General features: G+C 58.6%; 49 protein-coding genes, 1 pseudogene and 1 riboswitch (2 of these 51 only partly in view). Of the genes and pseudogenes, 26 read left to right on the top strand and 24 right to left on the bottom strand.

All coding sequences use genetic code 11. The features are described 5' to 3' along the window. A protein-coding gene (locus RT21_RS00990) for a DUF1289 domain-containing protein (protein WP_046161224.1) crosses the window boundary here: on the bottom strand, positions 1 to 424 show its 5' portion. The gene continues 44 nt to the left of window position 1, outside the view; the window shows 424 of its 468 coding nt (coding positions 1-424); its start codon is at positions 422 to 424; the stop codon falls past the left edge of the window. Between the two features lie 403 nt (positions 425 to 827). Here RT21_RS00990 and acnB point away from each other — a divergent pair, with 403 nt between their 5' ends. Beyond that, on the top strand, positions 828 to 3437 hold the full coding sequence (acnB, locus tag RT21_RS00985) for a bifunctional aconitate hydratase 2/2-methylisocitrate dehydratase (protein WP_046161223.1): 2610 nt from the start codon (positions 828 to 830) through the stop codon (positions 3435 to 3437). A gap of 272 nt (positions 3438 to 3709) precedes the next feature. Then, positions 3710 to 5296, top strand: coding sequence for an ABC-F family ATPase (locus RT21_RS00980; RefSeq protein ID WP_045427527.1), 1587 nt, complete (start codon positions 3710 to 3712; stop codon positions 5294 to 5296). Between the two features lie 84 nt (positions 5297 to 5380). Here RT21_RS00980 and RT21_RS00975 read toward each other — a convergent pair whose 3' ends face one another. The 3 genes from RT21_RS00975 to RT21_RS00965 all read right to left on the bottom strand — a co-directional run bounded on the left by RT21_RS00975 (position 5381) and on the right by RT21_RS00965 (position 7992). Continuing rightward, positions 5381 to 6088: a DUF1294 domain-containing protein gene (locus RT21_RS00975; RefSeq protein ID WP_046161222.1), complete on the bottom strand. Its 708-nt coding sequence runs from the start codon at positions 6086 to 6088 to the stop codon at positions 5381 to 5383. A gap of 68 nt (positions 6089 to 6156) precedes the next feature. Then, positions 6157 to 7131: an alpha/beta fold hydrolase gene (locus tag RT21_RS00970; protein WP_046161221.1), complete on the bottom strand. Its 975-nt coding sequence runs from the start codon at positions 7129 to 7131 to the stop codon at positions 6157 to 6159. Between the two features lie 30 nt (positions 7132 to 7161). After that, the gene (locus RT21_RS00965; protein ID WP_046161220.1) at positions 7162 to 7992 is read right to left on the bottom strand and encodes an undecaprenyl-diphosphate phosphatase; all 831 of its coding nucleotides are present in this window, start codon (positions 7990 to 7992) and stop codon (positions 7162 to 7164) included. Between the two features lie 277 nt (positions 7993 to 8269). Here RT21_RS00965 and RT21_RS24315 point away from each other — a divergent pair. The 6 genes and pseudogenes from RT21_RS24315 to RT21_RS00945 all read left to right on the top strand — a co-directional run. Beyond that, positions 8270 to 9046, top strand: a pseudogene (locus tag RT21_RS24315) (cache domain-containing protein); the annotation flags it as partial. Between the two features lie 123 nt (positions 9047 to 9169). After that, entirely contained in the window at positions 9170 to 9904 is a 735-nt protein-coding gene (locus RT21_RS24310) for a methyl-accepting chemotaxis protein (protein WP_371263594.1), read from the top strand. Between the two features lie 373 nt (positions 9905 to 10277). After that, positions 10278 to 10547, top strand: coding sequence for a hypothetical protein (locus RT21_RS00955; protein WP_045427540.1), 270 nt, complete (start codon positions 10278 to 10280; stop codon positions 10545 to 10547). Positions 10548 to 10700: 153 nt separating this feature from the next. Further along, positions 10701 to 10982 carry a hypothetical protein gene (locus RT21_RS00950; protein ID WP_045427543.1) on the top strand — a complete coding sequence of 94 codons (282 nt, stop codon included), beginning with the start codon at positions 10701 to 10703 and terminating at the stop codon, positions 10980 to 10982. 563 nt (positions 10983 to 11545) lie between these two features. Next, entirely contained in the window at positions 11546 to 11710 is a 165-nt protein-coding gene (locus tag RT21_RS23735; protein ID WP_164863208.1) for a hypothetical protein, read from the top strand. Positions 11711 to 11831: 121 nt separating this feature from the next. Then, positions 11832 to 12947 carry a DNA topoisomerase IB gene (locus RT21_RS00945; RefSeq protein ID WP_046161218.1) on the top strand — a complete coding sequence of 372 codons (1116 nt, stop codon included), beginning with the start codon at positions 11832 to 11834 and terminating at the stop codon, positions 12945 to 12947. Here the strand turns inward: RT21_RS00945 and RT21_RS00940 are convergent. The 3 genes from RT21_RS00940 to nfuA form a co-directional block, all read right to left on the bottom strand. After that, on the bottom strand, positions 12944 to 13897 hold the full coding sequence (locus tag RT21_RS00940) for a sensor domain-containing diguanylate cyclase (RefSeq protein ID WP_046161217.1): 954 nt from the start codon (positions 13895 to 13897) through the stop codon (positions 12944 to 12946). The genes RT21_RS00945 and RT21_RS00940 overlap by 4 nt on opposite strands. Positions 13898 to 13899: 2 nt before the next feature. After that, positions 13900 to 14883, bottom strand: a complete 984-nt coding sequence (locus tag RT21_RS00935; RefSeq protein WP_046161216.1) for a response regulator — start codon at positions 14881 to 14883, stop codon at positions 13900 to 13902. A gap of 140 nt (positions 14884 to 15023) precedes the next feature. Beyond that, positions 15024 to 15608, bottom strand: coding sequence for a Fe-S biogenesis protein NfuA (nfuA, locus tag RT21_RS00930; protein WP_045427552.1), 585 nt, complete (start codon positions 15606 to 15608; stop codon positions 15024 to 15026). Between the two features lie 338 nt (positions 15609 to 15946). Here nfuA and metH point away from each other — a divergent pair, with 338 nt between their 5' ends. Beyond that, positions 15947 to 19639 (top strand): methionine synthase, encoded by a 3693-nt coding sequence (gene metH, locus RT21_RS00925; RefSeq protein WP_046161215.1) that lies wholly within the window; start codon positions 15947 to 15949, stop codon positions 19637 to 19639. A gap of 72 nt (positions 19640 to 19711) precedes the next feature. Then, the gene (locus RT21_RS00920) at positions 19712 to 20044 is read left to right on the top strand and encodes a DUF5629 family protein (RefSeq protein WP_046161214.1); all 333 of its coding nucleotides are present in this window, start codon (positions 19712 to 19714) and stop codon (positions 20042 to 20044) included. Between the two features lie 58 nt (positions 20045 to 20102). Here the strand turns inward: RT21_RS00920 and RT21_RS00915 are convergent, their stop codons facing one another. The 3 genes from RT21_RS00915 to RT21_RS00905 all read right to left on the bottom strand — a co-directional run bounded on the left by RT21_RS00915 (position 20103) and on the right by RT21_RS00905 (position 21979). After that, positions 20103 to 21014: a DMT family transporter gene (locus RT21_RS00915; protein ID WP_046161213.1), complete on the bottom strand. Its 912-nt coding sequence runs from the start codon at positions 21012 to 21014 to the stop codon at positions 20103 to 20105. Beyond that, complete coding sequence (locus tag RT21_RS00910) at positions 21007 to 21522, bottom strand: MarR family winged helix-turn-helix transcriptional regulator (RefSeq protein ID WP_046161212.1); 516 nt, start codon at positions 21520 to 21522, stop codon at positions 21007 to 21009. Before RT21_RS00910 ends, RT21_RS00915 begins: the two co-directional genes overlap by 8 nt. A gap of 154 nt (positions 21523 to 21676) precedes the next feature. After that, positions 21677 to 21979 carry a DUF1883 domain-containing protein gene (locus RT21_RS00905; protein ID WP_045427559.1) on the bottom strand — a complete coding sequence of 101 codons (303 nt, stop codon included), beginning with the start codon at positions 21977 to 21979 and terminating at the stop codon, positions 21677 to 21679. A 204-nt stretch (positions 21980 to 22183) separates the two neighbouring features. Between RT21_RS00905 and RT21_RS00900 the strand changes: the two genes are divergently transcribed. The 4 genes from RT21_RS00900 to RT21_RS00885 all read left to right on the top strand — a co-directional run bounded on the left by RT21_RS00900 (position 22184) and on the right by RT21_RS00885 (position 26385). Next, positions 22184 to 23332: an MFS transporter gene (locus tag RT21_RS00900; RefSeq protein WP_046161211.1), complete on the top strand. Its 1149-nt coding sequence runs from the start codon at positions 22184 to 22186 to the stop codon at positions 23330 to 23332. A gap of 86 nt (positions 23333 to 23418) precedes the next feature. After that, positions 23419 to 24474 (top strand): RNA methyltransferase, encoded by a 1056-nt coding sequence (locus RT21_RS00895; protein ID WP_046161210.1) that lies wholly within the window; start codon positions 23419 to 23421, stop codon positions 24472 to 24474. 70 nt (positions 24475 to 24544) lie between these two features. Beyond that, entirely contained in the window at positions 24545 to 25888 is a 1344-nt protein-coding gene (locus tag RT21_RS00890) for a leucine-rich repeat-containing protein kinase family protein (RefSeq protein WP_046161209.1), read from the top strand. A gap of 47 nt (positions 25889 to 25935) precedes the next feature. Beyond that, entirely contained in the window at positions 25936 to 26385 is a 450-nt protein-coding gene (locus RT21_RS00885) for a hypothetical protein (RefSeq protein ID WP_046161208.1), read from the top strand. Positions 26386 to 26424: 39 nt separating this feature from the next. Here RT21_RS00885 and RT21_RS00880 read toward each other — a convergent pair whose 3' ends face one another. The 3 genes from RT21_RS00880 to RT21_RS00870 are packed head-to-tail and all read right to left on the bottom strand — an operon-like array spanning position 26425 to position 31460. Further along, positions 26425 to 26724 (bottom strand): DUF2149 domain-containing protein, encoded by a 300-nt coding sequence (locus RT21_RS00880; protein WP_046161207.1) that lies wholly within the window; start codon positions 26722 to 26724, stop codon positions 26425 to 26427. Next, the gene (locus RT21_RS00875) at positions 26702 to 27178 is read right to left on the bottom strand and encodes a MotA/TolQ/ExbB proton channel family protein (RefSeq protein ID WP_046161206.1); all 477 of its coding nucleotides are present in this window, start codon (positions 27176 to 27178) and stop codon (positions 26702 to 26704) included. The genes RT21_RS00880 and RT21_RS00875 overlap by 23 nt, the downstream gene beginning before the upstream one ends. Position 27179: 1 nt before the next feature. Then, positions 27180 to 31460 (bottom strand): cobaltochelatase subunit CobN, encoded by a 4281-nt coding sequence (locus tag RT21_RS00870; protein WP_052724705.1) that lies wholly within the window; start codon positions 31458 to 31460, stop codon positions 27180 to 27182. An 88-nt stretch (positions 31461 to 31548) separates the two neighbouring features. Beyond that, a riboswitch (cobalamin riboswitch) is annotated at positions 31549 to 31681 on the bottom strand. Positions 31682 to 31840: 159 nt separating this feature from the next. On the opposite strand from RT21_RS00870, the gene RT21_RS00865 reads away from it, so the two are divergent. The 3 genes from RT21_RS00865 (at position 31841) to RT21_RS00855 (ending at position 34562) form a co-directional block, all read left to right on the top strand. Then, entirely contained in the window at positions 31841 to 32059 is a 219-nt protein-coding gene (locus RT21_RS00865) for a DUF2970 domain-containing protein (protein ID WP_046161204.1), read from the top strand. A 366-nt stretch (positions 32060 to 32425) separates the two neighbouring features. Next, on the top strand, positions 32426 to 34084 hold the full coding sequence (locus RT21_RS00860; RefSeq protein ID WP_046161203.1) for a nitrite/sulfite reductase: 1659 nt from the start codon (positions 32426 to 32428) through the stop codon (positions 34082 to 34084). Then, positions 34068 to 34562, top strand: coding sequence for a DUF934 domain-containing protein (locus tag RT21_RS00855; RefSeq protein ID WP_045427578.1), 495 nt, complete (start codon positions 34068 to 34070; stop codon positions 34560 to 34562). Before RT21_RS00860 ends, RT21_RS00855 begins: the two co-directional genes overlap by 17 nt. A gap of 266 nt (positions 34563 to 34828) precedes the next feature. Here the strand turns inward: RT21_RS00855 and RT21_RS00850 are convergent, their stop codons facing one another. Continuing rightward, positions 34829 to 35818, bottom strand: a complete 990-nt coding sequence (locus tag RT21_RS00850; protein ID WP_046161202.1) for a YhdH/YhfP family quinone oxidoreductase — start codon at positions 35816 to 35818, stop codon at positions 34829 to 34831. An 11-nt stretch (positions 35819 to 35829) separates the two neighbouring features. Then, the gene (gene sohB / locus RT21_RS00845; protein ID WP_046161201.1) at positions 35830 to 36855 is read right to left on the bottom strand and encodes a protease SohB; all 1026 of its coding nucleotides are present in this window, start codon (positions 36853 to 36855) and stop codon (positions 35830 to 35832) included. Positions 36856 to 37035: 180 nt separating this feature from the next. On the opposite strand from sohB, the gene RT21_RS00840 reads away from it, so the two are divergent. The 4 genes from RT21_RS00840 to RT21_RS00825 all read left to right on the top strand — a co-directional run bounded on the left by RT21_RS00840 (position 37036) and on the right by RT21_RS00825 (position 40231). Beyond that, on the top strand, positions 37036 to 37749 hold the full coding sequence (locus tag RT21_RS00840; RefSeq protein WP_046161200.1) for a histidine phosphatase family protein: 714 nt from the start codon (positions 37036 to 37038) through the stop codon (positions 37747 to 37749). Between the two features lie 64 nt (positions 37750 to 37813). Next, on the top strand, positions 37814 to 38128 hold the full coding sequence (locus RT21_RS00835; protein ID WP_045427587.1) for an SCP2 sterol-binding domain-containing protein: 315 nt from the start codon (positions 37814 to 37816) through the stop codon (positions 38126 to 38128). A gap of 240 nt (positions 38129 to 38368) precedes the next feature. Next, on the top strand, positions 38369 to 39436 hold the full coding sequence (locus RT21_RS00830; RefSeq protein ID WP_045427590.1) for a phosphotransferase family protein: 1068 nt from the start codon (positions 38369 to 38371) through the stop codon (positions 39434 to 39436). Between the two features lie 27 nt (positions 39437 to 39463). Further along, positions 39464 to 40231, top strand: coding sequence for an SDR family oxidoreductase (locus RT21_RS00825; RefSeq protein ID WP_045427593.1), 768 nt, complete (start codon positions 39464 to 39466; stop codon positions 40229 to 40231). 60 nt (positions 40232 to 40291) lie between these two features. Here RT21_RS00825 and RT21_RS00820 read toward each other — a convergent pair whose 3' ends face one another. Next, a complete protein-coding gene (locus tag RT21_RS00820; protein ID WP_045427596.1) occupies positions 40292 to 40939 on the bottom strand; it encodes a hypothetical protein in 648 nt (215 codons plus the stop codon). A 221-nt stretch (positions 40940 to 41160) separates the two neighbouring features. On the opposite strand from RT21_RS00820, the gene RT21_RS00815 reads away from it, so the two are divergent. Further along, positions 41161 to 41943: a TSUP family transporter gene (locus RT21_RS00815; RefSeq protein ID WP_046161199.1), complete on the top strand. Its 783-nt coding sequence runs from the start codon at positions 41161 to 41163 to the stop codon at positions 41941 to 41943. Here the strand turns inward: RT21_RS00815 and nudC are convergent. The 7 genes from nudC to RT21_RS00780 all read right to left on the bottom strand — a co-directional run bounded on the left by nudC (position 41911) and on the right by RT21_RS00780 (position 49833). Next, positions 41911 to 42744 carry an NAD(+) diphosphatase gene (gene nudC / locus RT21_RS00810; RefSeq protein ID WP_046161198.1) on the bottom strand — a complete coding sequence of 278 codons (834 nt, stop codon included), beginning with the start codon at positions 42742 to 42744 and terminating at the stop codon, positions 41911 to 41913. The genes RT21_RS00815 and nudC overlap by 33 nt on opposite strands. Further along, entirely contained in the window at positions 42744 to 44426 is a 1683-nt protein-coding gene (locus RT21_RS00805) for a FimL-related protein (RefSeq protein ID WP_046161197.1), read from the bottom strand. The genes nudC and RT21_RS00805 overlap by 1 nt, the downstream gene beginning before the upstream one ends. A gap of 37 nt (positions 44427 to 44463) precedes the next feature. Then, positions 44464 to 45276, bottom strand: a complete 813-nt coding sequence (locus tag RT21_RS00800; RefSeq protein WP_046161196.1) for a crotonase/enoyl-CoA hydratase family protein — start codon at positions 45274 to 45276, stop codon at positions 44464 to 44466. 197 nt (positions 45277 to 45473) lie between these two features. After that, positions 45474 to 47726, bottom strand: a complete 2253-nt coding sequence (locus RT21_RS00795; RefSeq protein WP_046161195.1) for an arginine/lysine/ornithine decarboxylase — start codon at positions 47724 to 47726, stop codon at positions 45474 to 45476. A 107-nt stretch (positions 47727 to 47833) separates the two neighbouring features. After that, positions 47834 to 48595: a DNA polymerase III subunit epsilon gene (dnaQ, locus tag RT21_RS00790; RefSeq protein ID WP_046161194.1), complete on the bottom strand. Its 762-nt coding sequence runs from the start codon at positions 48593 to 48595 to the stop codon at positions 47834 to 47836. Between the two features lie 12 nt (positions 48596 to 48607). After that, entirely contained in the window at positions 48608 to 49060 is a 453-nt protein-coding gene (gene rnhA, locus RT21_RS00785) for a ribonuclease HI (protein WP_046161193.1), read from the bottom strand. Between the two features lie 17 nt (positions 49061 to 49077). Continuing rightward, complete coding sequence (locus tag RT21_RS00780; protein ID WP_045427619.1) at positions 49078 to 49833, bottom strand: class I SAM-dependent methyltransferase; 756 nt, start codon at positions 49831 to 49833, stop codon at positions 49078 to 49080. 112 nt (positions 49834 to 49945) lie between these two features. Between RT21_RS00780 and gloB the strand changes: the two genes are divergently transcribed. Together gloB and RT21_RS00770 are read left to right on the top strand one after the other, a co-directional pair. Continuing rightward, positions 49946 to 50725, top strand: a complete 780-nt coding sequence (gene gloB, locus RT21_RS00775; RefSeq protein ID WP_046161192.1) for a hydroxyacylglutathione hydrolase — start codon at positions 49946 to 49948, stop codon at positions 50723 to 50725. Positions 50726 to 50825: 100 nt separating this feature from the next. Beyond that, positions 50826 to 52376, top strand: coding sequence for a lytic transglycosylase domain-containing protein (locus tag RT21_RS00770; protein WP_082082080.1), 1551 nt, complete (start codon positions 50826 to 50828; stop codon positions 52374 to 52376). Positions 52377 to 52408: 32 nt separating this feature from the next. Here the strand turns inward: RT21_RS00770 and RT21_RS00765 are convergent, their stop codons facing one another. Further along, a complete protein-coding gene (locus tag RT21_RS00765) occupies positions 52409 to 53851 on the bottom strand; it encodes an HDOD domain-containing protein (protein ID WP_234463633.1) in 1443 nt (480 codons plus the stop codon). 141 nt (positions 53852 to 53992) lie between these two features. Here RT21_RS00765 and RT21_RS00760 point away from each other — a divergent pair, with 141 nt between their 5' ends. Then, positions 53993 to 55825, top strand: coding sequence for an extracellular solute-binding protein (locus tag RT21_RS00760; protein WP_046161438.1), 1833 nt, complete (start codon positions 53993 to 53995; stop codon positions 55823 to 55825). Further along, positions 55822 to 57671 carry the 5' portion of an extracellular solute-binding protein gene (locus RT21_RS00755; RefSeq protein ID WP_046161191.1) on the top strand. 28 nt of this gene lie beyond the right edge of the window, so only the first 1850 of its 1878 coding nucleotides appear in the window; it begins with the start codon at positions 55822 to 55824; the stop codon falls past the right edge of the window. The genes RT21_RS00760 and RT21_RS00755 overlap by 4 nt, the downstream gene beginning before the upstream one ends.

Genomic DNA, 57671 nt, shown 5'->3' with positions numbered 1-57671 from the left:
GGTAATGCGCTTCGGAAAGGAGAAAGAACTCCCGATCGATTGCATCACGAAGCTCAGGCAAGGACCAATCACGAAACTCCGGCAGCAGCACGACGCCATAGGCTTCGAGTTGCTGAATCACGCGCGCGCCGCGTGCGATCAGTTGATAGGCCCAACAGTAGGGTGACTGGTCGGCAACGAAGCGGATCTGTCGGCTTTCCAGCTGAGAACGCAACAGCGGCGCATCGAAAACCTCCAGCTTTGCCGCCATCACTTGCGCTAGCAATACCTCCAGGCGCTGCCAGACCGAGCGCTTGACCTCTTCGCTATAGCCGTTCCAGCTCACCACTTCATGATGAAACCGTTTGCATCCGCGGCAGACGAGATCGCCGTAAACGGTGGAGCAAAGGCCTACGCAAGGGGTTTTGATTCGCTGATTGGACATGACGGACGATGAATCGAAGAACAGCGCCGCATCTTAGACTTTTGTCCAAGCCGGGTCACTGACCAATCCGGACCATGCCTCAAAAAGAGAGTCTGCAGCCCACAGATTGCGGGCCTAAGCCGAAACTGCGACATGTCCGTTGGCGGCCTCGCCATCGCTGTGCCCTGGCGTTTCACTTAACTTTGCGGGCACGTTCCAGTAGAATCGGCCCGCCGTTTTAGGCGCCATAATCCGCAAGAAGCTGTTTTCAAAGCGTCACGAGCACAGTTGACCGGCTACTTTCCGGGTGCGCAGATCCCTCTAACCTGCGTACCCGGCACCAAACCCGGCGTAAAACTTTGAAAACAGCTTCCGGATGCGCGTCCCGAGACACCCATGGGACCAATGATGAGGGTATAAAACTGTGCTTGAAGCCTATCGCAAACACGTAGAAGAGCGTGCCGCTCAGGGCGTCGTGCCCCAGCCGCTGAACGCCGAGCAGACCGCAGGCCTGGTCGAACTCCTGAAAAACCCGCCAGCTGGCGAAGAACAATTCCTCCTCGACCTGATCACCAACCGCGTTCCCGCGGGCGTGGACGAAGCCGCCTATGTCAAGGCTGGATTCCTCGCCGCTATCGCCAAGGGCGAAGCCACCTCTCCGCTGATCAGCAAGCAGCACGCTGTTGAACTGCTGGGCACCATGCAAGGTGGTTACAACATCGTCACGCTGGTCGACCTGCTTGATGACGCAGAACTCTCCGACACTACCGCAAAAGAGCTGAAGCACACCCTGCTGATGTTCGACGCGTTCCACGACGTTGCTGAGAAAGCCAAGGCTGGCAACGCGAACGCCAAAGCCGTCCTGCAGTCCTGGGCTGAAGGCGAGTGGTTCAAGAACCGCGCCCCGGTTGCCGAAAAAGTTACCTTGACCGTATTCAAGGTCACCGGCGAAACCAACACCGACGATCTGTCGCCGGCGCCTGACGCCTGGTCGCGCCCCGACATCCCGCTGCACGCACTGGCCATGCTGAAGATGGCTCGCGACGGCATCAACCCCGACGTTCCTGGCTCGGTTGGTCCGCTCAAGCAGATGGAAGAACTGGCCACCAAAGGCTTCCCGGTCGCCTATGTGGGTGACGTGGTCGGTACCGGCTCTTCGCGTAAGTCCGCTACTAACTCGGTGCTGTGGTTCTTCGGCGACGACATTTCGAACGTGCCGAACAAGCGTGCCGGCGGTTTCTGCTTCGGCACCAAGATTGCGCCAATCTTCTACAACACCATGGAAGACGCCGGCGCACTGCCGATCGAGTTCGACTGCTCCGATTTGGCAATGGGCGACATCATCGATGTCTACCCCTACAAAGGCGAAGTCCGCCGCCACGGCAGCGATGAGCTGGTCACCACCTTCCAGTTGAAGACCGATGTCCTGCTCGACGAAGTTCGCGCTGGCGGTCGTATTCCGCTGATCATTGGTCGCGGCCTGACCGAAAAGGCACGTGCCGAGCTGGACATGGGCCCGTCGGACCTGTTCAAGAAGCCAGAAGCCCCCGCCGAGAGCGACAAGGGCTTTACCCTGGCACAGAAGATGGTCGGTCGCGCCTGCGGTCTGCCGGAAGGCAAAGGCGTCCGCCCGGGCACCTACTGCGAACCAAAGATGACCACCGTTGGCTCCCAGGACACCACTGGCCCAATGACCCGCGACGAGCTGAAAGACCTGGCTTGCCTGGGCTTCTCCGCCGATCTGGTCATGCAGTCGTTCTGCCACACAGCCGCTTATCCGAAGCCGATCGACGTCACCACGCATCACACCCTGCCGGACTTCATCATGACCCGCGGCGGCGTTTCCCTGCGTCCGGGCGACGGCATCATCCACAGCTGGTTGAACCGCATGCTGCTGCCGGACACTGTCGGTACCGGCGGTGATTCGCACACTCGCTTCCCGATGGGCATCTCCTTCCCGGCCGGTTCCGGCCTGGTCGCCTTCGCCGCAGCCACTGGCGTCATGCCGCTGGACATGCCGGAGTCGGTACTGGTTCGTTTCAAGGGCAAGATGCAGCCTGGCATCACGCTGCGTGACCTGGTTCATGCGATTCCCTACTACGCAATTCAGAAAGGTCTGCTGACCGTCGAGAAGAAAGGCAAGAAGAACATCTTCTCCGGCCGTATCCTCGAAATCGAAGGCCTGAACGACCTGACCGTCGAGCAAGCGTTCGAGCTGTCTGACGCTTCTGCCGAGCGTTCCGCTGCGGGTTGCACCATCAAACTGCCGGAAGCTGCGATCGCTGAGTACCTGCAGTCGAACATTACCCTGCTGCGCTGGATGATCAGTGAAGGTTACGGTGATGCTCGTACGCTGGAGCGTCGTGCTCAGGCCATGGAAGCTTGGTTGGCCAAGCCGGAACTGCTGGCTGCCGATGCGGATGCAGAATACGCCGAGATCATCGAGATCGACCTATCCGAAGTGACCGAGCCTGTGCTCTGTGCACCCAACGACCCGGACGATGCGCGTCTGCTCTCGACCGTTCAGGGCGAGAAGATCGATGAAGTATTCATCGGCTCGTGCATGACCAACATTGGTCACTTCCGCGCCGCTGGCAAGCTGCTGGATAAAGTTGAAGGCGCTCTGCCAACTCGCCTGTGGCTGTCTCCGCCGACCAAGATGGACCAGCACCAGCTGACCGAAGAAGGCTACTACGGCATCTACGGCCGCGCTGGCGCACGCCTGGAAATGCCCGGTTGCTCGCTGTGCATGGGCAACCAGGCACGGGTTGAGACCGGCTCGACAGTGGTCTCCACGTCGACTCGTAACTTCCCTAACCGTCTGGGCGACGCGACCAACGTGTACCTGGCTTCTGCCGAACTGGCAGCAGTCGCCTCGATCCTGGGTCGCCTGCCGACCGTTGAGGAGTACATGGTCTACGCTGCTCAGATCGACACCATGGCGGCTGATGTCTACCGCTACCTGAGCTTCGATCAGATTGCCGAGTTCCGCGAGTCTGCGGCCAAAGCAAAGATCGACGTGGTCGCTGTTTGATGCTCTAACGCGTCACGCAGGCAAAACAAACGCCCCGACTGGTTCGGGGCGTTTGCATTTACGGAGTGTCATGCAACTGCCGACAGACCTATGCGACAATAGCGCCCAATGTCTGGCATCAACTCCCGCATTTTTCCTAACAGCTCGCCATAATGCGCCGCGGCTGCCGCTACTGCCTGTCCGCCGGGTCACCTTAGACTCCGCTCTAGCCGCAGTATCGCGCACCATTCAGCACCATCTGCAAGCTCCAAGTTATTGATAGGTAACCCCCTTTGATTTCCACCGCTAACATCACCATGCAGTTCGGCGCCAAGCCGCTGTTCGAAAACGTGTCAGTCAAGTTCGGCAACGGCAATCGCTACGGCCTGATCGGTGCCAACGGGTCCGGCAAGTCGACCTTCATGAAAATTCTCGGTGGCGATTTGGAGCCATCGGCCGGCCAGGTCATGCTCGAACCTAACGTGCGCCTGGGTAAGCTGCGGCAGGATCAGTTTGCCTACGAAGACTTCAATGTCATCGACACGGTGATCATGGGTCACGAGGAACTGTGGAAGGTCAAGGCCGAACGCGAACGCATCTACTCGCTGCCAGAGATGAGCGAAGACGACGGCATGGCGGTGGCAGAACTGGAAACCGAGTTCGCCGAGATGGATGGCTACACCGCCGAGTCCCGAGCTGGTGAGCTGCTGCTGGGCCTGGGTATTCCGCTGGATCAGCATTTCGGCCCGATGAGCGAGGTTGCACCCGGCTGGAAGCTGCGCGTGCTATTGGCGCAGGCGCTGTTTTCCGATCCGGAAGTGCTGCTGCTCGACGAGCCGACCAACCACCTGGACATTCACACGATCCGCTGGTTGGAAAACATACTCACGGCGCGCAACAGCACCATGATCATCATTTCCCACGACCGGCACTTCCTGAACAGTGTGTGCACGCACATGGCTGACCTGGATTACTGCGAGCTGCGCCTGTTCCCCGGTAACTACGATGAGTACATGACCGCGGCCACTCAATCTCGCGAACAGCTGCTATCGGATAACGCCAAAAAGAAGGCGCAGATTGCCGAGCTGCAGACTTTCGTCAGCCGCTTCTCGGCGAACGCTTCGAAAGCCAAGCAGGCCACCTCACGCGCCAAGCAGATCGACAAAATCCAGCTAGCTGAAGTTAAACCATCCAGCCGCGTCAGCCCCTTCATCCGCTTCGAGCAGACCAAGAAACTGCATCGCCAGGCGGTAACCGTGGAAAACGTTGCCAAAGGCTTCGACGGCAAAACATTGTTCAAGAACTTCAGTTTCACCGTCGAGGCCGGTGAGCGCGTCGCTATCATCGGCCCCAACGGCATTGGCAAGACGACCCTGTTGCGCACGTTGGTCGGCGAGCTGCAACCCGATGCCGGTGCGGTGAAGTGGACCGAGAGCGCCGAGCTTGGCTATTACGCCCAGGACCACGCAGATGATTTTGAGGACGACGTAACCCTGTTCGACTGGATGAGTCAGTGGACGCAAGGCGGCGAACAGGTCGTGCGCGGCACCCTCGGCCGCATGCTGTTCTCCAACGACGAGATCCTGAAGTCGGTTCGGGTGATTTCCGGTGGCGAACAGGGCCGCATGCTGTTCGGCAAGCTGATCCTGAAGAAGCCCAACGTGCTGCTGATGGACGAACCGACCAACCACCTGGATATGGAATCGATCGAGGCGCTGAACCTAGCATTGGAGAACTATCCGGGCACGCTGATTTTTGTCAGCCATGATCGGGAATTCGTTGGCTCTCTGGCGACCCGTATCATCGAGCTATCCGACTCGGGCGTGACCGACTTCAGCGGCACCTATGACGACTACCTGCGCAGTCTTGGCGTGTTCTAAACGTCGTTGAGGTAACGAAACGCCCCGCCAACGCGGGGCGTTTTTGCATCGACGAATCATCATCGCGTACGGCTCGGTCAGTGCTCAAATTTCTAGCAATAACCCATACAGCCGCTGGACATATAGGTAGTCGAGCCATGCGAGCTGATGCACGACGACGATCAGCCAGAACACCAGCTGGAACGACAACTTGCGGGTCTTGTGGCGAAACGCTTGCTGAGCGATCAATGCCCCCGGCCAGCCACCAAGCAACTCAACAAGATGCAGGCGAGCCTCGGGCGTACGCCAGCCGCTACGCAGTGCGCTGCGCTTGTCGTGCAGGTAGAAGCCAAAAGCCAACAGGCTACCCGAGAGATAGGCATAGAGCGGCCAGTAACTACCCTGCCCCGCCAGACGAGCAAGCCCGAGCGCCGGTAACAGACAGAGCAGGACGAGCCCTAGGAGCTTCGGTAGCAGCCACCTTATCGACCCTTTGTGCCGTGGCCGCGCTTTGGGCTTAGCGCGTGCCTTGAAGCTTCTATTTTGTGCGGACTGGATCGCTACCGCAGGTGGTTTTCGTCGAATCGCCGGCTCGTCTAGAGACAGCCCCGAATCCAGACGGATATGCGTGGCACCCAGGCGCCCATTCTCGTCCCGTTCGCTGATGTAGAGCACCCGGTCGCCCTGCGTCGGGCGGCGAGCGCCGCGCATAGCCGAAATATGGGCGAAGATTTCCTCGCTACCCTGTTCCGGCCGAATGAAACCGAACCCCTTCTGATCGTTCCAGCTTTTCAGCTGACCGCGTAATTCCATGGCAAGTGACCCGGCGGGAAAACCGGGGATTCTAGCCGCTTACCTTTGGAGCTACGAGCCGCAAGCAGTTATCGGGCAGGGGTGTAGCGGCGCTCAAGAAAACTGAGAAGCAGCCTATTGACCTGCTCGGGCTGCTCGCTCTGTATCCAATGGCCACAGTCTTCGATGAGGTGCTGCTCGAGGTCCGGTACCCAGCTGGGCATTTTCTGCAGCGTATGAGCTTCCAGAGTGCCGACCGGGTCCTTGTCACCTAGTAGGAAAAGCGCCGGCTGCTCCACCTTGCGCTCGGCTAACGGTGCAGTGCGCTCCCAGTTCCGCTCGAAATTGCGGTACCAGTTCAGTGCACCATGAAAGCCGCGTCCCTCGAACGTAGCGACGTAGACGGCGAACGCGTCCGAGCCGCACCAAACCGGCGGCGTGCCCGGGTCTCGCATGCCTTGATAAAGCGAGCTGCCGACCGGCTTGTCCTGCAGGAACAAATCCTTGGGGACCGCTGCCGAGGTGTTATGCATCATCATCCGCAAAGTACGCGGAATGTCCTGATCAAGCTCGGCCTCGGCAACGCCGGACTGCTGGAAATACAGAATATAGTTGAAGCGATCGGCGAACTGGCTGCGGATGATGTCGATCGCGGGTCTCTTCGGACGGCCGCCATAAGGCACCGCCATAGCCGCGACAACGTTGACTCGCTGCGGCTCGAGCAAGGCCAGATGCCAAGCCACCGGTGCGCCCCAATCATGGCCCACCACCGCTACCGAGCGGTGACCAAGCAGGTCCATTGCCGCCTGGATGTCCGCGCAGACGGTTATCAGGTCATAGCTGGCGATATCATCCGGCGCGCTGCTTTGGCCATATCCGCGCATCTCCGGAATCACTACACGATAGCCTGCATCCGCCAACGCCTGGATCTGATGACGCCACGAGTACCAGCTTTCGGGAAACCCGTGGAGCAACCAGATCACCGGACCTTGCTCAGGCCCGGCGCAGTAAAGGCTGAGGGTGATGCCATTGATGGGCAACAGTCGGTGTTCGAATGCGTGCACAGGGCACTCCTCTGCTGTGTGTGTTGCGCGTCAGCCCGCCGCGGTACTCCAGTCGATCAAGCTGAACTGCCAAGTAGCCAAGATGATGATGCCGAAGATGATCCGGTACCAGGCAAATGCGGCATAGCTATGGTTGCCTATAAATTTCAACAGGGCGCGCACCGCCAGCATGGCGAAAATGAACGAGGTGATGAACCCAATCGCAAAGATCGGCAAGTCGCCAGGCTGAAACAGGTCGCGGTACTTGTAACCCGAATACACTGCGGCACCGACCATAGTCGGCATGGCCAGAAAGAACGAAAACTCGGTGGCAGCCTTGCGGGACAGCCCAAACAACAGCCCACCGATGATTGTCGCGCCGGACCGTGAAGTGCCGGGGATGAGCGCCAGACATTGCGCGAAGCCAACCTTCAAGGCATGGGACCAGTGCATATCGTCGACGGTTTCGGCATGTACTTCATGCTGGCGCTTTTCGGCCCAGAGCATCACGACCCCGCCAATGACCAACGCTGTCGCTACCGTGATCGGATTAAACAAGTATTCGTGAATGAGATCAGCGAAGGTAATTCCCAGCACTACCGCAGGGAAGAACGCGACCAACAGATTCCCGGTGAACTTCTGCGCCTGTTTCTCCCTTGGCAAACCAACGACCACATCGAAAATCTTACGACGGTACTCCCACACCACCGCCAAGATCGCACCCAACTGGATGATGATGTTGAACGCGAGCGCCCTCTCGCCGCCAAACCCAATCAGATCGGCCACGATGATCTGATGCCCGGTGCTGGATATCGGCAGAAATTCTGTAATGCCTTCCACCACCCCAAGAAGCAACGCCTGAAAGGCAATCCAAAGGTCCATCTATTCCCCAATAACGGTGCAACTCACCGCGGCTGAATACAACAAAGGTATATGTCAGATAGCCATCTAAGCGCTGTTCTGACTCGCTTGAGGCGAGTAAATTCATTGAGCAGACACGGCCGCCCTCATCTTTTTTCAGCAACGGCCGAAACCCTATGCATGGGCCATGACAAACAACCACTGCCATAGCTGATTTTCAAGGCAGGCCGTGTCGCCGCGCTCCACCCCTCTATTCGAATAATAAAGAACGCAAGCATTAACAGGAGCATACAACCCTATGAATCTGCTACGAAATCTTCCAATCAGCAAGCGTCTCTGGCTGATTCCGCTAGTGGCGGTTGCCATGCTCTTCATTCTTGGCCTGCTGATGATTCAGCAGGTTCGTACCGACCTGTACAGGGGCAAGCAGGTCATGACGCAAAACATCGTCGAGACTGCGCGCGGCGTGCTGACCTACTATCAGCAGCTCGAAGCCAGCGGAAGCATGACGACCGCCGAGGCGCAGAAAGCCGCAATGGACCAGGTTCGCATGATTCGCTATGGCCAGAATGACTACTTCTGGATCAACGACATGCAGCCGGTCATGGTCATGCATCCGATAAAGCCGGAGCTAGAGGGACAGGATCTTTCCAAGGTCAAAGATCCGAACGGCAAAGAGCTGTTCAACGAAATGGTCAAGGTAGCTCAACTCAAAGGAGCTGGCCTGGTTGACTATCAATGGGCGAAGCCCGGCGAAAAAGACCCTGTGCCGAAGATCTCCTACGTCGAACTATTCAAGCCATGGGGCTGGATTATCGGCTCGGGAATCTATGTCGACGATGTCGAAGCGGAGTTCCAGAACTATCTGGTGCGTTTTTCGCTCATCGGTATGGCAATCGCTGCGCTGATGGCGGTACTGGTTGCGATTCTTATCCGCAGCATCACACAGCCGCTGCGTCACTCTATGCAGGCCATGGCCAACATCGCCAGCGGTGAAGCCGACCTGACGCGGAATCTTGACGTATCGGGTAACGACGAGCTGACCACCCTTAGCCGCGACTTCAATACTTTCACCCAAAAACTGCGCACGGTGATCGGGCAGTTGTTCGAAACCTCCGACTCACTGGAATCCTCCTCCAACGCCTTGGGGGGGCTGGCCGGGCAGGCGCACAAGCAAAGTCAGCAGCAGTCACAACAGATGGAGCTGGTCGCTACTGCAGTCAACGAGGTGACCTACGCCGTTCAGGAAGTGGCAAAGAATGCCGAGCAAGCATCGAACGAAGTGGGTGACGCGGAGAAGCAGGCCGGGTTGGGGCAGCGGAATATCGAAGCCAGCCTGCAGCAAATAGATCAGCTTTCGATCACCATTAACGAAGCTGTAGGGGTCATACAATCCTTAGCGGACGAAACCACGAAGATCGGGTCAGTGCTTGAGGTCATTGGATCGATCGCCGATCAGACCAACCTCCTCGCGCTGAACGCAGCGATTGAGGCTGCCCGTGCCGGCGAACAAGGCCGCGGTTTTGCTGTAGTGGCCGACGAGGTTCGCCTGCTCGCCCAACGCACCCAGACCTCAACGGCTGAGATTCACACGATGATTGAGGGCTTGCAGAAGAATTCGGGCGCTGCAGTTAAGGTGATCATGGAAAGCAGCCGAGCATCCCAAGCCACCGTTGAACAAGCCAGCCAAGCCGGAGCCAGCCTCGTTCAGATTGCCCAGGCGCTGCGCAACCTGTCGGGGTTGAACGCATCGATAGCCAGCGCAACACTGCAACAGACCCACGTCGTTGAAGACATTAATCAGAACGTTACCCAGGCTGCCGGATTGGCTCAGCAAAGCACACACGCAGCGGAACAATCGAGTGCGGCGGGTGAGCGACTAGGCGAGCTGGCCGAGCAATTGAATCGTCTGCTCAAGCAGTTCAAAGTCTAGCGAAGCCCTACAAGCAGACTTTGTATACAACGGCCAGCTCCCGAACCGGAGCTGGCCGTTTTCTTTTGCCATGCCGGTTGCGGCTTTTCGCCACAGCTCAAAAGGCAGCAGACTGATGGGCTCTAGGAAGCCTCGCTCTTAGCCCAACCAGCAAAGCCAACGAAAACAAATAGTTAGACCGAGTTAAGCCGACCATCCAAGTTGCGCCTAATGCTAGACCTTTGGCTAATTGCAAAAAAAATCACAAAACACGAAACGACCCTGTGACTTATCAGTCCTCTGTGTACATCAATGGATATGTAAGGCCAACGCCGGCAGCCTGGCGGCAGGCTCAATATCCGATTTTTGGTTACCACACAGAGAGACATGCCTGATGAACAGCCCGCTTCGCTTCAACGACGCCCTCCTTATCACTGACCGTGCGTTCAAGCCGTTCCAGTGCGTCGCCTGGACGCTGCTCGAAGGCAATGGCGAACTCAGCATCACGGTCCTGGATGGCAGCGAATCGCGCACCGTAGGCCATTGCAAACTGGCGAGCAACGTCTACTCCGACCCGATCAAGCTCGGTCAGTCGCTGGAGCAGGCACGCGCCGATCTGAGTCGTCAGGGTATGCACCTCGCGCCTTGGCAGATGCCTGAGTAAGCCACTCCTTCTTGATAAGGCCCGGTTGCGCAAGCGCCGGGCCTTTTTCGTTGCATTTCGCTTGGCCACCAATGATGGCGCCGCTAGGAAAAAACGGACCCATTCGATTGTTCAACGGTCCCAGCAATAAGCGAATAAACGAAGGAGTGATCCATGAAAGGTGCAGAAGCCTACGTCAACGATCAATGGCACAGCAGCGGACTGGCCGATTTGCCGGAGGGTGCCCAGAGCCATTGCGTTTCCCTGAAGTTCATCATCCCTCGCGACACACAGTCCACAGGGCTGATCACGCATATCCGTGATGTGGCGCAGAAACGTCTGAGCGAGTTTTACAAAGGCCGTCAGGTGATGCACAGACCGGTACAAGGCTCGGTCGTCGGAGACGGCAGCGGCGATGGGATAAACCTCGTCTTCGACGTCGCACCGGCGAAATAGATAATCGCCTCGGCGGTGCATGCTGATGACCAAAACACCTGCAATTGATGAAGCCAGGCGCATCAGCGAGGTGCCCTTCTCACCCTGCCGTGCGACCACTCAGCCGACCATGAGGGCAGCAGCTTCTCGCTACGAGTCACCAACGCAGCGGGTGGCGAAGCCCTATCGATTTCGCACATCACGCAGTCCAAGTACGCGACACCTATTCACCTTGCTGGCTTGCTGAAGGGCACATGGGTCCAGCTGAGCAAGGATGACGACTAGTTAAGCGCGAGGTTTACACCTGCGCAGCCCTGCGTGACGGGATGACGTCGAGCTCGTTAGCACCAACCGTGTACAACCGACTGGTCTTTTTACTGCCACCAATAGCGTCAGCATTATCGAGCGGGGCGGTCGATCGTTACGCGTCAACAAGAAGCTTTGCGCGGTCGCGCCAAACCGTTCATACCGACGCTTGCACGCGGTCCGAACCCCTTTCAGTTGCGTCGGTCTCTTATTGAGACAAGCACTGTGCCCCCTTCAGCGCAGCTGCCTTTTCTCATCCGCAACCCAGGAGCGCTTACATGATCGGAGACTATTCCTCGATAAATGACCATCTGGAAAGTGCGCGACGGCTGGCTGACAGCGCAGAAACCAAGGCAGACCCAGCTATCTACCGAGAGGCAATTGACGAACTGGTTGCCGCGATAAGGCTGTTGATGCGTAACAGCCAGGAAAGCGAAGACTGACACTGTCTTCAGTCCTGCGCATCGCCACCGGCCACCCAGGGATAGCCTGGCTGCACTCATCTAAGATTCGTTAATGCGGCCAGGCTTTACCAGGCCGGGCCGCGGCCCTTCAGGAGCATGCATGCTGATCGATCAGGACAGCGAGACGGCTTTGCACTTAGCGGAAGGTGTGCGTCCGCTTCCGGCGGACGAGCAATTGGATACCGGCACCGCCCTCTGCCCTGAGCTACCAGCCGATCTGCATTATGTAGACGACCACGTTCCAGGTATCAGTCGACGAAAGCTCGGCGGCAAATTCGCTTACTTCCTGCCGACCGGAGAACGTATTCGGGATACGCATGAGATAACGCGCATCAACAAGCTGGCCATTCCCCCGGCCTACTCTGACGTCTGGATCTGCCCGGATCCGCAAGGCCATATGCAAGCAACTGGACGAGATGCTCGCGGACGCAAGCAATATCGTTATCACCCCCGCTGGCGAGAAATCCGGGACGACAACAAGTACGAGCGGGTTCTGTCGTTCGGTACTGCCCTTCCGCGAATGCGCGAGCGCCTGGAGGAGCACTTGGCTTTGCGCGGCATGCCGCGACAAAAAGTGATGGCCTTGCTGGTGCAATTGCTTGAGTCGACGCTGATCCGAGTTGGCAACCCACGTTATGCAAAGGAAAACCGTTCCTACGGGCTCACCACTCTACGAACCCGTCATGTCGATGTACGAGGCTCTGCGATCCGCTTTCAGTTCCGTGGCAAAAGCGGTGTAGAGCATCGCGTAACGCTAAGGAACCAGCGGCTGGCGCGCATCGTGCGCCGCTGCATGGAGCTACCCGGCCAGCACCTGTTTCAATACCTGGACGAAAACGGGATGCGGCACCCAGTGAATTCAAGCGACGTCAACGCGTTCATCCACGAGATGACCGGGGGCGACTTCACAGCCAAGGATTATCGAACTTGGGCAGGCAGTGCGCTGGCGTTGGACTATCTGCGCAAACGTGAGTGGCGACCAGAGACGGTGGCGCGGCGCAATCTGGTCGAAGTGGTCAAGCTGGTGTCTCACCAGCTCGGCAATACTCCCGCCGTGTGTCGCCAGTGCTACATTCATCCCGACGTGCTTGAAGCCTTTGCTACTGGCGAACTGGCGCAGCTGGGCAAGGCCAGAAAGCGCAAATGGATGAGCAGCGAGGAAGTCACCTTGCTGAAATTCCTGAGCAGCCGCACTGCGCCCACCGCAGCATCCTAGCGGTACAGAGTGACCTGATTGCGCCCTGAGGCTTTCGAAGAATACAGGGCAATATCCGCACGTTCGATCAGTTGCGCATAGCCATTGGTGGGCTCGCTGAGATCCGCGATCCCGAGACTGACGGTAAAGCGAATGCTGCGCCCTTCGTGGACGACCTCATGCGCTTCGATGGATTGCCGTAGCCGCTCGGCGAACGTCAGCGCCCCCTCGCTATCGGTATCCGGCAGCAGCACCACGAACTCTTCACCGCCGTAGCGTCCGGCAATGTCCGCATCGCGCGTGCTCTGTCGAACCAGTTCGGCAGTCTGCTGGATGACCGCATCACCCGCCTGATGACCGTAGCTGTCGTTGATCTTCTTGAAGTGGTCGATATCGAACATCACCAGTGCCGCATTGCGCTCGTAGCGCCGATGTCGGGCGTAGTCTTGACGCAACATCTCCTCCCAATGGCCCCGGTTGAACAGGCCGGTCAGGCGGTCGGTGCTGGAGAGGCGCTGCAGTTCTTGATTCGCCGCTTGCAACTGGCGGCGGTTGGTCGCCACGTCGGTGACGTCGTAGATGATCAGGCAGACCTGCTCGATGCTGCCATTGAGCGCCTTCAACGGCATCAAGGTGGTGTTCTGGTACATGAAGTCTTCCAGCCCGGTGATCGGCTGGTAATTCTTGAATCGCAGCAGGTAAGGCCGCTGTTCCCAGATGGTGAACGATGGCGTCCCGAGTGTCGCAACGTTTTCCACCTTGCGCCGAAACCACTGCTCGTCGACTTCTGGAAAGAGCTCGAAGAAAGTCTTCTTGCGCGCCTCTTCTGGCAGCCGTCCGGAGCGGTTCTCCATGAAGGTATTCCACACATCGATGCGGTACTCGCGATCAAGCACCACGACACCGACATCAATGCTCTGGACGATAGCCAGCAACCAGTGGAGTTCACTCAGATCGTTCGAGTCAGGCATGGTCAGTTCATCTCAAGGGCGAGTTTGCGCGACAGCAGCTCAACCGAGTCTTCGGTGAACAGCAAGAGCAGGTCGAAATGAATGTCGTGACCTTCCAGGCTGTAGCTGATCTCCACCGCCAGGGTGTTTTTCCAACGTTGCCGGTTGACGCGAATGAGCTCGTCGATCGAAGCATGCTGGCCCAGCACCTGTGGGTGACCTTGAGAAAACACCACATCGATTTGGTCTGCGATGCCACTGAGGCACGCACTGATCAGCAGACTGGAAAGATCGAGCAGCATCTCGAGTTCGAGATATTCGTCGGCGCGCATCAGACGCGCCATATCGGCAATCTCCGAATCATGGAAGATCAACAGCGCCTCGCCGGCGATGCCCCCGCCGATATAGCCCTGGCAGACCGCTGACAACTTGTCGCCCTGAGCCGCATCGGCCAGCGCCATGTGCAATTCGCCGACTTCGAGGATATTCACATTGGGAATCGGCAGCTGTACGAACACCCCCAACACCTTGGCGAGCAACGCCGCCGCGCGTCCCATCGCAACGTTGACCACCTCGCGGAATGCGTCGCGGAACGAGACCTGCCCCACGTTCCGCTCCCCGAGCGCTGGGAGCTCGCTACCCACGACCCCGAGGCCCGCCAGGGTCTGTTGCAAATGCAGCGGATCGGCAGGCTTGCGGATGAATGCCAGCGCCCCCAGCCCGAGCACCCGGCGCACCGCCTCTTTCTGAACGTCCGCCGATATCACGATGACCTTGCATCCCAGTTGCTCTTGGCGAAGAGCAGCCAGAACCTGGTAGCCGTCCATGTCCGGCATGGTCAGATCAAGCAGCAAGACGTCCACGCCGCCTTCACGAATTCGTTCCAGCGCCTCGCGACCGCTGGCAGCCTGAAGAATGTCCAGCGGCCACGCAGCCGGCAGCGCGCGCAGCAGTTGCTTGCGCGCCAGGCTTGAATCATCGCAAATCAATACGGTAACGGCAGACATGCAGCGCTCGCTCACTTGGCCAGGCCCCTAGAACCTGGACAGCTTATCTCAGCTAACGAGCGCCGTGGTGGGGACACATGAAGATAGTGGCATTTTGACAGCAACGTGACCGATACGACCACCGTTTAGGCTGTTACCACTTAATAGTAAGCATTGTCCCGATTGGTGTGGTCGGTCACGTCACGAACGCCCTTCAGCTCCGGAATCCGCTCCAGCAAGGTCTTTTCGATACCTTCCTTGAGCGTTACATCAGCCTGTCCACAGCCTTGGCACCCGCCCCCGAACTGGAGTACCGCCACGCCCTCATCCACGACATCGATCAATGTCACCTGCCCGCCATGACTCGCAAGACCAGGATTGATTTCGGTCTGCAGGTAGTAATTGATGCGCTCGTTGAGCGGGCTGTCTTCGTTGACCATCGGCACCTTGGCGTTGGGTGCCTTGATCGTCAGCTGGCCGCCCATGCGGTCGGTGGCGTAGTCAACCAGCGCGTCTTCCAGGAAGGGCTCGCTGATACCGTCGATCCAAGCGGTGAAGCTTTTCAGGGAAATCGCGATGTCATCCGGCTTTTCCTCTCCTGGCTTGCAATAGGCAATGCAGGTCTCAGCGTAGGGCGTGCCGGGCTGAGTGATGAAGACCCGGATGCCAATCCCGGTAGTGTTCTGCTTTTCAAGCAGGTCGGCCAGGTAATCATGTGCAGCTTCGGTAATGGTAATGGCGCTCATGGGAACTCCTCTCATACATGCCCGGCAGTGTACGCCAACCACTGCGCCGGATAAAGTCCTAGCGTTTTAGTAGGAATTGCCTGATAGAAGTTAATCGGTACACCCGATCGGACCCTCGAGGCATCTAAGGCAGGTTGATAGCGGTACTCGTATCCGAACAGGGACGCGACATCTGATACCACTGCGTAACCTGATCAGTCACGCCGACCACAGGGTCCTGCCAGTTATACACGACGCCGCACCAACATGAGCATTGCTCATGTAAATCGCCGGATGATCAAAAAGCGTGCAGCTTTGCTATTATTCGCGGTCCTCGCAACCAGCTTCAGGTAGTCCCCATGCTCGACCGCAACGCCCGTCTCCAGGCACTCCAGCAGGCCCTCAAGGAGCGCATCCTGATTCTCGACGGCGGCATGGGCACGATGATCCAGAGCTATAAACTGGAAGAGTCGGACTATCGCGGCGAGCGCTTCGCTGACTGGCCACAAGATCTCAAGGGCAACAACGACCTCTTGATCCTCACCCGGCCGGACGCCATTAGCGCCATTGAAAAAGCCTACTTCGATGCCGGTGCGGATATCGTCGAGACCAACACCTTCAACGCCACCCGCGTTTCTCAGGCCGACTACGGCATGGAAGAGTTGGTCTATGAGCTCAACGTCGAAGGCGCCCGCCTCGCCCGCCAGGCCGCCGATGCAAAGACGGCACAAACGCCGGACCGTCCGCGATTCGTAGCAGGCGTGCTAGGGCCGACCAGCCGGACCTGCTCGCTCTCGCCCGACGTGAATAATCCAGGCTACCGCAACGTCACCTTCGACGAACTGGTGGAGAACTACACCGAAGCCACCCGCGGCCTGATCGAAGGCGGCTCGGACCTCATCCTGATCGAGACCATCTTCGATACGCTCAATGCCAAAGCCGCGATCTTCGCCGTGCAGGAAGTCTTCGAAGAGATCGGTTTCGAGCTGCCGATCATGATTTCCGGCACGATTACCGACGCCTCCGGCCGCACCCTGTCCGGCCAGACCACCGAAGCCTTCTGGAACTCGGTACGTCACGCCAACCCGATCTCGGTAGGCCTTAACTGTGCGTTGGGTGCGAAAGAGCTGCGCCCTTATCTGGAAGAGCTCTCGAACAAGGCCGAAACCCACGTGTCGGCGCACCCTAACGCCGGCTTGCCCAACGCTTTTGGTGAGTACGATGAAAGCCCGGCGGAAATGGCATCGGTCGTCGAGGAGTTCGCCGCCAGTGGCTTCCTCAACGTCGTTGGTGGTTGTTGCGGCACGACGCCCGCACACATCGAGGCGATTGCTAATGCGGTTGCCAAATATCCGCCACGCGTCATCCCTGACATTCCCAAGGCCTGTCGCCTGTCGGGCCTTGAGCCTTTCACCATTGATCGCAGCTCGCTGTTCGTCAACGTGGGCGAACGGACCAACATCACCGGTTCCGCCCGTTTTGCTCGCCTGATCCGCGAAGACAATTACACTGAGGCCCTGGAAGTCGCCCTGCAGCAGGTAGAAGCCGGCGCTCAGGTGATCGACATCAACATGGACGAGGGCATGTTGGATTCGAAGAAGGCCATGGTGACCTTCCTCAATCTGATCGCCGGCGAGCCCGACATCTCCCGCGTCCCGATCATGATCGACTCCTCAAAGTGGGAGGTGATCGAGGCCGGGCTCAAGTGCATCCAGGGCAAGGGCATCGTCAACTCGATTTCCATGAAAGAAGGCGTCGAGGCGTTCAAGCATCACGCGCGCTTGTGCAAGCGCTACGGCGCCGCCGTGGTAGTGATGGCGTTCGACGAAGCCGGCCAGGCCGATACAGCCGCGCGTAAGCGTGAAATCTGCCAGCGCTCCTACGACATTCTGGTAGACGAAGTGGGCTTCCCACCGGAAGACATTATTTTCGACCCGAACATATTCGCCGTCGCCACCGGTATCGAGGAGCACAACAACTACGCCGTGGACTTCATCGAGGCCTGCGCGTATATCCGCGACAATCTTCCCTACGCCCTGACCTCGGGCGGCGTATCGAATGTGTCCTTCTCGTTCCGCGGCAATAACCCGGTGCGCGAGGCGATCCACTCGGTCTTCCTCTATTACGCCATCCAGAACGGCCTGACGATGGGCATCGTCAACGCCGGCCAGCTGGAGATCTACGATGAGATCCCGAAGAAGCTGCGCGACGCTGTTGAGGACGTGGTGCTCAACCGCACCCCTAACGGCACCGAAGCGCTTCTGGCCATCGCCGACGAGTTCAAGGGCGACGGCAGCGTCAAGGAAGCGGAAACCGAAGAATGGCGCAGCTATACCGTCCAGAAGCGCCTGGAGCACGCGCTGGTCAAGGGCATCACCACTCACATCGTTCAGGACACCGAAGAGTTCCGCCAGCAGTGCGCGCGGCCCATTGAGGTCATCGAAGGCCCTCTGATGTCGGGCATGAACGTGGTGGGTGATTTGTTCGGCTCGGGAAAGATGTTCCTGCCGCAGGTGGTTAAGTCAGCCCGCGTTATGAAGCAGGCCGTTGCGCACCTGATCCCCTTTATCGAAGCCGAGAAAGGCGACAAGCCGGAAGCCAAGGGCAAGATTCTGATGGCGACCGTCAAGGGCGACGTGCACGACATCGGCAAGAACATCGTCGGCGTGGTGCTCGGCTGTAACGGCTACGACGTGGTGGACATGGGCGTCATGGTGCCCGCGGAAAAAATCCTGCAGACCGCCATCGCCGAGAAGTGCGACATCATCGGCCTGTCCGGCCTGATCACGCCGTCGCTAGACGAAATGGTGCACGTTGCGCGTGAAATGCAGCGCCAGGACTTCCACCTGCCGCTGATGATTGGCGGCGCGACCACCTCCAAGGCTCACACGGCGGTTAAGATCGATCCGCATTACAAGAACGACGCGGTGGTCTATGTGACCGACGCGTCGCGCGCCGTCGGGGTCGCGACAACATTGCTGTCGAAGGAGCTAAAGCCGGTTTTCGCCCAGAAGACTCGCGAAGAGTACGCGATGATTCGCGAGCGTACTGCCAACCGCAGCGCACGCACCGAGCGTCTGACTTACCCCGAAGCGATTGCGGTCAAGCCGAAGTTCGATTGGGCCGATTACTCGCCAGTCAAACCAACCTTCACCGGCCGCAAGGTATTAGAGGACATCGATCTACGCACGCTGGTGGACTATATCGACTGGACGCCCTTCTTCATCTCTTGGGATCTCGCCGGCAAGTATCCACGCATTCTTGAAGACGAAATCGTTGGCGAAGCAGCTACGTCGCTGTTCAACGATGCCCAGGCGATGCTCACCAAGCTGGTCGACGAAAAGCTGATCAGGGCCCGCGCTGTCTTCGGCTTCTGGCCGGCCAATCAGGTCGACGAAGACGATATCCAAGTCTATGACGACGACGGCGAAGCCCTCGCCACCCTGCACCACCTGCGGCAACAAACGGTGAAGACCGACGGCAAGCCGAACTTCTCGCTCGCCGACTTCGTCGCACCGAAAAGCAGCGGCGTGACCGATTACGTGGGCGGTTTCATTACCACTGCGGGCATCGGTGCCGAGGAAGTGGCCAAGGCTTATCAGGACGCCTGCGACGATTACAACTCGATCATGGTCAAGGCCCTGGCCGACCGCCTCGCCGAGGCCTGTGCCGAGTGGCTGCATCAGCAGGTCCGTAAGCAATGGTGGGGCTATGACCCTGAAGAACAGCTGAGCAACGAAGAGCTGATCAAGGAACAGTACAAAGGTATCCGTCCAGCGCCAGGCTACCCCGCCTGCCCCGACCATACGGAGAAAGGCACGCTGTTCCAGCTGCTCGATGCCGACGGCATCAGCCAGGTCACCCTGACCGAGCACTACGCCATGTTTCCGACAGCTGCAGTCAGTGGTTGGTATTTCGCGCATCCCCAGGCGCAATATTTCGCGGTCGGCAAAATCGACAAGGACCAGGCTGAGCGCTACAGCACTCGCAAAGGTCAAGACATCGCCGTCACCGAACGCTGGCTGATGCCGAACCTCGGCTACGACAACTAGACTACCGCTGGCCGCAGCATCTCTTTGAGGCGGCCTTGCGACTGAAATCAACAAACCCATGCGAAGCGCGCAATGTCTACCGAACCCCGTTACCTGCTCGATGAATTGGAAACCGCCGACATGCTCGAAGTCGACGGTCTGCACGCCTGGCAATTCACCCTTAACGATGCGCTACTGGACCGTGCCGACGCGGCCGCAGTCGCAAGTGAGCCCTTCGCCAGTGATGAAATCGTTGTTCAAATAGAGTCGATCGACGGCCGTGAGCGGCGCCAATGGTCGTTCAGCTATAACAGTGTGATGGAAGCAGTGTACTGCGAGGATGAGCAGTATTGGACCGTCGGGAGCGCACCGCAGAGCCGCCTTCGCTGTCTTGGCGCGGTAAGCGCAAGCGCTGACGACGAGTGAACCCCGAACCGTCTACTTCCTCGTGAATAGCCAAGGAATGAGTCGAAAGTGATGCTCGTCAGTCAGATGTCGTACCTCGCCTGAGCAGTAGTCCGATAGCGAGAATGACCAACAAGCTGCCCGGTAGCCACTGCCAACCCATTCGTTGCGGCTGCTCTACAAACAGCAGCATCATCGATACGAAGGGCACCAGATAGCTATAGGCGGTTACCGCACCCGGCGTCAGGACAGCGGTCGCGCGCTGCTGCAGAAAGAACGTCATGCCACTGGAAAAGACCCCAAGGTATGCCACCAGCGCGACGTCTTCGGTCGTCATATACGCGAGCGCGCTGGGCCGCTCCCAGATCAAGCCCAAGGCGCCGATCAGCAATGCGCCCATCAGCAGGCTCCAAAAGGTCCGCAGCACGGCCTGCGGCGCCAGCCAGCCGCGGTGCAATCCCCATTTGCTCAGCACTGGATACAGTGCGGACGCCACACAGCCGAAGAAAAACGCCAGCTCGCCGAAACCCAGCTGCAACCCCGAAAAGTGACCGCCGTTCTCGGCCCAGGCCAGACCCAATGCGCCAACGGCGCCCAACGCAAGGATCGCCAGCAATCGTCCGGCTGGTCGCTCCACGCCGAGCCCGCGCCCGATGCAATAGGCAAGCAGCGGCACGCTGACAAATAACGTCGCCATCGACAAAGCACTGATTCGATGAGCCGCCCAGAACATGGTGCCGAAGAACCCAGCCAAGCTCAGCCCCATTAACGCGTAGAGCAGCAGCCCACGCAGACTCGGCCATCGCTCGGGCTGTCGCCATAACAATGGGAACAGCGCCAAGGCGGCAATCATGAAGCGAATCGCCGTTAGTAACAGAGGCGGCAAACCTTCGGTCATGAGCCCCACTGCCGGAAAGGACAACCCGACAAAAAGCGCCCAGAGCAACATCCCAAGATGCGCGAGCGTGACTCTCCGCTTGGTCTCAGTCATCGCGGCCCTCCTCCAGCGCTAACAGCAGCGTGCGCAACCCGGCCGCCAGTGCCTGTTTTTGCTGGGCATCCAGCGGCGCCTGCATCTCGTGCAGGGTGGCGAGATATTCATCAAGGCACCCGAGCAGTACCTTCTGCCCTTCATCGCTCAGACGAATCAACAAGCTGCGGCGGTCTTCCGGATTCGGTACTCGCTGAATTAACCCGGCAGCTTCCAGGCGGTCTAGCCGATTGGTCATTGCCCCTGAGCTGAGTACCGCAGCGTGACGCAACGCGTTGGGCGTAAGCCCCTGCGGCTGGCCGCTGCGGTAGAGCGTGGCGAGCAGGTCGAACTCGCCATCGTGCAACCCATGTCGGCGGAACACCGAGGCCACGCTGCGATTGAGGTATTTGGAAAGGCGGTACAGGCGGGTGAATATCGCCATGGGCGATACATCTGCGCCGGGTTGCACGGCGCGCCATTGCGCGAGCACGCGATCCACATGGTCGCTGCGTTGCCTCTCTGACATAGATAGCTCCAGAACAAGAATCTTCACGTGAAGATAATCTGGCGTATCGAAAGAAGCAAGCTTCCGGAACACCGGGCACGGGCCCGATCGATGGATGGCCATCAATCGAGCCGCAACGGAGCGCTCAGCGCACTAAAGGGAGACTAGGAGGCTTTCAGCGGAGCTCGGAGGGTGAGTTGCGAACGATCTTGATCGAGTGGGTCAAGGCCGGCTTGCGCGTGACGCTGACGGCCCTGCGCGTCACCGTATCGATGGTGATGTTCCAGAAGCCGGTGTTGGGCACTTTTATCCGTGCCGGGAAATTGTCGAACGCACCGCCGTGATAGATGTGTCGCCCGCCATTCTTGAAACTACGAAAATTCTTGTCGTTCATCAGGCGGATGTTGCAAGGCTGCGAGCATTCAATAATCACGAAATCGTCTTCATTGAGGTGTTCGCGCTGGTGAATGAACTTCATGTACCGCTCCGGGGCCGCATGTTGGCAAAGGCGAAGATTACCATGAGCGTCCGGCCCGCTCGATGGTTTGAACGGGCAGATCCAACTAGCACTAGCTGCACTGCGGAAGGTTCGGCTGCCGTCGCAGTTCTTTGACACAATGCGCGCCGCAGCCGATCACGCGACGCATGAACGCGGCCCCCCGTTAGAGCAAGGACACCTGAGATGCCTGCGGCTACTATGCCCGTTAATGCAACCTCACCTATCGCGCGCCGCGCGACACGCATCGGCTTTTTCATGGCCGGATTCGGTCTGTCGATCTGGGCACCGCTGGTGCCGTACGTGCGCGAACGCATCGAGATGAGCGACGCAGTGTTCGGTACGTTGCTGCTGTGTATCGGTGTCGGTTCGCTGACCTGGATGCCACTGTCCGGACTGCTCGTAACACGACGCGGCATCCGTCCGGTGGTGCTATGCAGTGTCGTCCTGCTACTGTTCGCCCTGTTGGGCATGGCCTTCAGCCAATCGCTCGCGGTGCTGGCCCTCGCGCTTTTCTGTTTCGGCGGCAGCCTTGGCGTGATCGACGTAGTGCTCAACATCCAGGGCGTAGTGATCGAGCGAGACACGGGCAAGCGTCACATGTCGAACTTTCACGGCATGTTCAGCTTAGGTTCGATCAGCGGCGCGCTTTCACTTACCGGCGCGTTGACGCTTGGCCTCGCCCCTGCCACCGGCACCCTGCTGATGATCGTAGTCATCGCCCTCGCCAATCTCGCAGTGAGCCCTGGTTATCTGCGGGACAAGGCGCCAGCCGGCGGAGTCGCCTTCATCCGACCGACAGGCGCGGTGCTGCTGGTCGGCGCCATGACCTTCGTCGTCTATCTGGCCGAAGGCGCAGTGCTGGATTGGAGCGCGCTTTATCTGACTGAGCAGAAGGCACTGGAAACCGCCAAAGGAGGACTGGGATACGCCAGCTTCGCCCTGATGGTGACAGTTGGACGTTTCGCCGGCGCGCCGGTGGTCAACAGCCTGGGCACCGCCAGAGTGATCGGCCTGGGTGGATTGCTGGCTGCTTTCGGCATTGGCTTGACCATTCTCACCGAGCATTGGGGGCTTGCCCTGCTCGGTTATGGGCTCTGCGGGCTTGGCTGCGCCAACGTCTCGCCGGTATTGATTTCGTCGTTGAGCCGACAGAACGCCATGCCTGTCCATCAAGCCATTACCGCAGCGACCACCATCGGGTTTGCAGGGGTGCTCGCAGGCCCGGCGCTGATCGGTGTGATTGCTCACTACGCATCGCTGACGCTGGCCTTCGCCCTGCTCGCGGCGCTATTGATCATGCTAGCGCTTGGGAGCCATCGGTTCAGAGACTAACCGCTCTGCGATACATGAGGTCTGGCATCAGCACCGCGTAAAGGGCTACAGACCGGACAATGACGTTTGGCTAGAATGCGCGACCTATGCGTATCCAAGACATTCACCAGCAGCTCGCCTCGATCGGCGCCAAGCCCATCCACATTGGCCGGGTGACCCGTGCCTGGCTGAATGGCACACCGCTGGACACCGGCACGCGCCACCAGCGGACGGAAGACTTCCTCCCGTTGTCCGTACGCAACGGCCTGCATGAGGTCAGCCAGTCAATCGAAGGGCTGGCCCGCCTGAGTTCTGAGCATCCGGGCTCGGATGGTTCCGCACGGTTGCTGGTGGCGCTGGCTGACGGTCAGATGGTCGAGAGCGTACTGCTGCCCAGAGCCGGTCTCTGCGTATCGAGTCAGGTCGGGTGCGCCGTGGGCTGCGTCTTTTGCATGACTGGCAAGAGTGGCTTGTTGCGCCAATTGGGCAGCGCCGAGATCGTCGCCCAGGTCGCCCTCGCGCGACGTTTCCGCCCGGTCAAGAAAGTCGTCTTCATGGGCATGGGCGAGCCTGCTCACAACCTGGACAACGTGCTCGACGCCATCGACTTGCTGGGCACCGATGGAGGCATCGGGCACAAGAACCTGGTGTTCTCCACGGTTGGCGACCGGCGCGTATTCGAGCGCTTGCCGCTGCAGAAAGTGAAACCCGCTCTGGCCCTGTCTTTACACAGCACCGACGCCGCATTGCGCCGCGAGTTGCTGCCGCGGGCGCCTCAGTTCGATCCCGCCGAGCTTGTCGAGCTGGGCGAAGCCTATGCCCGCCTCGTCGACTATCCGATCCAGTATCAGTGGACGCTGCTCAAAGGCATCAATGACAGCCAGGATGAGATGGACGGGATCATCCGCTTGCTGCGCGGCAAGTTCGCGATCATGAACGTCATCCCCTACAACAGCCTCGATGACGACGAGTTTCAGCGGCCAGAGGCCGATCGCATCCATCAGATCATGCGCTATCTGCATGAAAACGGGGTGCTGACGAAGGTGCGCAACTCGGCGGGACAAGACATCGATGGCGGCTGCGGACAACTGCGCGCCCGTGCGGAGCGTGTGATCCGTGCACGCCAGCGTCCGGCTGAATCGCCCGTGCTAGACGCTAATTGAACGGGTTACAGCGTGCAGTGTCCTAGCGCATTGACCCAATTCCCGGCTCCGACCGGATGCGAGAGCACGCATGCACACCTTGGCACAACTTGAACGCGGCGACCTCGCCGGAACAACCCGCCTGGACCTGTCAGAACAGCTCGAGACTTTCCCTCGAGCCATATTCGACCTGGCTGATAGCCTGGAAATTCTCAACCTTTCAGGGAACCAGCTCAGCAGTTTGCCTGACGATTTGTCGCGCCTGCACAAGCTGCGCATCCTATTCTGCTCGGACAACCCGTTCACCGAGCTGCCCGCCTCTATCGGCCACTGCGCCAGTCTGGAGATGGTTGGGTTTAAAGCCAATCGCATCCGCCACGTGCCCGCTGAAGCGCTGCCGCCCAGGCTGCGCTGGCTGATCCTGACCGACAACCAGCTCGCAGCGGTGCCTGACGAAATTGGACGCTGCGAGCGCCTGCAGAAGCTGATGCTCGCCGGCAACCAGCTAGCCGCATTGCCCGAATCGCTTGCTCGCTGCCGCCAGTTGGAATTGCTGCGCATCGCCGCCAATCAGTTGCCAGCATTGCCGCAGTGGCTGTTGTCTATGCCGCGTCTCAGCTGGCTGGCGTTCGCCGGCAACCCGTTCAGCGATGCGCTGGAATCACAGACCTTGGCGCAGCATCCGCTGCCACCGGTCGACCGCCGGCAGATCATGTTCGGCGACGTGCTCGGCCAGGGCGCATCCGGCGTCGTTCATCGTGCTGACTGGCAAGCGCCCGGCCAGCCGAGCCGTGCCATGGCAGCCAAACTGTTCAAAGGCAGCCTGACCAGCGATGGGCTGCCTCACAGCGAGATGGCGGCCTGTATCGCCGCTGGCGAACATCCCAACCTGATCGGCATTGCTGGACCACTGGCCGAGCACACCGATGCGCTACCGGGCTTGCTGATGGAGCTCATCGATCCTTCTTACCGGGTACTCGCCGATCCGCCATCATTAGCCAGTTGCACCCGTGACTGTTACGCACCCGGGCAGCATTTCTCCGCCGAACAGCTGCTGCGGATCGCGACTGGTGCAGCTTCTGCAACCAGCCACCTCCACACGCGCGGCATCCTGCATGGCGACCTCTACGCACATAACCTGCTGGTCGATTCGCGCGGCCAAACACTGCTCAGCGATTTCGGTGCAGCCTCGTTCTTCGATCCGGAGACCACTGCGGGTCAGGCGCTACGGCGTATTGAAGCGCGTGCGTTCGGCTGTTTGCTCGAGGAATTACTGGACCGCTGCGATGCATACGGTCAGGACGAGCGCCTGACAACCCTTGCCACCCTGCAGCGTCAGTGCATGCAGGAAAACCCCAGCCACCGCCCCGATTTCGACCAGATGGTCGAGCAGTTGCAGCAAATAACAGCGCAACAGAGCGTTTCGGCCGGGTAGTTGCATAAGCCATCGTCCCTCTCGCTTCCCGACGGCAACCTGACGCTATGCTCGCTCCAGAATCAAAACCCGATGAAGCATCTGAACGCTACGCCAGCACCCAGGAAACCGTCACGCTCGACCAGGACCCGTTCGTGGTCGGACTCAAGCAACGGCTTCCTGAAGAGCTGCGCGAGACGTTCACACCGCAGCAGCTGGATGCTTTACGCAATGCCTTCGCCACCCGCTCGTGGGCCAGGCACAAGCTCGATCTGCGCGGTACCTTCAGCCTGTGGAGCAACCAGTACTATTTCGTGTTGGTTGGCGGGCGAAACAAACGCAGCCTGAGCCGAGCTCAACGGAGCTTGTCGCTGGCGGCCAAAGCCGGAGCAATCACTGCGTTTCTGTTCTTCTCGGTACTGGTCGGCCTGGTCGCGCTCTATCTGGTCAAGTCGGCGCTCGGAATCAATCTGCTGCCGAACTATTCGCTGGGGCTGTGGGACTGGTTCAAGGGATGACCGACAGCAGGCCTGCAGATGAAGAGTCTGCAACCTGCATCAATCGCCGATCAGGATCAGCTTGCCGGTGGCCGGATCACGGTAAACCTGGCCAACGCTCTCGAGCCCTTGCCCGCTGTCACCTTCAACGCTGTCAGGTAGCTTTGGAAGCTCCCGCCCGCGTTCGACGGCAACCGGCTGTTTCGCAGCATTCAACTGTTGGAGCAGGTCCGTCTGTGCGACAAGCGCAGCGATCAGCCCACAGGCGAATACCAGCACGACATCGACCATATTTGCCAGTGGCCCCAGCGGATCGTCGTCGCCAGAGGCGAACCGACTAGAGCGCCAGCGCCGACTCATCGTCGCGCTCCTTAATCGTCTGGGCTTCGAGTTCGTCCAGTAATTCGTCGTACCAACGCCGGCGCAAGCGGCCCAGTGCGAAACCGAGCACGCCGATCAGCAAACCAAGCACCGTCGTGTCGAAGGCTACGCGCATAGCCACGCTGAGGATCTGCACGTTGCCATCTCCCAGGGCCGCCAGGCCGGGGCCCAGCGGGATCAGCGTTCCCATCAGTCCGAGCATGGGGCCAATCCGCGCCACTAGATCGGCTCGATCGAGCCTTCGCCGTGCGCGCCGCTCGATTTCCGCCGCCGGCAGCTGGCGCCAGCGCCTCAGCCCACCCAGGCGCTCACCCATTGCGACACCGGCATCGCAAATGGCCAACGCCAAAAGCCCGAACAGGCCCCAGGTCACAGGCTGCAACAGCCAGCCCACCAGCAGATGCAGCCAACTGAACAATTGATTGTCGAACACGCTACGCAACTCCCCTCAGCCGAGGCCCACGACCACGCCAGATGCCAAGCCCTAATAGCAGCAGAACGATCAGCGCAGCCAGCCAAAGGTATCGGCTGGCGCTTTGATCACCTTGTGTTTCAGTTTGATCTGGCTCGGCTTGTGGCGTGTCCGCCGCCTCCGGCTGAATCTCGCTGATACTGCTCGGTGCGTTCGTTTGCGGCACCGCGCGCAGTGCCGAATCGAGCCGAGCCTGCAGTGCGTCGCGCAATGGGTCGGATAGCTTCGGCATCAGCCACTCGAACATCGGATGATCCGGCCGGGTGTGCCCACTTCCCGGCAAGCCGTGCTCAGCAACCAGAGCTGCGAACTGCTCGGCCAGCGCGTGCTGGGTCGCCTCGTCGGCTTTCCAGAAGCCCTTCTGAATCGCCACCAGCATGATTGCGAGCATGTTGCTTTTGACATGGACGTTGGCGCCTTTCTCGAGAAAGGCATCGACTCCAAGCGCGTGCTTGTCATCCAGATACACCGCCTTCACCTCTTCCCAGGCGCTGTCCTTGATGATGTCTGGATTGGTGACCTGCCAGCCCCAGAGGTACTCCAGGAACTCGCTGCCCATGGTCCGCGCTCCGGCGTAGTCATGCTGCATCAACGCCTTGATCCAGACCGGATTCAGGAATCGCCCGCGCAACTCAGCCAACAGCGCCTGCTGCAGTGGCTCAAGACGAACCTTCCGCGGATCGTTGTGCCAGCTGACGAAGTTCTCCGGCGCTTTTCCGCTCAGGTGCTCCACGGCCATGCTCAAGCCGCCGAGGTAGTCAAAGGCATCGTTGTTGTCCATCAATCCATACAGATTGCTCGAACGGCCGAGATAGGTGCGGGTGACGTGTTTCAGGCTGTCTTCGAACACCGCCTGCACGGGCTCGCCCTGGTGGTTCATGCCATACGCATGCCCCATGCGATTGACGTAGCTACGTGCAAGCTCACCGCGGTCCTGCCAGCTTCCGGATCGCTCGACAAGCGTATTGACCCCAGCACCGTAGGCGCCCGGTGCAACACCGAAGAGCCGCAACGCGGCGAGGCTACCGGCTTGCTCAGGCTCAGCGCCTGAGTCGAGTCGCTGCGCGGCGTCCCGCACCCAATTAGCCGCCACCAGATTCAACGTCAGACTTTCATCGCCGCCACTTGCGAGCGCACCGAGCGGTTGCAGTGCGGCATCCAGCGACGTACGCAGCGCAGGGTAATCACGGCGAATGGTTTCGCTGGCGCCGTCCAGCGCTAGCAGTACTCCGCGTTCGAGCAGTGCAAGCTGATCGGCATAAAGATCGCGAAACAAACCGGAGGTAGTGAACATCAGGTCGCGTCGCTCGCGCCCGGTTGAAGCAGGTATTCGCTTGATTCCTTCGACGATGCCCCGGCTGTTCCACACAGGTTCTACGCCAAGCAGATCCAGTCCGAAGGCGATCATGGCGCCTTCATCACGGACGGTATCGGATGCCCAGAGAATGACGGCCTCGCGTCCGCCCTGCTCCATTGGCCGCTGTCGCGCACGGTCGGCCAGCTCGCTGCCGATACTCCAGCCGATGCGACTCGGGATCAGGCTACTGTCGAGCGCATGGAAATTGCGCCCGGTCGGTAACGCCTCCGGCGTACGGATCGGATCGTTGCCTTTGCCTGGCTCGACGAATCGGCCGTTGAGCGCGTCGACCAGCGCCTGCATTTCCGCATCCGGTGAATCAATCAGTGCCTGCCGGTAACGCGACTCCTCGGTATTCATGGACGCCAGCAAGGTGTCCACGGCTTCCGGCGCCCAGGGCTTGCCGAACACATGCAGGCCAAGCGGCATGAAGCGCTCCTGAATATTCGTCAGGTAATGCCCGACCTCGTGCACCAGCAGGTCATCATCCACCTGTTCGAAATCGATACCGCGCGCTGCCAGCGGCTCGGCCATGGACTCACGAAGCTCGGGTTCCAGCCCGGAACGAGTCACCAACCGCTTGATCTCGGCAATGGTGGCGCGCCGCGCCGGCCCTTCGCTGCTGCCAGTGCCCGTCTCGAAGCTCTCGATCAATTGGCGCAACTTGAGCAGATCGTCATAAAGCGGCGTAGCCACCAGCGGCGGAGTCAGGTGATCGATCATGACGGCCAGCCCACGACGCTTGGCCTGAATCCCTTCGCCAACCCCATCGACGATGTAGGGATAGATGCTCGGCAGGTCACCGACGATCTGCGTCGGGTAGTCTTCGGCACTGAGCCCTGCTCGACGACGCGGCAGAAACTCATAGGTGGAGTGACGACCCAGGTGGATCAGCGCATCAGCCCTGAACTCGTCACGCAACCAGTGATACAGGGCCAGGTACTGATGGGGTGGCGGGAACACCAGGTTGGCATGGAGCAGTTCCTCGTCGACTTCCCAGCCCCTGGGGGGCTGCGGCCCGATGAAGATGTTGCCAAACTGCACCCCCGGCAGCACCATCTGGCCGTCATGCACCATGACCTGACCCGGCGCCTCTCCCCACCCGCGCAACCCCTCAATGCCCGTCTCTGCCAGCGCCTGAATGAGGCTGTCAGCCTGGCCCCAATCAGCCAGCCCGGGCTGGCTCAGCGCCTGCTCATAAAAGGTTTCGAGCTGGGCTAACAGATCCAACGCGCGCTCGCGTGCCGGATGGTCGACACCGTCGAGCACATGGTGCAGCTCGCTGGAACCGTTTTTCAGAGTCAATCTGGCGATGTCCAGCTGTGAGGCTTGTAACGCGCGGCGCATTTGCGCATTCCAATATCCCAGCGGGCCTTGGACCATCTCCGCCTGCAATACCGACGGCAGCGAATGAAACCAGCGACGGTAATCATCGGTATCGACCGTAACGGCCTTGCGTGCCATCGCAGCCAGCGCATCGCCCTGTTCCGGCAGGTTGACGCCCTGCTCTTGCAGCAGCTCAAGTAGCTGCCCGGGCGAGCCTGGCAGGGTCCCAGTGTCGTAGCCTTCAGTTTTCAAGCGCTGAAGGATGGCGAACAGCGATTGCGGTACATCGAGGTTATCCGCGCCGATGTTGTGCCGCCCTGGTGGGTGGTTGTAGTAGACGATTGCCAAGCGTTTGTCCCCATTCGCCTTCGCCTGCAGCTGCTGCCAACGGGCCAGGCGAGCCGCCATGGCCTCGACACGAGAAGGTAACGGTTGACTGAAGCCAAAGCGAATCCCTGAATTTGGGTCGATCTGGGACGACTCCCAAGCCGCGAGCACCATCGGCTGACCGGTGCCCTGCAATTCGGGCATCGCCAGCTGGTAATGCACCTTGTCACGACCGAGCCCATCGCTGGAAAGCTGCCACGCGTTCTCGTCGCGGTCGTCCAGACGCAGCGCCTTGAATACAGGCACATCGAGCTGTTTGAGGAGTTCGGTTGCCTCCTCGCGCCCCTCACCGCCGCCGAGGACGAAATCCTGCAGCACAACTACCGCCGCCAGCGGTGGGTGCGCAGCATCGTTTAGCCAATGTAACGCCTGCAACGTGCCCTCACCCCAGCTGGCAATGAGGCTGACGCATGCGATGTCGCGTTGCTGCAGGGTCTGACACAACGCATCGTTGAGGTCGGCATCTCCGCGTCGATCAGCACGGCCATGGTCAATCACCGCAACCATTCGCTCGCCGCGCCAGGCGAGATCCTGAGCTTCCCTTACCGCGCCGTCCTGATAGAAACGCATCGCCGGCCGCGCCTGTGCAGGCTCGGCAGTGCCGCCTGGGTTGTCGCGGTCCGTCAGCCACACCAGCAACCGCGCAATATTATCGCTACCACCGGCCAGCCAATAACTGCGCGCTTCGATCCATTGGGCTTGAACCGGGTTGGCGGCCGCTAGCGACTGCACCCACGCATTCAGATCACCAGCGGGTTTTTCGGCCCCCAGGCTTACCGCCTGATCACGGTTGGCAAACACCATGCGGTCATTGGTGCGACTCATCGCCACCAACGCCTGATCGCTGTGCATGATGAAACGCTCGCCCATGCTGTGTCGCTCGATCAACGGTCGCAAACGCTCGACTTCCGCCCCGAATACACCCACCACGAGCAAGCGCCTTCCACTGGCAAGCCATTGGGCGATCGCAGCGTCGTCCAGCTCTGCCAGCTGCTCCGGAGTTCGGGCACTAACGGTACGCTCAGGGAATCGCTGCTTTAGCAAAGCGGCAGCTGAAGCGAACTCGGCAGCGCTGTATTGGGAAATGATCGCGTTGATCTGACTGGCACTGACCGGTGCCACTTGCGTCAGTAACAGAAGCGCTAGTGCCACGCAGCGAAAGGCGAAAGACATGCCCACTCCATCCGGGTGCAGTGGGCAACAGATAAGGCGCCTAGCCAAACCGGCACAGCGACAAAACTGAGGACGTCGCCCACCGCGACAGTTCCTGGGAAGTACGGGCTGGTATCGGGCTCAGTCGGATCGACTCTACCGTTGCGGGGGCAGCATCAGCTTGCACTGATTTCCCATTTAACCCGGACCATGATCCGGGCACCACGCACTTCAATTGTTCAACCGCTAGGCGGCCGAGGCGCGAACCTTACGCGCCGACTTAGGCAAGATCAAGCAACGACAAGCGTGACGACCCGTTGATGTCGCTAACCATCGGATTGATCTCTCCAGAAGCAGGATTGCTGACTAGACTTCAGGCATTCAGCCTCACGGAGACACTTATGGACGACGATATGCAACCCAAGTCGCTCACGCTACGGCAGATGCTTCAAAGCATGCTGGCCGGCGCTTTGGGCGTGCAGAGTGGAAAGAATCGAGTGCGGGATTTCAGCCACGGTAAACCCAGCCATTTCATTCTGCTCGGCGTCGGCTTCACCGTAGCGTTCGTCCTGGTAATTCTGGGGATCGTCAAGCTGGTGCTCTATCTAGTCGGCGTTTAACCCGGTTACGTAGAGGCCGCCAGGTTATTGGTGGCTAACCCAGAACACTGCTGTCGCCACTGCGAGCAGGATCAGAAAGAAGATCGCGGCGGCATCTGCGCGGCTGTCATTATCATGGCGTTTCAAATGCTCTGACACAGCGGTATACCTTGTCGTTGAGGATCGCATTGATTGCAGTTAAGACCATGCATACGGAGCGCTCAAGGCCAGCGATTGAAATGCCTGAAAAGCAGCGTTTCGTTCTAAACATATTCCCAAACATCACTTTTGCGCATAAACGCTAGCTGGTATCGTGCCGGCCTCCCATCAACGGGTGCGCGGCCGTGCGCGCAGAAGCTGTAGACAGCCTGAAAAAACAGGACATTTATGTACGTATACGACCAGTATGACCAACACATCATCGAGGATCGCGTGCGTCAGTTCCGTGACCAGATTCGCCGCTATCTTGCCGGTGAACTGACTGACGCAGAATTGTTGCCTCTTCGCCTGCAGAACGGTCTGTACATCCAGCGCTATGCGCCGATGCTGCGCATTGCTGTGCCTTATGGGCTGTTGTCGTCTACTCAGATCCGCAAGCTGGCCGACATCACCCGTCGGTACGATAAGGGCTATGCCCACATCAGTACCCGTACCAACGTGCAGCTGAACTGGCCAGAGCTGGAGGATGTCCCTGACATTCTCGCCGAACTGGCAACCGTGCAGATGCACGCCATCCAGACCAGCGGCAACTGCATCCGCAATACCACCACCGACCAGTTCGCCGGCGTGGCCAAAGACGAGCTAGTCGACCCCCGCCCCTGGTGCGAGATCATTCGTCAGTGGTCGACCTTCCATCCAGAGTTCGCATTCCTGCCACGCAAGTTCAAGATTGCGGTGAACGGCGCTGCGAGTGACCGTGCAGCCATCGAGGTCCATGACATCGGGCTCGAAGCGGTCAACAACGAGGCAGGCGAGCTGGGCTTCCGCGTATCCGTGGGTGGCGGTCTTGGCCGTACGCCGATCGTGGGCAGCTTTATCAATGAGTTCCTGCCATGGCAGCACCTGTTGACCTATCTCGATGCGATTCTGCGCGTGTATAACCGCTATGGTCGTCGTGATAACAAGTTCAAGGCGCGGATCAAGATTCTGGTCAAGGCCCTAACTCCGGATGTGTTTGCCGAGCGTGTAGAGGCCGAGTGGTCGTATTTGAAAGACGGCGCGAATACTTTGACCGAAGCCGAGGTCGAGCGGGTCAGCAAATTCTTCATCGACCCGGAGTACAAATCTCTAGAAGACCAGAGCGCTGTGCTCGCCCAGCTTGATGCCGAGCACCCAGGCTTCGCTCGCTGGCGTGAGCGCAACGTTATCGCTCACAAGAAACCCGGTTACGCAGCGGTCACGTTGTCACTGAAAAGCACCGGCGTAGCGCCAGGTGACGTGACAGACAAGCAGCTCGATACCATTGCCGATCTGGCGGACAGATACAGCTTTGGCGAAGTACGCAACTCCCACGAGCAGAACATGATCCTGGCCGATGTCGAGCAGTCACGTCTGTTCGAGCTGTGGCATGAGTTACGCGAACTAGGAGTCGCCACGCCAAACATCGGCTTGCTGACCGACATCATCTGCTGCCCAGGTGGCGACTTCTGCTCCCTGGCGAATGCCAAATCGATCCCGATCGCCGAAGCCATTCAACGCCGCTTCGATGACATGGATTACTTGTTCGACATCGGCGATATCGACCTGAACATTTCGGGTTGCATGAATGCCTGCGGTCACCACCATGTGGGACACATCGGCATCCTCGGCGTAGATAAGAAAGGCGCGGAGTTTTATCAGGTTTCGCTCGGCGGCAGCTCAGGGCGAAATGCGAGCCTCGGCCAGATCCTCGGTCCATCCTTTGCCCAGGATGTCATGCCCGACGTGATCGAAAAGGTCATCGGCGTCTACGTGGAGCAGCGTACAGAAGATGAACAGTTTCTCGATACTTACCGCCGAATCGGTATCGACCCCTTCAAGGAGCGCGTCTATGCAGCGAATCATTAAGGACGGCCAGGTCATCGACGAGACCTGGCACCTGCTGCCCAAGGATGTGACCCTTGATGGCTTGTCCAATTGCGACGATCTGATCGTGCCGTTCCAGCTATGGCTCGATCACGCCCACGCCCTGAAGGTTCGTGACGGCGGTCTCGGCATCTGGCTGGACTCCGACGAGGCCGTGGAAGAGATTGCCGATGATCTGGAACATTTTCAGGTCATCGCACTGAACTTCCCCGCGTTCACCGACGGCCGTCATTACTCGACTGCGCGACTGCTACGAGATCGCTACGGTTACAAAGGCGAAATCCGCGCCATCGGAGATGTGCTGCGTGATCAGCTGTTCTACATGCGCCGTTGCGGCTTCGATGCCTTTGCCGTGCGCCCTGATCGCGACCCTTATGATGCGCTGGAAGGTCTGAATGATTTCTCAGTCACTTACCAGGCCGCCGCAGACGAACCTCTTCCGCTGTTTCGCCGCAGATAAGGCAGACCCAACGATACGCTGTAAAAAACCCGCCTATTTGGCGGGTTTTTTCGTTACTGGTACATCCAAAAGTTCGGGTGCTCTACCCGCTCAATTGCGATCGTAGCGTTCTTACCGAAGGCTGCCTTTATTTTCTCTGCCAGTGTTTTCATGAGCGGCTCCTGCTGCGTTGAAGTAGCGTTAGCTTCTCTCAATCGATAACAGCGGAGAAATCGGTTTTTACTATGCTCAACAAGCAAAACGCTAATAGCGTCGCGTCTGCCCGCTCAGTCGAGTCGAACCAACATCCTTCCGGTTTGCTGGCCAGCCAAGGTACGCTCGATCGCCTCAGGCAACTGTTCCAGCGAAATCTCCTGCACCAGGTCGTCTAGGTTAGGCAGCTTCCACTGCACTGAAAGCTTGTCCCACATCGAAGCTTTGACGACCAGAGGGATCTCAACCGAATCGACGCCCAGTAGATTCACCCCACGCAAGATGAACGGCAGTACGTTAGCCTGAAAACTCGTTCCCGCGGTCAAGCCGCAACATGCCACGCTCGCACCGCGCTGCAGCGACTTCACCACGTTGAACAGAATATCGCCACCGACAGTATCGACCGCCCCCGCCCATTGCTCTTTGAGCAGGGGCTTCTCGGTGCCAGCCTGTAACGCGCTACGCTCAACGACTTGGGTCGCGCCAAGCTTGCGAAGGAAGTCGCCTTGTTCGGCCTTGCCCGTCACTGCAGCCACCTTGTATCCCAGGCGGGACAACAGGGCTATCGCAATGCTGCCGACGCCCCCGGTCGCGCCTGTTACCAGAATCGGCGCGTCCGTTGGCTCGAGACCTGCTTGCTCAAGTTTGTCTATGCACAGTGCAGCGGTCAGGCCAGCCGTGCCGAGCGCCATGGCCTCACGCAGCGAAAGCCCTACCGGGCGCTTAATGACCCACGCTGCCGGAACCCGGATGAACTGGCCGAAACCACCAGCGGTATTCATTCCAAGGTCATAACCGGTGACGATCACTTCATCACCTACGGAAAAGTCGGCCACACTTGACTCGGCAACTTTCCCTGCTGCATCGATACCGGGTGTGTGTGGAAAGTTGCGAGTGACGCCGCGATTGCCACTCGCCGATAAGGCATCCTTGTAGTTGAGCGACGAGTAGCTGACTCGAATCAGTACTTCGCCTGCTGGCAACTCGTCAGTGTCCCGTTCGATCAGGCTTGTTTCGAAACGACCACCGTTTTCATTGGTTTGCAGTGCTTTGAAGCGAGCCATTAGTAAACCCCTTATTGCCAGAAACGTTGCTCATTAAGACGCGTCCAGCCCTTCAACACACCGTGCTCAAGGACCGTGCTTGCAGCCATGCCGAATCGCTCGGGCAGACTTTTCTTCTCTGCGTAATGCAGCTGGAACAGATCAGCCTCACGGGCCCGGGAGGCCAGGTATTCATCGCTAGTCTGCAATTCATCAACCAGCTGCTTGCCGAGCGCCGCGATCCCGAGCCACACCTCGCCCGTAGAGACCTCATCAATGCTCAGCTGCTGGCGATACCGCGCGACAAAGTTCTTGAACAGTTCGTGGGTGGTTTCCAGATCGTCTTGAAATTTCTCCCGGCCCTTCTCAGTGTTTTCACCGAAGATGGTCAGGGTGCGCTTGTACTCACCGGCGGTCAGCACCTCGACATCGACGTCATGCTTTTTGAGCAGGCGATGCAGATTAGGCAGTTGCGCAACCACACCGATGGAACCGAGAATCGCAAATGGCGCGCTGAGGATCTTCTGACCGATGCAGGCCATCATGTAACCGCCACTCGCAGCAACCTTGTCGACACATACCGTTAGCGGCACGCCGGCATCGCGGATGCGCACCAGCTGTGAAGCAGCAAGCCCATAACCGTGGACCATACCACCACCGCTTTCGAGCCGTAGAACGACTTCATCCTTCGGTGTGGCCATGGTCAACAGAGCAGTGATCTCGTGACGGAGGCTCTCGACGGCCGATGCCTTGATGTCACCGTCGAAATCGAGCACAAACACTCGGGAACGGTCTTCTGGGTTTTTCTTGGCCAGCTTGGCTGCCTTCGTTTCTTGTTTGCGCAGGAGTTTCAGCTGATCCTTTTCAATCATTGATTGCTCGAGACGCTCGCGCATCGATTTGTAGAAATCGTTGAGCTTGTGTACTTCCAGATGGCCACCCGTTTGCTTGGACCGCCCACGACGTAGCGAAGCAAGCGCCATCAGCACTACCAAGACAGCGGCTACCAGCGTCACCGTCTTCGCCAGAAAGCTTGCATAGTCAGCAAGAAATTCCACAGACCCTCCTCAATTAACCACGGTCGCCAGCAGGAACCCAAGTTGGCGAAAATCGCTCAAGCATACCGATTACATTACCGGCTGAGCCAGCGGAACCAGATTCAAACGAACGTATGATTTATCGTTGACACTCCACTACGATGCCCCTACGCTCGCGAAAACTGGGTGCCGGAGCAACGCATGGGCAGTATCTACCTGATCAGACATGGCCAGGCGTCGTTTGGCGCAGAAAACTATGACGTGCTGTCTCCAGTCGGCTTCCAGCAATCGGCAGCCCTAGGGGATTATCTGGATCAAATGGGTATTCGCTTTGATCGCTGCGTAAGTGGGGAGTTGAATCGACAACAGGACACCGCCCGCGCAACGCTCCAGCGAATGACTCCTCCTCTCGAAAGCCCACTGCCGGCTATACAGATTGACGCTGCCTTCAATGAGTTTCGCGCCGACGAAGTGATTCGCGCACATATGGATGATCTCTTGGCCGTTGAGCCAGGGGCCATTCAGGTCTTTGGCAATGCAGCCAATCATCGTGCGGAGTTTCAGCGACTGTTCAAATATGTCATTCAGCGATGGGTTTCTGGCGATCACGAAAAGCAGGGGCTTGAAAGCTGGCAGAGTTTTGTAAACCGCGTTCAGGCTGGATTGAGTCGGTTGCTCGAACAGGCAAACAAAAAAGATCACATCGCCGTGTTCACGTCTGGCGGTACGATCACAGCGTTGCTGCAATTGATCGTCGGCGTACCCCCTATCAAGGCGTTCGAACTGAACTGGCAGATCGTCAATACGTCAATTAGCCGCCTGAAGTTTCGTGATCAGGACGTCGCCTTGGCATCATTCAATAGCCACGCACACCTAGAATTGCTGAAGAATCCGGAGCTCGTCACCTATCGATAAGCTCCAGCCGACCGCGGCCCCATAGCCGCACGTTTTTCCCCACGACAATAAAGGGTCATATCCGATGAGCAATGTCGACGAAACCATCCAGGGCATGAAGGCCAAATTCAACCCCAGCGCTGCGGCCGGCTTGGATCTGGTTTTTCAGTTCAATATCACCGATGCCGAAAACTACTACCTGGTCGTAAAAGACGGCACCTGTGACTTTCATAAGGGCGAATCGGCTGATGCCAACGTTACGCTGATCATGGATAGCGAAACCATGCAGGGCGTCATCAGTGGTGAAACCGACGGCATGCAGGCCTTCATGGCAGGCAAGCTGCGCGCCGAAGGCGACATGATGCTAGCGCTGAAGTTGAGCGAGCTGTTTCCGGCCTGATCTACCCTAACGTAAAAAGCCGAAGTCCCACGACTTCGGCTTTTTTATGCGCTTTTTTTAGGATTTTCCAAGCATCAGGCGCCTTGATTACGCGGCAACACCCCGGCCAATAACGGCCGACTTCCCTTGGTGATGCTCAATGCGGGCATTAGATTAGGGTCGTCGGATGGTCAATGGCGCAGCGGCTCGAAGCCTGCCATAGCTGGCCATTAAGGCATCGATAATAGAAAAGGGACAAGCATGGCGCTTACTGATCAGACCAGCCGTATACGTGACGGCGAAGAACTGCCCACCGAGGCCATCGACCAGTACCTGAAATCCCACATTCCGGGACTGGAAGGTATGCCGAGTATTTCTCAGTTTCCGGGGGGGGCGTCCAACCTGACCTATCTGCTGGAATACCCGAAGCAGGAATTCGTGCTCCGCCGTCCTCCCTTTGGTCATAAGGCCAAGTCCGCACATGACATGGGACGCGAATACCGAATCCTCAACCAGCTCAACGCTGGCTTTCCGTACTGCCCGAAGGCCTACGCCTATTGCACCGACGAGACGCTTATCGGGGCCGAGTTTTACGTGATGGAGCGGGTCAAGGGCATCATTCTCCGTGAGGACATGCCCGCCGAACTTGGTTTCACGCCGGAGCAGACCACCGCGCTGTGCAAGAGCTTCATCGACAAGTTCGTCGACTTGCACAATGTTGACTACAACGCCTGTGGCCTAGGTGATCTGGGCAAGCCCGAAGGTTACGTCCAGCGGCAAATAAATGGCTGGATCGATCGGTACGAGCGAGCGATCACGGCTGACGCGCCTGGATGGGAGCCGGTTAAGGCTTGGCTGCGCGACAAGATGCCAGCCGATCACCACAAACCGGGCATCATCCACAACGACTACCGCTTCGATAATGTAATCCTTAATCCGGATAACCCCATGGAGATCATCGGCGTTCTGGATTGGGAGATGACTACGCTGGGTGATCCTCTGATGGATTTGGGCAATACGCTTGCCTATTGGATTGAAGCGACGGACCCGGCGCCGATGCAGCTGATTCGCAAACAGCCCAGCAACGCGCCCGGCATGCTGACTCGTCAGCAATTTGTCGACTACTACGCCGAGCGCGCGGGTATCCGCATCGACAACTTTGACTATTACTACACCTATGGGCTGTTCCGCCTGGCGGCGATTGTTCAACAAATCTACTACCGCTACTTCCACGGTCAGACCCAGGACAAGCGGTTCGCCAAGTTCGTACAAATGAACGCCCTGCTCGAGCAAGTGAGCCTGCAGGTTATTAACAACTCGAAGCTGTAACACAGCTCACCAAGAGGAACCGACTCCATGAGTAAGACCAACCTATTTGACCTGGACGGCAAGATTGCCTTCGTATCCGGCGCCAGCCGTGGCATTGGCGAAGCCATCGCCAAATTGCTGGCTCAGCAAGGCGCCCACGTTATTGTTTCAAGCCGCAAAATTGATGGCTGCCAGGCGGTTGCTGATGCGATCAACGCCGACGGTGGCAAGGCCACAGCCGTCGCGTGCCATATCGGTGAACTCGAACAGATCCAGGCCGTATTCGCTCAAATTCGCGAACAGTTCGGTCGGCTGGACATCTTGGTCAACAACGCGGCTACCAATCCGCAGTTCTGCCATATTCTGGATACCGACGTGTCAGCCTTTCAGAAAACGGTTGATGTGAATATCCGAGGCTATTTCTTCATGTCCGTTGAGGCCGGCAAATTGATGCGTGAGCATGGGGGCGGCAGCATTATCAACGTAGCCTCGATCAATGGCGTCACGCCGGGCAACTTCCAGGGTATTTACTCGGTCACCAAAGCAGCGGTGATCAACATGACCAAGGCTTTCGCCAAGGAGTGCGCCCCCCAAGGCATTCGCTGCAATGCGCTGCTTCCAGGCCTCACGGACACCAAGTTTGCCTCAGCCCTGGTCAAGAACGACTCGATCCGCGAAGAAGCGCTACGTCACATCCCACTACACCGTGTTGCGGATCCCAGCGAAATGGCGGGTGCTGTGCTCTATCTCGCCAGCGATGCATCGAGCTACACCACCGGTCTGTCGCTCAATGTAGACGGCGGCTACCTCGCCTGATCAAGCGACTTATACAAAAAAGGGAACCATTAGGTTCCCTTTTTTTGCGGAGCTTTCTGGCTACCAGCCCTTCATCGCCTGTTCTGCTGCGACGCTTGCCGGTTTCGCCAACAGCCCAGCAGGGGTCATCTCGACTGTATAAACGGCGTTGTCAGCGATCGGTAGATAGCTAACTCGGCGCAGTTGCGCATCGAGCATTAGCGGAGTGCACTCGCACCGATGCAACCACGCCCAGAAATCCACCCCCGCCCGGCTGTTTCCCAGCTGCACATAGGGACGACGCGCCTGATCCTGTTGCTCGACGGCCAGGTAGCGACCTGAAAGGCGCTCCAGCCGATAGCCAGGCTCCAACCCAATGAGCGCCGCCAGCCCCTTCCAATGAAGTGCTCGTAAGTCGAGCTGCCAGAGATCGCCTTCAAGCGTGACAAAGCGAGTGCTCTGCCCCTCTTGCACTTGTACCCGATAACGCTGATGACCATCGGCCTGAAAGGTCAGCGAAGCCAGCGGCGTGCCATCATTCAACGGCTGATAAGTCGTGACGTCCCAGGCGACTAGGCCAACTAGGCCAGCCAGCGAAAGTACCAGCATTCCGAGGGTGCCACGCAACCAGCCCAGCAGCCAGTGCCCACCCACAAGTAGCCGCACCGCGACCAAGCCACTGAGCAGTGCAAGTAACGCGACAACCACCGCAAGCCCTATATATTGCATTGCCCACAAATCCACCGAAATCCGACGGAGCATTATCGATACGGTCAATCAGAGCAGCCAGTACCAGAAAGGAACACTGGAGACGAGTCGACATTCTGTTGTTTGCCATTCGCTCAACCAACCCGTGCCGCAGCATTAGGAGCCGCTTGTCGTTGGCTTTGCAAAAGCGCAACCGGCATGATGCGCCATCTCCGTTACCGATTTTGCTATGAGTGTTTCACATGCTGACCTTTGAGCTTGCGACCGACCCACTGGTATTGGTCGCCCTCATGGCCGTCGCCTTTCTTGCCGGCTTTATTGATGCCATAGCCGGCGGAGGTGGCCTATTGACGCTTCCCGCTCTGCTGACCGCCGGCTTACCGCCGCATCTGGTTCTAGGCACCAACAAACTGTGCGCAACCTTTGGCTCAGCTACGGCAAGCTTCACTTTTTATCGCAGAAAACTATTTCATCCACAGCAATGGCGATCCGCGCTCTTAGCCACTGCTATAGGGGCAGCGCTGGGCGCGGGTTTGGCACATATGATCCCGGCACGCTGGCTCAATCAGGCCCTACCTTTGGTGGTATTTGCCTGCGGGCTGTATCTGCTTTTCGGGCGGGTGCCAACCACACCTCGAACGGGCGATGAGCCAATAGCCCAACATAGACAATGGCCGCAAGGCCTTACCCTGGGCTTTTATGACGGCCTAGCGGGGCCCGGCACGGGAGCGTTCTGGACCGTCAGCAACATGTTGCTCTACCCGCTCGACTTGCTAAAAGCCAGCGGCGTGGCTCGCAGCATGAACTTCGTCAGCAACGGTGTTGCACTTGCCGTATTCATTGCTGGCGGGCAGGTTGCCTGGGGGCTAGGCATCGGCATGGGGCTTGCCTTGATGGTCGGCGCATACCTTGGCGCGCGCACGGCAATCCAGGGCGGATCGAAATTTATCCGACCGATCTTTATATCGGTGGTGCTGGTACTGAGTCTGCGGCTAGCCTGGCAGCACTGGTTCGGTGCGGCCTAAGCGCCGAGCCAAATACAGATCAATCAAGTAACGGGCGATGGATTTGTGAGCAGGCAGCGCAGGCAGATCGTGGATAGAAAACCAGCTTGCATCCTCAATCTCTTCAGGCTGCATCACGATCTCTCCCGATGCATACTCGGCGTGAAAGCCAAGCATCAAAGAGTGTGGAAACGGCCATCCCTGACTGCAGATGTACTGGGGCTCATGGATAGACACCCCAACCTCCTCGTGGACTTCCCGCCTGACGCACTGTTCGACTGACTCGCCGGGCTCAACGAACCCTGCAAGCGTGCTGTATACCCCAGGGGCAAAGCGCGGTGAACGAGCCAGTAGCAGCTCGTCGCCTCGCGTTACCAAAACAATCATGCTCGGCGAGATGCGAGGGTAGTGGTGAATGCCACAACTCTCGCACTGCATCGCACGCTCCGTAGCATGCTGGCGCATCGGGTTGCCGCAGCTGCCGCAGAAGCGATGATGGCTCGCCCAGGTGCCAATCTGCGCAGCGAAGCCGAGCATACGAAACCTTTCGGTATCGTCATCATGCATCATGAATTGACGCAGCCCCTGCCAGCCAGCGCCGGGCACTTCGACCGGGTGCGCCAACTCCATTAGAAACACTTGGTCGCCATCGAAATAACCCAAGCCTTGCTCGCTGAGCAACGGTAGGTCGAGGCGTTTCAACCAATCTCTGGGAAACAGCACGCCATTTGCATCACAAAGAAACCCCTGCTGGCAATGCACGACGGCCCATCCACCGCCCATAGCCGGATCAAGCAATGCTGGCTGCCACCGTAAACTCATCAGGCAGCCACCGGCAGACCCAGTGCCCGCACACTTTCGGTCGCGAGATCCAACACGCTGACTCGTGATTCGTCGCGCCGTAGTATCGCTCCGCCGTCGAGGTAATATTCGAGGCTGGTCAATGCGTCGGCCAGAGTCTCAAGCATTTGCTCTGGTGGCATTTGCACACCCTCGAGCATCTGCTTCTGAATAAAGTCGGCACAGGCACCGATCAACTCAGCGGCGCGATCCTGTTCTAGAAAACGCAGCCCACCACGAACAGCCATCAAACTGAAAGGGACATTGGCCAAGTGTAACTTTTCCCCGTTTGATTCCAGATAGGCTGTGATGGCGCGCTTGGCCAAGGCCAAACCTGCGGTCGCCTCGCCGATCACCACGATGCAAGCTTCAGTGAGCTGATGGTTGGCGAATGCCTCAGCCTCTTGGCCTGGCTGTGCAATCTGTGGACGCGCATCAAAGCGCTCGCCGCGCTCCAGGCTGGCCACCATGCTCTCGACATAGAGCACCGCATCGGCCAATTTCAACAGCGCCTGGGGCTCGGGCAGTTGTTCGACGCTCCAGCCGGACACCACCGAGAGCTGGGCATGCAAGGTACTCGATGCCGAAGACAAGCCCACCATCCCCAACGTCTTCGCCAGTTTGCCTAGCAGACTATGCAGGTTTGGATACGACTCAGCCGGTGCGGTCTGGCGCTCGATGAGATCCAGCAAGTCTTTGAGACTCGCCAGCTCTTCACGGATCGCCGACGACAGGGAGCGCATCACAGCCTGCCCGGGGCCCGCCAACCGCTGGGATTCATCCTCAAGAAGATGGTCGGTGAAGGGTAACGAACCAAGCGAAAATGTCTCCCGCACCTGACTTGCTAACGGCCCATTGCTTTCGGCTAATGCAACGAGATACAGCAGCTCCTTGAGCAGAACCCGCGGTGGTTCATAGGCATCATGACCGCTGAGCTGCCGAAGTTCTCGGTCAAGCCTGGAAAACAATTGCTTGCGTGATTGGCGCGGCAACAGTTGGCCATCCAGCTGGGCCTCCAAAGCTGCGCTCCCCAGCCAACACAGGCGACCACCCGCCGAGTTTGCGAACAGCAGATCCAACCGGCCCAGCGCACGCGCCATAAGCTTAAGGCTGGCCGAGGCATTGTCTTCACGAATGAAGCCGAGCAAGCCCACCTGGTACATTTGACGCAACCGGCGCGCCTCGGCCGCACGCGCAGCGGGCTCGCGCACCGCAGCCTCGATTGGCGGACGCGCATGATCGAGGCGGACGCTGAAGAAGAAACTTTCGGGTAACGGCGACTGGCCACTAACCAACCGCAAAGCATTGATCGGCGGCAGCAGTAGTTCGGGCGTTTCCTGCCGGCTGGCGTCGACGCTTTCGAGATAACGTCCAAGCACATACAGCGCGTTACTCAGCGCTGCCAACTGACTGTCTCGATCTTCCCCCGCCCCTACGGGGATGTCTGTCGCCAGCTGGAGTATTTCCTGCGCGAGCAGTTCGGCGCCGGTCAACTCGATGAGCCGCAGCGTGCCGCGAACCTGCTTGAGATTCTCGACAGCCTGCTGCAACAGACCGCTATTGTTTCTGTCGATGATGAAATGCTCGAGGCTCTGCTCGGCTTCTTCCATGGTAGCGAACAACTCATCGCGAACCAGGCTGAGTGAAGTAGCTCCGGTAACCATGCCTAGCGCGCCTCCCGCGCAACGTTTGAATGATGCATCAGTCAGCGAAATCCGGCTTCTGCTTGCTCATATGGGCCGCCATGGCCACCTTCAGGTCAGCCGACTGAAGCATCGCTGCGTTCCAGGTGGCGATGTACTCGAGCCCGTCATCGACACGGTGGTCGCGCATATAGCGAATCATCTCCTTGGTCGCGCGAATGGCGACTGGTGACTTCGCGGCGATATCGGCCGCCAGAGCGAAAACCCCACCCATAAGGGATGGTTGGTCGGTGTAAGTTTGATTGACCAGGCCGATGGCCTTCGCTTCCTGCCCGTCAACGTTACGCCCGGTGTATGCGAGCTCGCGCATCATGCCGTCGCCGATGATTCGCGGTAGTCGCTGCAGCGTACCGACATCCGCCGCCATCCCCATATCGATTTCCTTGATCGAAAACTGCGCATCAAGCGTGCTGTAACGCATATCGCAGGCAGCGATCAGATCGATCGCACCGCCGATGCAGTAGCCTTGGATGGCCGCTATGACCGGCTTGCGGCAATTATCCACCGCGTTGAACGAGCTCTGAAGCTTGAGAATCTGGCGACGCAGGCGTTCGGCGTTGCGGCCCACATCGCTACCCATCTGGGTCGCGGCTTGCGCCAATAGTTGAAGATCAATACCCGCTGAAAAATGCTTTCCCTCGCCCGAGAGCACCACGACCCGAATGTCGTCCGTATCATCGATCCATTGGAAGATATCGACAATTTCGCTCCAGAATGCAGCATTCATGGCGTTGACCTTGTCAGGTCGGTTAATCGCTACATGGGCGATCTTGTTCTTCAACTCCACACGGAAGGCTTGGTAGTCGGTCACGCTATCATCCTCGACAGCCGAGGCACTCAGTGCCTGAACGGGTTCGACAGCCCCACACAGGGAGGACTGCTCTCAGCCGAGCAACTATAACAACAGCCGAGTGAAAGTCGATGCGGGACGATGTGAAGCAGCCCACGCCCTCGCACATGATCTTCTTTGACAAGCTGCGATAGCGGCTGGATGGGCCGAGTCATGCGCTACTCCTCAAGGATGCAGTCGACTGTATAACCTATCCCGTCAGGATGCTCCTCGTGCTGCAGTCCATGTACATCAGCATCGAATCCAGGAAATTGCGCGGCGAACCGCTGAGCGAAGGCTAGATAGTCGAGAATCGAGCGCGTTTCGGAGGTGAAGCGCTCACCCGGCATGATCAGCGGAATCCCTGGCGGGTACGGCACCAGCATGACTGCGGCGATGCGCCCTTCCAAGGCCTCGACGGAGACCGCCTCAACCTCGCCGCGTACCAGCTTGTCGTAAGCCTCGGCCGGCTTCATTGCCAACGCAGGCAGCGCGGTATACATCCGCCTCATGGCTCTTGCGGTGGCGTTCTTGCGGTAACAATCATGGAGCGAGTCGCATAGATCCCTCAGCCCCATCCCCAAGTATTGGCTGCCGCCTGCCTGCACCACAGTCGGCAACGCATCGCATAACGGTACGTTGTCGTCGTAGTGTCGTTTGAATTCCAGTAACTCGGTCAGCAACGTGCTCCATTTACCCTTGGTGATACCCATGGAAAACAGCACCAGGATCGAATAGAGACCGGTTTTCTCGACGACCAGCCCCCGTTCCCAGAGAAACTTGCTGACCACTGCCGCTGGAATGCCCCGCTCGCTCAACTTGCCACCGGCGGTCAGACCGGGCGTTACCAGCGTGACCTTGATCGGATCGAGCAGCACGTAATCATGGGCGACGTCCCCGAAACCGTGCCAATCCGCTTCCGGCTGCAGCAGCCAGTCGCTGGTGACCAGTTCGTCCGCCCCATCTGCCGAAGCAGGCTGCCAGATGCTGAACCACCAGTCATCTGGCGCCAGATGCTGCCGGAGGTTAGCCAATGCGCGGCGAAAGCTCAGCGCCTCATCGAAGGTCTCCTGAATTAGTGAGCGACCGGCGGGACCCTCCATCATCGCCGAGGCGACATCGAGCGAGGCAAGGATGCCGTACTGCGGGGAAGTGGAGATATGCATCATGAAGGCTTCGTTGAAGCGATCACGATCTAGCTGTCGCTGCTCACTGTCGAGGACATGAATCATGGATGCCTGACTGAAAGCCGCGAGCACCTTGTGCGTCGAATGGGTGGTGAATACCAGCGGCCCCTGCTCGCGAGTGTCCATCCCGTAGCGCCCGTCGTAGAACTCGTGAAACGCGGCGTAGGCGTACCAGGCCTCGTCAAAATGCAAGACATCTACGCTATTGCTGAGGGTCCGCTTGATCAGGTTAGCGTTGTAGCAAAGGCCGTCGTAGGTGGAGTTGGTCACGACCGCCAACTTCACTCTTGGCGAGCGCCCACGGGTGAGTGGGTTGGCATCGATCTTGGCCTGAATCGATTCCGGCGAAAACTCCTCGAGCGGAATCGGACCAATGATTCCGAGTTCGTTGCGTGAGGGCGTTAGATAAAGAGGAATTGCGCCGGTCATGATGATCGAATGCAGTATCGACTTGTGGCAGTTACGATCCACCAGCACCAGGTCGTCCCGGGCCACCATCGAGTGCCAAACGATCTTGTTTGCTGTAGAGGTTCCGTTGATTACGAAAAACGTGTGGTCTGCACCGAAGTTTCGGGCCGCCCGGGCCTCGGCCGCTGCCAACGGACCAGTGTGATCGAGCAGCGAGCCAAGCTCAGGCACCGACACCGACAGGTCGGAGCGCAGCGTGTTTTCGCCAAAGAACTGATGAAATGCCTGCCCGACCGGGCTCTTGCGAAAAGCGACACCACCGCCATGGCCAGGCGTGTGCCACGAGTAGTTCGAGTCCCCCGTATGCTGCACCAGTGCGCGGAAAAACGGCGGCAACAACCCATCCAAGTAGCTCCGCGCGGCGCGAGCGACTTGCCGGGCGAGGAACGGGACGGTGTCCTCGAATAGATAGAGCAACCCGCGCAGCTCGTTCAAGTCCGCCATCGCCTCAGCTGGCGCATTCTCGATGGTGATCTGCTCACCAAGCGCAAAGATTGGCAGCTGGGGCGCACGCCGGCGTGCGACTCGTATCAGCCCCACGACATCCTGTAATAACCGTTGGTTTTCGCCAGCGCCTTCTGCAGCAACCAGGATGCAGGCCAGCCCGTGATGGGTTGACGCGACAATTCGACCCTCTGCAGCACTTCCCGTCGGGAGAATATGAAAGCCGTCCCGCTCAAGCTCGGCTGCTATTTCTCGTACTCGCTCGCCGGCGACCGTATCGGCCTTGATGTCACGGTGAACAATGAGGATGGGGAATTTGAGGTCTTTGTACATGAGGGCGTCCTGGAGGGAGTCCTCTCCAGCGTAGAGGCTCTACCCGCAAGCACCAAGCTAGAATTTATTGCGCCGCGCGCCAAAGCGTCCGTGAGCGCGTCGACGCCTCAGACCGGCAATGCTTCCGCCTCGTTGTGGACGGGTTGCTCCAACTGAACCCAGAGTGGCGCGGCACCCGCTGCCTTCTCGATCGCCTGCATGCGTGCCGCATGCGCAGCGACTTCTTCCGCATTGGCGCGGATCACCAAGGTACCGGGGCGGTCAGCTGGCAACCGGCGGATAGGCGTAGGCTGCTGACGGCCGCCACTTTCGGAGCCGGCACCGTCACCCGCCAGGGACAGGTTGGTTTGCCCACCCGTCATTGTCAGGTAAACGTCGGCGAGGATCTCCGCATCGAGCAGCGCGCCGTGAAGATCGCGACCCGAGTTATCGACCCCATAGCGTTTACACAACGCATCAAGGCTGTTGCGCTGTCCAGGATGCCGTTCACGGGCCATCAGCAGGGTATCGAGGATGCTGCAGTGATCGCTTAGCTCGGTACGATCCTGCTGACCAAGCAGGGCAAACTCGTTATTGATGAATCCAACGTCGAACGCTGCGTTATGGATGATTAGCTGGGCGCCCTTTATGAATTCGAAGAACTCATCGGCAACCTCCCTGAACCGAGGCTTATCGGTCAGAAACTCATTAGTTATCCCGTGAACAGCGATGGCGCCCTCGTCCACCTCACGATCCGGCTGCAGATAGACGTGATAATGCCGGCCGGTAAGGCGCCGGCCGATGACCTCAACACAGCCTATCTCGATGATCCGGTGACCATCGGTTACTGGCATACCAGTGGTTTCGGTATCGAGTACTACGCTACGCATATTTCACATTACTCAGGCAGGTTGTCGTTTGGCTTGTACTACGCCGCGATTGGCCAGGAGATCGGCGTGCTCGTTCCCCGGGTGCCCCGTATGTCCACGGACCCACTGCCAACTCACCTGATGGCGATTGACCTGCTCATCCAACAGCCGCCAAAGATCAGCATTTTTGACAGGTTGTTTGGCGGCGGTCTTCCAGCCGCGCTTCTTCCAGTTGGGCATCCAGTCATTGATGCCCTGCATAACGTACTGGGAGTCGGTTACCAACTTTACCTGGCAAGGCCGCTTCAGCTCTTCCAGTGCACGGATGGCAGCCGTCAACTCCATGCGGTTGTTGGTGGTTTCCGCCTCGCCACCCCAGAGCTCACGCTCCACGCCCTTATAGAGCAGCAGCGCACCCCAGCCACCAGGGCCAGGATTGCCCTTGCAGGCACCGTCCGTATAGATCTCGACCGTTTCGTCACTCATGAGAAATTCTTTGCCTATTACTGTTCGGCATCCCGGCGACTGACTTTCGCTACGGGCATCGGTAGCAGCTGCCCCATGCGCTCACGACGGCTTTGCCGCACTGGTCGCAGGCCTACCATAAGCTTTCGTGCCACTAGCAGGTAGAAACCGCCCGTAGGCAACTGCGACCTTTGTGCTGCGGTCTCCAGGCCGGATAACCGCGCCCGCCATTGGCTCGACGAAAGCGGCGGACAATAGCATCCGAACTGCCGTTTCTCCAGCGAGAATCCAAGCAGGTTCAACCAGTCACCTACTCGCGTCGGACGGATGCAACGAGCGTGGCGAAACGCCTTGCGTGACAGCAAGCGTGTCGCACCCCAGGCACTCCAAGGATTGATCCCAACGATCAGCAAATGCCCTCCCGGCCGGACGCTGCGGGCGGCTTCACGCAGCAGGGCATGCGGCGACAAGCTGAAATCCAGACCATGCTGAAGCACAACAACGTCAGCAGCATGTTCGCCGATCGGCCAGGATTGCTCCTCGCAGATGATTTCAACACCTGCAAGTGGCGGCCCTAGGCGAACGCTGCGTTTGATCTTCTGCGGCTCGATCGCCGTATTGGCAAATGGCCCGTAATGCACCAGGTAGCTGCCAAAACACCGCGACAGCTGCTGATTGATCACCAACTGCTCGTGTTCAAGCAGTTGTCGCCCTGACGGACCAGCGAACCAAGCGCTGGCATTGTCCATCAGCGACAGCCAGCGTTCGTCCGACTTTGCACAAGACTCACTCATGGCTAGCCTCCATTCGTCGGTTTGGCGGACCCGATCAATACGCCCTATCGGTTCAACTCTCCAGTTCGGCTGTTAGGATGCGCTTTTGCTAATGACTTGGCGACCCGTGCATATGTTGAAGATAGACGCTCTGCCCGCCTTCACCGACAACTACATCTGGTTGCTTCAGGATCCTCAAAGGCGTCTCTGCGCAGCGGTAGACCCGGGTGAGGCTAGCCCTGTTCAGCAATGGCTGGACGCTCGCCCCGGCTGGCAATTGACTGACATTCTGATCACTCATCATCACCACGACCATGTAGGCGGCGTCGAGCAGCTCAAGGCCCAATATGGCGCGACGGTCTATGGCCCAGCGAGCGAAAATATACCGGCCAGAGATCATGCGCTGGTCGACGGGCAGCGCATCCGCATTCTCGGCCAGGAATTAGAAGTTTTTGAGGTTCCGGGGCATACCAGCGGTCACATTGCCTATTTTCATGATGACGCCCAAGCGCCCTGGTTATTGAGCGGCGATACGCTGTTTGCCGCAGGTTGTGGCCGCCTGTTCGAGGGCACCGCCATCCAAATGTTCACATCACTGCAACGGCTTGCCGCACTGCCTGCAACTACCAAGATCTATTGCACCCATGAATACACGCTGAGCAATCTGCGGTTTGCTCAGGCAGTCGAACCGGAAAACCCTGATATCGCTGAACGCCTCGAACAGGTCGTCCGCCTGCGTGAGGCAAAGCGCATCACGCTGCCCTCCGACTTGGGTACCGAACAAACCACCAACCCCTTCCTGCGCTGCAGGGAGCCCGGAGTGGTAACCGCAGCAAGTCGGCATGCCGATCGGCCACTGGAGACAGCGGAAGCCGTGTTCACAGTACTTCGAGGGTGGAAAGACAGCTTTTAATGAAGATCGACCAGTCGCCAAAAACCGAGGCGTCGGGTTGACCCACCGGAGCGGCATTCCTACACTCCCTCGAATTTGCGCCTAGGGAGCCCATCAGCCAATGCCGTCTGACTCTACGAACAGCCCACAGCCGGACGCCTTGGCAGCCTCCGGCCGGGCCCTGGCGCTAGCAATCTGTCTCGCTATAACCGGCTGCCAGAGCACCTCCCCCCGAGCCCCGACGGACAGCGATGTCCGTACCAGGCCAGTGCCGATGGTGCAGGACACCCTGTGGCTCACGGAGAAAGCGCCCGCCGAGCCGACCCATGCGGACATATGGGATCGCATCAGGCATGGATTCAAGCTACAGGACCATCTGGAAAGCAATCCGCGCATCGAGCAACAGCGCCTCCTTTTTTCCAGCCGACCGAATTCCATCGAGATGGCAAGCGAGCGAGGCAGCCCTTACATCCATTACATCGTCGAACAGCTCGAAGAACGCGACATGCCCCTCGAGCTGGCACTGCTGCCCATTATCGAGAGCGCGTACAACCCGTTTGCTTATTCTCCAGCTCAGGCAGTCGGCCTTTGGCAGTTCATTCCTTCGACAGGCCGCCACTTTAATCTGCAACAGACCAGCTGGTATGACGGCAGACGCGACATCACCGCGTCCACCACCGCAGCGCTGCGCTATCTGACCTATCTGCATGGGCTGTTCAGCGACGACTGGTTGCTTGCGCTGGCTGCCTATAACGCCGGCGAGGGAACCGTCAGCCGCGCCATCGAGCGAAACCAGAAGCTCGGCCTGCCGACGGACTACTGGAATCTGCCCCTTCCTCGAGAAACGCGCGATTACGTACCAAAACTGCTGGCGCTTTCGCAGATGGTGCAAAGCCCTGATGCATATGGACTGAATCTGAACCCCATCGCTAACGAGCCCTATTTTGAAGTAGTCGCGTTAAAACAGCGCATGGAGCTCGCCAGGGTCGCCGACATGGTGGATCTGGACGAAGACGAGATCTACCAGCTGAACCCCGCGTTTACTCGGCGTATTACGCTGGACGGCCCGCAGCACCTGCTGGTCCCAAGCGACAAGGCCGAGATGTTTGCGGCCAACCTTGCGCTGATGAAACCGCAGGATATGGTTGACTGGCAGCAATACAAGGTACGTCCTGGTGACACGCTGGGCGCAATCGCCAACCGGCATCGCCTATCAGTCAACATCATTCGTGATATCAATCGCCTGCGCAGCGATCACCTGCAGATCGGGCAAGTGCTGAGCATTCCGCAATCAGCCGGCGCGGCACAGTCTCAGGAATTGCTCCACGCGGTTGCGAGAAGCCAGCCGGCACCGCGTAGCTACCGGGTGCGCCAAGGTGACAACCTCTGGGATATCGCCAAAGCACAGAAGGTTTCGGTCCGTGATCTGCAGCGCTGGAACAACCTGTCAGGCAGCAATCTCAAAGTTGGACAGGCACTCTTTCTCCAGGCTGCCGGCAATAACCAGCAGACCAAACCCGCGCCGACCTACTACAAGGTCAAGAAAGGTGATTCGCTTTATGTGATCGCCAAACGCTTCAATGTTCAAGTCAACAACTTGAAGACCTGGAACCCCAGAGACAGCGCGATGCTCAAACCGGGCCAGACCCTTACGCTGTACATTCCACGCTGAGCTTCGGCGCGCAAAGGTTTAGGCGGCCCTGCTCAATTGCGCTTGCTCAGTGCATCGAGACAGCGCCCGGCCAGCTGGGTAAATCGCTGAAAGGCGACAAACTGCTCGTGTTTCAGCGCTCTACCGGATACGCGATTGTCGGCATAGAGCACGCCGATCTCACGCGTGCCCGCCATTAATGGCGCAATAAAAAACATGCCTTTTCCCAACTGTTGGCGAAGCGGCAAGCTCACCAGCTCGTCGAGGTTATAGCTTGCCGGAATGCCCATCCACAGTGGCTGACGCTGGCGCAGTACATAACTGAAGATGTGCGACTGGCCTGACGGATCAACGGGCAACACGAATTGCTCAAGCCAGGACTGAGTTTGATCACCCACTGCACACTTAGCACGGAACGACCGCTGCTGATCGGCAAGAACGGTGAGCATAACGCGCTCCAGACCTGCGCCTTGGTGCAGCCCCTTGAGCAGCGTATCGAGTATCAAACCGACATCACCCCGATTGGTGGCCATCATGCCGAGGTCCTGCATGGCCTGCTGCATCAGTAGCAGGTCAGGCTGCAAGAGGCTCGCGGCGCGCTGTGCCTGCTGCAATTGAACCTGTTCCGGGTCAGTGGACGGTATCAGCTTGCCCAGTCGACTGGCACCAAAAGTAGTCGCTACGTTCACCGCCTCGTCCGCGCTAGCAAGGACTTGCTGCATCGCATCCGCTTCAGAGATGCCGCTGAAATCGGCCAACTCCTTGACCAACCCTTCCATTTCCGGGCAGCCCCACCCATTCAAGGCCGCTGCGCCAATGCGAACCCCCAGGCTTACGGAGTGCACTGCTGGATCCCGGAGATTGCCCGCCCCATGAGCGAAGCTGGCCAACTCACCGATACTCCAGCTTTTGATCAGACCGAGGTTAAGCTGGCGAAAATTGGTACCAAGCACCTGCTCGACAGCTTGATCGTGATCCGTGCCGGCCGCCAAGGCATCACCCAACTCATCGGCCTGCTGGCCACCGCAGCCCCAGAACGCGAGCTCACCCACTTCGTGCAGCAACGCGGCGATGAAAACCTCTTCCTCATGCTTGGTCAGAACGTAGCCGGCAATGTTGCGTGCCTGCACCGCCGCATGAAAGGACCGGGCGAGCAATTCCTGCAGCTGTTGTCGCGGCGTACGATCCAGTAAACCGTCGATCAGGCTGACCGAAAGACTGATCAACCGAACGTTATCGAAGCCGATCATGACGATGGCTCGAGAGATGGTCTTGATCGTTTCCTGGGACGGGTTGTAGTAACTGCTATTGCCAACCCGAAGCACCTTCGACGTCAGGGCTGCATCGCGCAGGAGCACGTCCGCCAGCTGCTGAACAGACGCATGCTCTTGCTCGGTAATCCGCTGAAGATCCTGCACGACCGCCGCCAACGCCGGCAGTTCGGATTGGTTCAGGCGGTCTATCCACGCCTGCAGACCGTAACTGGTTTCACTCAAAATTTGAGACCTCACCCAAGGATCGGGCGGCTGAAGGGAAAGGCAGTTTGCCCAGATGGCCGGCCTTTTTCCAGCGGATACAAGCTGTTACTGTAGCCGGCCGAAAAGACCGAAAGCGCCATGGATCGGATTCACCGTTTGATGCGACCCATCCTATTACTGTTGAGCTGTCTGGGACTGAGCTTTCCGTCGTTCGCCACCATCAGCGAAAGCCACGGTTATGCGCAGTTCGGCACCCTTAAATATGCGGAAGACTTTACTCACTTCGATTGGGTGAACCCCGATGCGCCTAAGGGTGGCAACGTGCGGCTGATGGCTTCCGGCACATTTGACACGCTGAATCCTTACACATTCAAGGGAACCAGCCCAACCGCAACACCTGGCTTCTTCCAGTATGGCGTCTCTGAACTGAACGAGCCGCTGATGGTTGGGACAGGCGTCTATGATCCATCAGGCGACGAACCCGCTTCCGCGTACGGCCTGATCGCCGAGACCATCGAGTACAGCGACAACCATAGTTGGGTGGTTTTCAACCTGCGTGACTCGGCGCGCTTTCACGACGGTCGCCCGATCACGGCTTACGACGTTGCATTTTCTTATCGGCTGTTGATCAAAGATGGTCACCCGCGCTACCGCACCGATCTGCAGGGCGTTGATCGCGTCGACATACTCAATCGCCATCGCATTCGTTTCGTGTTCGACAAACCGGGCCAGCCATTGCTGATTATGCGCCTCGGTGAATTGCCGGTGCTGCCGCAACACTATTGGAAGGACCGGGATTTCCGCGCAACCACATTCGAGCCACCATTGGGCAGTGGCCCTTACAGAATCAGCGATGTTCAGCCAGGACGACGCGTCACCTTCGAGAAAGTGAAGAACTGGTGGGGTAGCGATCTCCCCGCCAATCGCGGTAAGTACAACTTCAACCGGGTCGACGTGGAGTTCTATCGCGACACGACTGTCGCCTTCGAAGCCTTCAAGGTCGGCGAGTTCGACTACTACATCGAGCACCAAGCAAAAAACTGGGCCAATGGCTATCAATTCCCGGCGGTTCTGCGCGGTGACGTGATTCGTGCAGAGATTCCGCACGAAATCCCTACCCAGACCCAGGCAATGTTCATGAACGCGCGTCGTTCGACCTTTGCCGACATCAGGGTGCGGCAGGCTTTGGGCATGATGTTCGACTTCGAGTGGACTAACCGCGCCCTGTTCTATGGGGCCTACCAGCGCAGCGAAAGCTACTATCCGAACAGCGTGTTCTCCGCGACCGGCACACCAGAAGGTGGGGAATGGCTCCTGCTCTCGCCATTCAGGGAGCAACTTCCGGTGCAGCTCTTCACCGAGCCATTCAAATTACCGAAAACGGACGGGCGCGGAATTCCACGCGACACTTTGCGCAAGGCGGTGGCTTTGCTCGGGGATGCCGGCTGGAAGTTGACCCCCGACGGCCTTCGCGACAAGGCGGGGCGCCCATTCAGGTTCGAGATTCTGCTGGTCAATCCGGGGCTCGAGCGGATACTTCAGCCCTATGTGGAAAACCTGTCGCGGATTGGCATATCAGCCCGCCTGCGAACTGTCGATGGCGCGCAGTACAAGCAGCGGCTTGATCAGTACGACTACGACATGATCTTGACCACGCTGGGGCAGAGTCTCAGCCCTGGGCTGGAACAGTGGCTGTATTTCCATTCAAGCCAGGTGAACGTAAAAGGCGGTCGCAACTACGCCGGCGTCGCCAACCCCATCGTCGACACAATGATCGAGAAACTGCTTGCGGCGAAGACCCGGGACGAGCAGATAGCCGCCACACGCGCTATCGACCGCGTTCTGCTCTGGAATCACTACACCATCCCCAATTGGTACATCAGTTACCACCGTCTGGCATACCGTAATCGGTTTGCCCACGTCACCACACCGCCCTACACGCTGGGATTGCGCGCGTGGTGGTTGAAGGACCTGGAGGAGAAGGCTCAATGACAAGCAAGATACGACGGGTGTTTCTACAAGCGGGCACCTTCGCCCTACTCTCCCTCACGGGCCTGGCCGAAGCGGCACCGCAGCATGCGCTCACCTTGTATGGTGAGCAGCCCAAATATCCGTCTGACTTTTCTCATTTCGAGTATGTCAATCCGGACGCCCCCAAAGGCGGAACGCTGCGCCAGGCAGGTTTCGGCAGTTTTGATTCCCTCAACCCGTTCATCAACAAAGGCGTAGCTGCGGATGATATAGGCCTCGTCTATGACACGCTGACGACTAACAGCCTTGACGAGCCCTTCACGGTTTATGGCCTGCTCGCAGAAAAGATCGAGAAAGGGCCAAACAATGAGTGGGTGCGTTTCTACCTGCGGCCCGAGGCGAAGTTTCATGACGGCGAGCCGGTTGGAGCTGAGGACGTCGTGTTCACTTTCGAAACGCTGATCAGTAAGGGCGCGCCGCATTACCGTGGCTACTACGCTGACGTCGAAAAAGCCGTGATAGAAGGCCCGCGTCGCGTCCGGTTCGATTTCAAGCATGCAGGAAATCGAGAGCTGCCGCTGATCCTCGGCCAGCTGCCCGTCCTGCCGAAGCATTGGTGGGCAGACAAAGATTTCGCCTCTGGCAGCATGGAAGCCCCGTTGGGCAGCGGGCCCTATCGCATCGAGCGAGCAGAAGCGGGTCGCTCAGTCCGTTATGCCCGCGTCGAAGATTACTGGGGCAAAAACCTCGCGGTGAACCGAGGTTTCTATAACTTTAATCACGTCAACATCGATTACTACCGCGATAACACCGTAGCGCTCCAGGCTTTCAAGGCTGGTCACTTCGATTACTGGCTGGAGACGAGCGCAAAGAACTGGGCCACTGCCTATGATATCGAGGCCGTCAAAGACGGGCGGATCCTCAAGGAGGAGATCGCCAATCACAATCCCCAAGGCATGCAGGGATTCATATTCAACACCCGCAGAGACCGATTGCAGGATCCGAGGGTTCGAGAAGCCCTGGCGCTGCTCTTCGATTTCGAATGGACAAATCGCCAATTATTCAATGGTGCCTACACACGCACCACCAGCTATTTCGATAACTCCGAGCTGGCGTCCTCGGGCCTGCCCAGTGAGCAGGAGTTGAGCATCCTCGAACCACTACGCGGCAAAATTCCGGATCAGGTATTCGATAAACCTTTCGAACTGCCACAAACCAACGCCGATGGCATCATCCGAGCACAGCAGCGCCGGGCCTACGAGCTGCTTACGGCAGCCGGCTGGAAGATTGAAAACGACCAGATGGTGGACGCCAAGGGCAAGCCGGTCAAACTCGAGTTTCTGTTAGTGCAAGCAGACTTCGAGCGCGTGCTGCTGCCCTACAAGCGTAACCTCGCCAGTCTGGGCATCGACCTTGAACTCCGCCGCGTCGACGTATCGCAATACATCAACCGGCTGCGTTCTCGTGACTACGACATGATTGTCAGCGGCTTCGGCCAGTCGAGCTCGCCAGGCAATGAGCAACGTGAATACTGGCATTCGGCGAGTGCCGATAATCCAGGAAGCCGCAATTACATCGGGCTGAAAGACCCCGCCATCGATGTGCTAGTCGAAAAGCTGATTGCCGCTGACTCGCGGGACGAGTTGATTACACGTACTCGTGCGCTGGACCGTGTATTGCTCGCAGGTCACTACGTAATTCCGAACTGGCACATCAAAACCTGGCGTGTCGCGTACTGGAACCATCTCGCACACCCAGAAATAACGCCACGTTACGATGTCGCCCTGATGACCTGGTGGAACAAGCCAGACGTAGACAAGCCCGAGCCGGAACCGCTTGAAGACAAGCCAGCGACCGAAACCGATAC

It is taken from the genome of Pseudomonas sp. 10B238 (genome assembly GCF_000970615.1).
GTDB lineage: Bacteria > Pseudomonadota > Gammaproteobacteria > Pseudomonadales > Pseudomonadaceae > Stutzerimonas.
The sequence above is the reverse complement of the archived record's forward strand: the minus strand, read 5'-3'. Positions and strand labels throughout refer to the sequence as shown.

Excerpts from the sequence above, each read along its gene's own strand:
- RT21_RS00965 (WP_046161220.1), bottom strand. The coding sequence starts at position 7,992 with ATGGACCTTTGGATTGCCTTTCAGGCGTTGCTTCTTGGGGTGGTGGAA.
- RT21_RS00820 (WP_045427596.1), bottom strand. The coding sequence starts at position 40,939 with ATGCAATATATAGGGCTTGCGGTGGTTGTCGCGTTACTTGCACTGCTC.
- nudC (WP_046161198.1), bottom strand. The coding sequence starts at position 42,744 with ATGAGTTTACGGTGGCAGCCAGCATTGCTTGATCCGGCTATGGGCGGT.
- RT21_RS00940 (WP_046161217.1), bottom strand. The coding sequence starts at position 13,897 with ATGCCTGACTCGAACGATCTGAGTGAACTCCACTGGTTGCTGGCTATC.
- RT21_RS00895 (WP_046161210.1), top strand. The coding sequence starts at position 23,419 with ATGCGTATCCAAGACATTCACCAGCAGCTCGCCTCGATCGGCGCCAAG.
- RT21_RS00900 (WP_046161211.1), top strand. The coding sequence starts at position 22,184 with ATGCCTGCGGCTACTATGCCCGTTAATGCAACCTCACCTATCGCGCGC.
- RT21_RS00835 (WP_045427587.1), top strand. The coding sequence starts at position 37,814 with ATGAGCAATGTCGACGAAACCATCCAGGGCATGAAGGCCAAATTCAAC.
- RT21_RS00950 (WP_045427543.1), top strand. The coding sequence starts at position 10,701 with ATGAAAGGTGCAGAAGCCTACGTCAACGATCAATGGCACAGCAGCGGA.
- RT21_RS00955 (WP_045427540.1), top strand. The coding sequence starts at position 10,278 with ATGAACAGCCCGCTTCGCTTCAACGACGCCCTCCTTATCACTGACCGT.
- RT21_RS00870 (WP_052724705.1), bottom strand. The coding sequence starts at position 31,460 with ATGTCTTTCGCCTTTCGCTGCGTGGCACTAGCGCTTCTGTTACTGACG.
- RT21_RS00920 (WP_046161214.1), top strand. The coding sequence starts at position 19,712 with ATGTCTACCGAACCCCGTTACCTGCTCGATGAATTGGAAACCGCCGAC.
- RT21_RS00975 (WP_046161222.1), bottom strand. The coding sequence starts at position 6,088 with ATGGAATTACGCGGTCAGCTGAAAAGCTGGAACGATCAGAAGGGGTTC.
- RT21_RS24310 (WP_371263594.1), top strand. The coding sequence starts at position 9,170 with ATGGAGCTGGTCGCTACTGCAGTCAACGAGGTGACCTACGCCGTTCAG.
- RT21_RS00935 (WP_046161216.1), bottom strand. The coding sequence starts at position 14,883 with ATGTCTGCCGTTACCGTATTGATTTGCGATGATTCAAGCCTGGCGCGC.
- RT21_RS00795 (WP_046161195.1), bottom strand. The coding sequence starts at position 47,726 with ATGTACAAAGACCTCAAATTCCCCATCCTCATTGTTCACCGTGACATC.
- RT21_RS00780 (WP_045427619.1), bottom strand. The coding sequence starts at position 49,833 with ATGAGTGAGTCTTGTGCAAAGTCGGACGAACGCTGGCTGTCGCTGATG.
- rnhA (WP_046161193.1), bottom strand. The coding sequence starts at position 49,060 with ATGAGTGACGAAACGGTCGAGATCTATACGGACGGTGCCTGCAAGGGC.
- RT21_RS00945 (WP_046161218.1), top strand. The coding sequence starts at position 11,832 with ATGCTGATCGATCAGGACAGCGAGACGGCTTTGCACTTAGCGGAAGGT.
- RT21_RS00815 (WP_046161199.1), top strand. The coding sequence starts at position 41,161 with ATGCTGACCTTTGAGCTTGCGACCGACCCACTGGTATTGGTCGCCCTC.
- RT21_RS00905 (WP_045427559.1), bottom strand. The coding sequence starts at position 21,979 with ATGAAGTTCATTCACCAGCGCGAACACCTCAATGAAGACGATTTCGTG.
- RT21_RS00910 (WP_046161212.1), bottom strand. The coding sequence starts at position 21,522 with ATGTCAGAGAGGCAACGCAGCGACCATGTGGATCGCGTGCTCGCGCAA.
- gloB (WP_046161192.1), top strand. The coding sequence starts at position 49,946 with ATGTTGAAGATAGACGCTCTGCCCGCCTTCACCGACAACTACATCTGG.
- RT21_RS00770 (WP_082082080.1), top strand. The coding sequence starts at position 50,826 with ATGCCGTCTGACTCTACGAACAGCCCACAGCCGGACGCCTTGGCAGCC.
- RT21_RS00865 (WP_046161204.1), top strand. The coding sequence starts at position 31,841 with ATGGACGACGATATGCAACCCAAGTCGCTCACGCTACGGCAGATGCTT.
- RT21_RS23735 (WP_164863208.1), top strand. The coding sequence starts at position 11,546 with ATGATCGGAGACTATTCCTCGATAAATGACCATCTGGAAAGTGCGCGA.
- RT21_RS00840 (WP_046161200.1), top strand. The coding sequence starts at position 37,036 with ATGGGCAGTATCTACCTGATCAGACATGGCCAGGCGTCGTTTGGCGCA.
- RT21_RS00890 (WP_046161209.1), top strand. The coding sequence starts at position 24,545 with ATGCACACCTTGGCACAACTTGAACGCGGCGACCTCGCCGGAACAACC.
- RT21_RS00830 (WP_045427590.1), top strand. The coding sequence starts at position 38,369 with ATGGCGCTTACTGATCAGACCAGCCGTATACGTGACGGCGAAGAACTG.
- nfuA (WP_045427552.1), bottom strand. The coding sequence starts at position 15,608 with ATGAGCGCCATTACCATTACCGAAGCTGCACATGATTACCTGGCCGAC.
- RT21_RS00855 (WP_045427578.1), top strand. The coding sequence starts at position 34,068 with ATGCAGCGAATCATTAAGGACGGCCAGGTCATCGACGAGACCTGGCAC.
- RT21_RS00850 (WP_046161202.1), bottom strand. The coding sequence starts at position 35,818 with ATGGCTCGCTTCAAAGCACTGCAAACCAATGAAAACGGTGGTCGTTTC.
- dnaQ (WP_046161194.1), bottom strand. The coding sequence starts at position 48,595 with ATGCGTAGCGTAGTACTCGATACCGAAACCACTGGTATGCCAGTAACC.
- RT21_RS00880 (WP_046161207.1), bottom strand. The coding sequence starts at position 26,724 with ATGAGTCGGCGCTGGCGCTCTAGTCGGTTCGCCTCTGGCGACGACGAT.
- RT21_RS00760 (WP_046161438.1), top strand. The coding sequence starts at position 53,993 with ATGCGACCCATCCTATTACTGTTGAGCTGTCTGGGACTGAGCTTTCCG.
- RT21_RS00885 (WP_046161208.1), top strand. The coding sequence starts at position 25,936 with ATGCTCGCTCCAGAATCAAAACCCGATGAAGCATCTGAACGCTACGCC.
- metH (WP_046161215.1), top strand. The coding sequence starts at position 15,947 with ATGCTCGACCGCAACGCCCGTCTCCAGGCACTCCAGCAGGCCCTCAAG.
- RT21_RS00805 (WP_046161197.1), bottom strand. The coding sequence starts at position 44,426 with ATGGTTACCGGAGCTACTTCACTCAGCCTGGTTCGCGATGAGTTGTTC.
- RT21_RS00915 (WP_046161213.1), bottom strand. The coding sequence starts at position 21,014 with ATGACTGAGACCAAGCGGAGAGTCACGCTCGCGCATCTTGGGATGTTG.
- RT21_RS00825 (WP_045427593.1), top strand. The coding sequence starts at position 39,464 with ATGAGTAAGACCAACCTATTTGACCTGGACGGCAAGATTGCCTTCGTA.
- RT21_RS00860 (WP_046161203.1), top strand. The coding sequence starts at position 32,426 with ATGTACGTATACGACCAGTATGACCAACACATCATCGAGGATCGCGTG.